Origin of the sequence: Phenylobacterium sp. (assembly GCF_019636135.1) — a bacterium.
In the GTDB taxonomy this organism is placed as follows: Bacteria; Pseudomonadota; Alphaproteobacteria; order Caulobacterales; family Caulobacteraceae; genus Phenylobacterium.
In genome coordinates this window covers 1-56,755 of the sequence record NZ_JAHBYD010000011.1, presented here as the reverse complement: position 1 = coordinate 56,755, position 56,755 = coordinate 1, and the positions used below count along the sequence as shown (strand labels likewise).

General features: G+C 69.7%; 50 protein-coding genes (1 of these 50 cut by a window edge). 28 read left to right on the top strand and 22 right to left on the bottom strand.

The annotated features are described in order from the left end of the window. The 3 genes from KF737_RS09660 to KF737_RS09650 all read left to right on the top strand — a co-directional run. On the top strand, positions 1-1,273 hold the 3' portion of the coding sequence (locus KF737_RS09660) for a hypothetical protein (protein WP_296453725.1). Its footprint begins 293 nt before the window's first position; only the last 1,273 of its 1,566 coding nucleotides appear in the window; its start codon lies beyond the left edge, outside the window; its stop codon occupies positions 1,271-1,273. 180 nt (positions 1,274-1,453) lie between these two features. Further along, positions 1,454-2,473 carry an NAD(P)-dependent alcohol dehydrogenase gene (locus KF737_RS09655; RefSeq protein ID WP_296453722.1) on the top strand — a complete coding sequence of 340 codons (1,020 nt, stop codon included), beginning with the start codon at positions 1,454-1,456 and terminating at the stop codon, positions 2,471-2,473. A 20-nt stretch (positions 2,474-2,493) separates the two neighbouring features. After that, positions 2,494-3,129, top strand: a complete 636-nt coding sequence (locus KF737_RS09650; RefSeq protein WP_296453719.1) for a carboxymuconolactone decarboxylase family protein — start codon at positions 2,494-2,496, stop codon at positions 3,127-3,129. A gap of 18 nt (positions 3,130-3,147) precedes the next feature. Here KF737_RS09650 and KF737_RS09645 read toward each other — a convergent pair whose 3' ends face one another. The 9 genes from KF737_RS09645 to KF737_RS09605 all read right to left on the bottom strand — a co-directional run bounded on the left by KF737_RS09645 (position 3,148) and on the right by KF737_RS09605 (position 15,132). After that, positions 3,148-4,350, bottom strand: coding sequence for a TetR family transcriptional regulator (locus tag KF737_RS09645; protein ID WP_296453716.1), 1,203 nt, complete (start codon positions 4,348-4,350; stop codon positions 3,148-3,150). A 409-nt stretch (positions 4,351-4,759) separates the two neighbouring features. Next, complete coding sequence (locus tag KF737_RS09640) at positions 4,760-5,782, bottom strand: hypothetical protein (RefSeq protein ID WP_296453710.1); 1,023 nt, start codon at positions 5,780-5,782, stop codon at positions 4,760-4,762. A gap of 17 nt (positions 5,783-5,799) precedes the next feature. Then, a complete protein-coding gene (locus KF737_RS09635) occupies positions 5,800-8,130 on the bottom strand; it encodes a TonB-dependent receptor (RefSeq protein WP_296453707.1) in 2,331 nt (776 codons plus the stop codon). A 220-nt stretch (positions 8,131-8,350) separates the two neighbouring features. Next, complete coding sequence (locus KF737_RS09630; RefSeq protein WP_296453704.1) at positions 8,351-9,292, bottom strand: hypothetical protein; 942 nt, start codon at positions 9,290-9,292, stop codon at positions 8,351-8,353. Positions 9,293-9,388: 96 nt separating this feature from the next. Next, positions 9,389-10,168, bottom strand: a complete 780-nt coding sequence (locus KF737_RS09625; protein ID WP_296453701.1) for a sulfite exporter TauE/SafE family protein — start codon at positions 10,166-10,168, stop codon at positions 9,389-9,391. 24 nt (positions 10,169-10,192) lie between these two features. Next, entirely contained in the window at positions 10,193-12,085 is a 1,893-nt protein-coding gene (cysN, locus tag KF737_RS09620; protein ID WP_296453698.1) for a sulfate adenylyltransferase subunit CysN, read from the bottom strand. Next, entirely contained in the window at positions 12,085-13,032 is a 948-nt protein-coding gene (cysD, locus tag KF737_RS09615) for a sulfate adenylyltransferase subunit CysD (protein WP_296453695.1), read from the bottom strand. The genes cysN and cysD overlap by 1 nt, the downstream gene beginning before the upstream one ends. Before the next feature lie 131 nt (positions 13,033-13,163). Beyond that, on the bottom strand, positions 13,164-14,204 hold the full coding sequence (gene galE / locus KF737_RS09610; protein ID WP_296453692.1) for a UDP-glucose 4-epimerase GalE: 1,041 nt from the start codon (positions 14,202-14,204) through the stop codon (positions 13,164-13,166). 43 nt (positions 14,205-14,247) lie between these two features. Further along, a complete protein-coding gene (locus tag KF737_RS09605) occupies positions 14,248-15,132 on the bottom strand; it encodes a glycosyltransferase (RefSeq protein ID WP_296453687.1) in 885 nt (294 codons plus the stop codon). A gap of 155 nt (positions 15,133-15,287) precedes the next feature. Here KF737_RS09605 and KF737_RS09600 point away from each other — a divergent pair, with 155 nt between their 5' ends. From KF737_RS09600 to KF737_RS09565, 8 genes are all read left to right on the top strand, one after another. Beyond that, entirely contained in the window at positions 15,288-16,817 is a 1,530-nt protein-coding gene (locus KF737_RS09600) for an AlkA N-terminal domain-containing protein (protein ID WP_296453684.1), read from the top strand. Continuing rightward, positions 16,798-17,331, top strand: coding sequence for a methylated-DNA--[protein]-cysteine S-methyltransferase (locus KF737_RS09595; RefSeq protein WP_296453682.1), 534 nt, complete (start codon positions 16,798-16,800; stop codon positions 17,329-17,331). The genes KF737_RS09600 and KF737_RS09595 overlap by 20 nt, the downstream gene beginning before the upstream one ends. Before the next feature lie 225 nt (positions 17,332-17,556). After that, positions 17,557-19,596 carry a right-handed parallel beta-helix repeat-containing protein gene (locus tag KF737_RS09590; protein ID WP_296453679.1) on the top strand — a complete coding sequence of 680 codons (2,040 nt, stop codon included), beginning with the start codon at positions 17,557-17,559 and terminating at the stop codon, positions 19,594-19,596. A 46-nt stretch (positions 19,597-19,642) separates the two neighbouring features. Then, positions 19,643-20,617 carry an endonuclease/exonuclease/phosphatase family protein gene (locus KF737_RS09585; RefSeq protein ID WP_296453675.1) on the top strand — a complete coding sequence of 325 codons (975 nt, stop codon included), beginning with the start codon at positions 19,643-19,645 and terminating at the stop codon, positions 20,615-20,617. 159 nt (positions 20,618-20,776) lie between these two features. Beyond that, complete coding sequence (locus KF737_RS09580; RefSeq protein ID WP_296453671.1) at positions 20,777-21,013, top strand: hypothetical protein; 237 nt, start codon at positions 20,777-20,779, stop codon at positions 21,011-21,013. A gap of 164 nt (positions 21,014-21,177) precedes the next feature. Next, complete coding sequence (locus KF737_RS09575) at positions 21,178-23,706, top strand: polar localization protein TipN (RefSeq protein WP_296453670.1); 2,529 nt, start codon at positions 21,178-21,180, stop codon at positions 23,704-23,706. 243 nt (positions 23,707-23,949) lie between these two features. Next, positions 23,950-24,159, top strand: coding sequence for a hypothetical protein (locus KF737_RS09570; RefSeq protein WP_296453667.1), 210 nt, complete (start codon positions 23,950-23,952; stop codon positions 24,157-24,159). Then, positions 24,131-25,102, top strand: a complete 972-nt coding sequence (locus KF737_RS09565; RefSeq protein ID WP_296453663.1) for a diacylglycerol kinase family protein — start codon at positions 24,131-24,133, stop codon at positions 25,100-25,102. The genes KF737_RS09570 and KF737_RS09565 overlap by 29 nt, the downstream gene beginning before the upstream one ends. A 159-nt stretch (positions 25,103-25,261) precedes the next feature. Here the strand turns inward: KF737_RS09565 and KF737_RS09560 are convergent, their stop codons facing one another. After that, complete coding sequence (locus KF737_RS09560; protein WP_296453660.1) at positions 25,262-25,411, bottom strand: hypothetical protein; 150 nt, start codon at positions 25,409-25,411, stop codon at positions 25,262-25,264. 159 nt (positions 25,412-25,570) lie between these two features. Between KF737_RS09560 and KF737_RS09555 the strand changes: the two genes are divergently transcribed. The 3 genes from KF737_RS09555 to rfbA are packed head-to-tail and all read left to right on the top strand — an operon-like array spanning position 25,571 to position 27,976. Then, on the top strand, positions 25,571-26,008 hold the full coding sequence (locus KF737_RS09555; protein WP_296453657.1) for a DUF4112 domain-containing protein: 438 nt from the start codon (positions 25,571-25,573) through the stop codon (positions 26,006-26,008). 32 nt (positions 26,009-26,040) lie between these two features. Beyond that, on the top strand, positions 26,041-27,090 hold the full coding sequence (rfbB, locus tag KF737_RS09550; RefSeq protein ID WP_296453654.1) for a dTDP-glucose 4,6-dehydratase: 1,050 nt from the start codon (positions 26,041-26,043) through the stop codon (positions 27,088-27,090). A 10-nt stretch (positions 27,091-27,100) separates the two neighbouring features. Then, positions 27,101-27,976 (top strand): glucose-1-phosphate thymidylyltransferase RfbA, encoded by an 876-nt coding sequence (gene rfbA / locus KF737_RS09545; protein WP_296453651.1) that lies wholly within the window; start codon positions 27,101-27,103, stop codon positions 27,974-27,976. On the opposite strand, the gene KF737_RS09540 is transcribed toward rfbA, so the two are convergent. Further along, positions 27,977-28,441, bottom strand: coding sequence for a DapH/DapD/GlmU-related protein (locus tag KF737_RS09540; RefSeq protein WP_296453648.1), 465 nt, complete (start codon positions 28,439-28,441; stop codon positions 27,977-27,979). It abuts the gene before it with no gap. Between the two features lie 72 nt (positions 28,442-28,513). On the opposite strand from KF737_RS09540, the gene KF737_RS09535 reads away from it, so the two are divergent. Beyond that, positions 28,514-28,885: a DapH/DapD/GlmU-related protein gene (locus KF737_RS09535; protein WP_296453645.1), complete on the top strand. Its 372-nt coding sequence runs from the start codon at positions 28,514-28,516 to the stop codon at positions 28,883-28,885. 145 nt (positions 28,886-29,030) lie between these two features. Then, positions 29,031-29,978, top strand: a complete 948-nt coding sequence (locus tag KF737_RS09530; protein ID WP_296453642.1) for a SurA N-terminal domain-containing protein — start codon at positions 29,031-29,033, stop codon at positions 29,976-29,978. Positions 29,979-30,062: 84 nt separating this feature from the next. Here the strand turns inward: KF737_RS09530 and KF737_RS09525 are convergent, their stop codons facing one another. Then, positions 30,063-31,436, bottom strand: coding sequence for an AAA family ATPase (locus KF737_RS09525; protein WP_296453640.1), 1,374 nt, complete (start codon positions 31,434-31,436; stop codon positions 30,063-30,065). A gap of 398 nt (positions 31,437-31,834) precedes the next feature. On the opposite strand from KF737_RS09525, the gene KF737_RS09520 reads away from it, so the two are divergent. From KF737_RS09520 to KF737_RS09510, 3 genes are all read left to right on the top strand, one after another. Next, the gene (locus KF737_RS09520; RefSeq protein ID WP_296453637.1) at positions 31,835-32,530 is read left to right on the top strand and encodes a PEPxxWA-CTERM sorting domain-containing protein; all 696 of its coding nucleotides are present in this window, start codon (positions 31,835-31,837) and stop codon (positions 32,528-32,530) included. Positions 32,531-32,694: 164 nt separating this feature from the next. Continuing rightward, positions 32,695-34,041, top strand: a complete 1,347-nt coding sequence (locus KF737_RS09515) for a Wzz/FepE/Etk N-terminal domain-containing protein (RefSeq protein ID WP_296453635.1) — start codon at positions 32,695-32,697, stop codon at positions 34,039-34,041. After that, entirely contained in the window at positions 34,038-34,799 is a 762-nt protein-coding gene (locus tag KF737_RS09510) for a CpsD/CapB family tyrosine-protein kinase (protein WP_296453632.1), read from the top strand. Before KF737_RS09515 ends, KF737_RS09510 begins: the two co-directional genes overlap by 4 nt. Before the next feature lie 14 nt (positions 34,800-34,813). Here the strand turns inward: KF737_RS09510 and KF737_RS09505 are convergent, their stop codons facing one another. Together KF737_RS09505 and welK are read right to left on the bottom strand one after the other, a co-directional pair. Beyond that, a complete protein-coding gene (locus KF737_RS09505; protein ID WP_296453628.1) occupies positions 34,814-36,427 on the bottom strand; it encodes an O-antigen ligase in 1,614 nt (537 codons plus the stop codon). A 59-nt stretch (positions 36,428-36,486) separates the two neighbouring features. Beyond that, complete coding sequence (welK, locus tag KF737_RS09500; RefSeq protein WP_296453625.1) at positions 36,487-37,521, bottom strand: beta-1,4-glucuronosyltransferase WelK; 1,035 nt, start codon at positions 37,519-37,521, stop codon at positions 36,487-36,489. 159 nt (positions 37,522-37,680) lie between these two features. Here welK and KF737_RS09495 point away from each other — a divergent pair, with 159 nt between their 5' ends. From KF737_RS09495 to KF737_RS09465, 7 genes are read left to right on the top strand one after another with little or no spacing between them, the layout of a single operon-like run. Continuing rightward, positions 37,681-38,892, top strand: a complete 1,212-nt coding sequence (locus KF737_RS09495; protein ID WP_296453622.1) for a hypothetical protein — start codon at positions 37,681-37,683, stop codon at positions 38,890-38,892. A 16-nt stretch (positions 38,893-38,908) separates the two neighbouring features. Then, positions 38,909-39,736, top strand: a complete 828-nt coding sequence (locus KF737_RS09490) for an SLBB domain-containing protein (protein WP_296453619.1) — start codon at positions 38,909-38,911, stop codon at positions 39,734-39,736. Positions 39,737-39,757: 21 nt separating this feature from the next. Further along, the gene (locus KF737_RS09485) at positions 39,758-41,104 is read left to right on the top strand and encodes a hypothetical protein (protein ID WP_296453617.1); all 1,347 of its coding nucleotides are present in this window, start codon (positions 39,758-39,760) and stop codon (positions 41,102-41,104) included. Then, on the top strand, positions 41,101-41,814 hold the full coding sequence (locus tag KF737_RS09480) for a CpsD/CapB family tyrosine-protein kinase (protein ID WP_296453615.1): 714 nt from the start codon (positions 41,101-41,103) through the stop codon (positions 41,812-41,814). Before KF737_RS09485 ends, KF737_RS09480 begins: the two co-directional genes overlap by 4 nt. Beyond that, a complete protein-coding gene (gene xrtV, locus KF737_RS09475) occupies positions 41,814-42,701 on the top strand; it encodes an exosortase V (protein WP_296453613.1) in 888 nt (295 codons plus the stop codon). Before KF737_RS09480 ends, xrtV begins: the two co-directional genes overlap by 1 nt. Continuing rightward, positions 42,698-43,387: an exosortase-associated protein EpsI, V-type gene (gene epsI / locus KF737_RS09470; RefSeq protein ID WP_296453611.1), complete on the top strand. Its 690-nt coding sequence runs from the start codon at positions 42,698-42,700 to the stop codon at positions 43,385-43,387. The genes xrtV and epsI overlap by 4 nt, the downstream gene beginning before the upstream one ends. A gap of 10 nt (positions 43,388-43,397) precedes the next feature. Then, entirely contained in the window at positions 43,398-44,333 is a 936-nt protein-coding gene (locus KF737_RS09465) for a glycosyltransferase (RefSeq protein ID WP_296453609.1), read from the top strand. A 137-nt stretch (positions 44,334-44,470) separates the two neighbouring features. Here the strand turns inward: KF737_RS09465 and KF737_RS09460 are convergent, their stop codons facing one another. From KF737_RS09460 to KF737_RS09450, 3 genes are all read right to left on the bottom strand, one after another. Next, a complete protein-coding gene (locus tag KF737_RS09460; RefSeq protein WP_296453607.1) occupies positions 44,471-45,904 on the bottom strand; it encodes an oligosaccharide flippase family protein in 1,434 nt (477 codons plus the stop codon). Positions 45,905-45,917: 13 nt separating this feature from the next. After that, a complete protein-coding gene (locus tag KF737_RS09455) occupies positions 45,918-46,943 on the bottom strand; it encodes a nitrous oxide reductase family maturation protein NosD (protein WP_296453605.1) in 1,026 nt (341 codons plus the stop codon). 83 nt (positions 46,944-47,026) lie between these two features. Beyond that, positions 47,027-48,046 carry a calcium-binding protein gene (locus KF737_RS09450; protein WP_296453603.1) on the bottom strand — a complete coding sequence of 340 codons (1,020 nt, stop codon included), beginning with the start codon at positions 48,044-48,046 and terminating at the stop codon, positions 47,027-47,029. Positions 48,047-48,232: 186 nt separating this feature from the next. On the opposite strand from KF737_RS09450, the gene KF737_RS09445 reads away from it, so the two are divergent. Both KF737_RS09445 and KF737_RS09440 read left to right on the top strand, forming a co-directional pair. Continuing rightward, complete coding sequence (locus KF737_RS09445) at positions 48,233-49,909, top strand: DUF1800 domain-containing protein (protein ID WP_296453601.1); 1,677 nt, start codon at positions 48,233-48,235, stop codon at positions 49,907-49,909. Between the two features lie 8 nt (positions 49,910-49,917). Continuing rightward, a complete protein-coding gene (locus KF737_RS09440; protein ID WP_296453599.1) occupies positions 49,918-51,453 on the top strand; it encodes a DUF1501 domain-containing protein in 1,536 nt (511 codons plus the stop codon). A gap of 52 nt (positions 51,454-51,505) precedes the next feature. Here the strand turns inward: KF737_RS09440 and KF737_RS09435 are convergent, their stop codons facing one another. The 5 genes from KF737_RS09435 to KF737_RS09415 all read right to left on the bottom strand — a co-directional run bounded on the left by KF737_RS09435 (position 51,506) and on the right by KF737_RS09415 (position 56,582). Further along, entirely contained in the window at positions 51,506-52,948 is a 1,443-nt protein-coding gene (locus KF737_RS09435; RefSeq protein WP_296453597.1) for a sulfatase-like hydrolase/transferase, read from the bottom strand. A 366-nt stretch (positions 52,949-53,314) separates the two neighbouring features. After that, positions 53,315-53,674, bottom strand: a complete 360-nt coding sequence (locus KF737_RS09430; RefSeq protein WP_296453595.1) for a PilZ domain-containing protein — start codon at positions 53,672-53,674, stop codon at positions 53,315-53,317. Between the two features lie 64 nt (positions 53,675-53,738). Further along, positions 53,739-54,719: a P-type DNA transfer ATPase VirB11 gene (virB11, locus tag KF737_RS09425; RefSeq protein WP_296453592.1), complete on the bottom strand. Its 981-nt coding sequence runs from the start codon at positions 54,717-54,719 to the stop codon at positions 53,739-53,741. A 13-nt stretch (positions 54,720-54,732) separates the two neighbouring features. Continuing rightward, the gene (virB10, locus tag KF737_RS09420; protein ID WP_296453563.1) at positions 54,733-55,827 is read right to left on the bottom strand and encodes a type IV secretion system protein VirB10; all 1,095 of its coding nucleotides are present in this window, start codon (positions 55,825-55,827) and stop codon (positions 54,733-54,735) included. Beyond that, positions 55,824-56,582: a TrbG/VirB9 family P-type conjugative transfer protein gene (locus KF737_RS09415; RefSeq protein ID WP_296453560.1), complete on the bottom strand. Its 759-nt coding sequence runs from the start codon at positions 56,580-56,582 to the stop codon at positions 55,824-55,826. Before KF737_RS09415 ends, virB10 begins: the two co-directional genes overlap by 4 nt. Positions 56,583-56,755 lie beyond the last annotated feature (173 nt).

The following is a 56,755-nucleotide window of genomic DNA, read 5'->3' as shown; positions in this document are numbered from 1 at the left end:
CGTCGTCGGCGTCTCCACGGCGTCGGCCCCTGCGCGGGGCCCGGCGCCAGCCTACGCCCTGGGCGGCACGATCCAGTACGACGGCCCCACCATCCGCGTCATCACCCGCCTCACGAACGAGCGGTCCGGCGCCACCCTCTGGAGCGAGACGTTCGACTACGACGGCGCCGAGGCCGCGAAGGTGCCGCGCCACATCGCCGTGGACGCCGGCAACGTGGTCCGCTGCGGGCTGTTCGGCGCTTCCACCTACCAGAAGCCCCTGCCTGACGCGGTCCTGAGGGACTACATGCAGTTCTGCCGCGGGCACTGGCATCCCGACATGAGGGAGGGGCGCAAGGCCCTCGTCCCCGCTCAGCGCGTGGTCGCCGCCGCCCCGGATTTCTCCTGGGGCTGGGCCGCCGTCGCCGGCGCGTACTGGAAGGTCGACTCCAGCGCGGGCGACGGCCCGGCCGGCGACGCCGCCCGCGCCGCCGGACGCGAGGCCGCCGACAAGGCGCTGGCGCTGGACAGCCGCAACAGCGAGGCCCTCTACATCAAGTCCATGCTGGTGGACCGGAACGACTGGATCGCCCGGGAAGACCTGCTGAAGCGCGCCGTCGGGGCCCGCCGCCTCGATTGCGGGTGCGAGTATCATCAGTACGGCACGATGCTGGCGAACGTCGGGCGCGTGACCGAGGCGGTCGAGCAACTGCGCCAGGCCAACGACATGCTGGCCCTGTACGTCTACACCCCGCTGACGCTGGCCGACGTGCTGGTGGAGGCGGGCAAGGCCGACGAGGCGCGGCCGTTCTACGATGCGGCCATCCAACTGGCGCCGGACGCCGGCTTCGCGGCGAGGATCATGCGGTACAAGGCGACGGCGATGGGCGACGCCGACGCCCTGCTCGACCCCGCGCTCGCCATGCCGGACCAGCAACGCAGCGCCCTGGTGGCGGGCTATCGCGCGCGGGCGTTGGGAAGCGCCGCGGCCAGGGAGGCCGTGCAGGCCCTCCGCGCGTTGCCGGAGGACCAGCAGAACGACGACGTCGCCCTGCTGCTCGGCGACCTCGGCGCGACCCACGACGCCTTCCGCATCGCCAGCCGCCTCGCGGCCCAGAGATACCCGGGCCCCTCGATCTTCTGGTACCCCGGCATGCGCGCCACCCTGAGCGATCCGGGCTTTCCGGCGGCGGCCGGGCAACTCGGCCTAATGAAGTACTGGAAGGCGACCAGGACCAAGCCCGACGCCTGCAAGGGGCAGGGGCCGCACGCCCCGTTCTGCAGCATGATCTGACCCGGTTCCCGGGCTCCGTCCCTTCTGACGTATGGGGTGGTCGATTGCCGCTCATGTCCGAGGCCGAGCCCGACACCTGTGCGGGCGACAAACCCGTTTTGCCGCGGGTTCGGGCCTGACGTAGCGGCATGCTTGCGAGGCGCCGGATGGCGGCGCCAACTAGCGCCCCGGAGGGTCCGCATGCGCGCACTGAACGTCTCCGCCCCGTGGGGGCTGGACGCCATCCAGGTGGTGGAGAAGCCGGCCCCGACGCCCGGCCCCGGCCAGGTGCTGGTGCGGATGAAAGCGGTGTCGCTGAACTACCGCGACCTCTTGATGGTCAACGGCATGTATGGCCGTGCGCCCAGCCAGACCACCGACGTGATCACCCCCTTCTCCGACGGCTGCGGCCATGTCGAGGCGGTGGGCGAGGGCGTCACCCGCTTCAAGGCCGGCGATCGCGTGGCCACGCTGTTCTTCCAGGGCTGGATCTCGGGTCCGCCCAGCCTGGAGAAGGTGGTCACGGCCCTGGGCTTCCCGATCCCCGGCGCGGGCTCGGAATTGCAGACCTTCTCCGAGCACGGCCTGTCGAAGGTCCCCGAGTACCTCAGCGACAACGAGGTCGCCACGCTGCCCTGCGCCGCGCTGACCGCCTGGCGCGGCCTCTTCGCCGACGCGCGGCTGGAGCCCGGCGACACGGTGGTGCTGCAGGGGACCGGCGGCGTCTCGATCTTCGGCCTCCAGTTCGCGCATGCGGCGGGCCTGCGCACGCTGATCACCTCGTCGTCCGACGCCAAGCTGGAACGGGCCAGGGAGCTCGGAGCCGACCACGTCGTGAACTACCGGGCCACCCCGGCCTGGTCGAAGCCGGTGCGCGAGGCCACGAACGGCCGCGGCGCCGACTTCATCATGGAGGTGGGCGGCGGCGGCACGATCCAGGAGAGCATGCGCGCCGTCCGGATCGGCGGCCACATCGCCGTCATCGGCGTCGTGGCGGGCGCGGGCGACCCGTTCAACCCGGCGGCGCTGATCGGCAACTCGGCGAAGCTGCAAGGCCTCTCCGTCGGCTCGCGCGACATGTTCGAGTCCATGTGCCGCATGATGGACCTGAAGAAGATCTTCCCGGTCGTCGACAAGGTCTTCCCGTTCACCGAGGCGAAGGCCGCGTTCGGCGCCATGGCTGCCGGCGAGCACTTCGGGAAGATCGTCCTGGAATTCTGAGGCTCCGAGGGAGAACGCCCATGCCCCGTCTGCGCCAGGTCTCGCGCGCCGAGACCACGTCCGAGCACGTCCGGAAGACCTACGACCTCCTGTTCGGCGACCGCGACCCGGTGGCCGAGCCCGGCACCGCCACCGGCACACGCGGCGACTGGTGGACCGTCTTCGCCCTGGTCCCAGACATCCTCGAGCACGCCAACCGCGGCTTCGCGCTCTACCGCAATCCCGAGCGCCGGCTGGACCCGCAACTGCGCGAGCTGGGCCAGACCCGCGTCGGCTGGGTGAAGGGCAGCCAGTTCGTCTTCTCGCAGCACTGCAAGTCGATGCGGGGCCTGAAGATGCCCGAGGAGAAGATCGCCGCGATCCCGGACTGGCAGGTCGCCGACTGCTTCGACGACAGGGAGCGCGCGGTGCTGGCCTACGCCGACTGCCTGGCCGCCGGCGGCCGCACGCCGCAGGGCGTCTTCGACAAGCTCAGGACCTTCCTCTCCGACGAGGAGATCATGGAGTTCACCTACATCACCTGCCTGTACGACATGCACGCGGTGATGAGCAGGGCGCTCCGCCTCGAGTTCGACGACCGCGACGACCCGATCGTCGAGGTGCCCGCGCCCGAATCCTTCTCGGCCCGCGACTTCCTGGATACAGGGCGGCGCTAGAGCGGGCAGATCGCCGCCCTAGCCCTTGCGTGGGACGAGACCGTTGATGAACAGGTGGACCAGGTTTGCGGTGACGGCGTCGGCATCGACGCGCGCCCCCGGAGCGTACCACTTGGGCAAGGAGTTGATCGCGCCGAGGAGCGCCAGGCGGGCGAGATGCGTGTCGATGCGTCGCACGCTGCCGTCGGCGACGCCCAGGTCGAAGAAGCCCGAGAGGATCGCCTCCAGCCGCTCGCTCCGTGCATGCACCTCTCGGCCGTGTTCCGGCGTCAGCGACTTCAGGCGCGTGTAGTTGGCGATGGGTCCGGCCGGCCCGACGTGCAGATCCACGGCCGAGGCGATGGTGCGCATGATCTTGGCGAGCCCATCACCGGGATCGTCGTCGATGGTGGTCATGACGAGCTCGGTCTTCTCCAGCGATCGATCGTAGGCCGCGTGCAGGAGCGCCTCCTTGCTGGAGACGTAGTGATAGAGGGCGCTCTTCGAGATGCCGAGGCCATTGACCACGTCCTCGAGCGTGCAGTTGTCGAAGCCGTTGCGATTGAAGAACTCCGAGCCGCTGCGCACCAACGCCTCGCGCCGCCGCGCCGCCTGTTCGATGCGATCGAAGGCGGCGACCGGCGGCGGCTCCATGAGCCGCACCGGCGGGGGCAGGTCGGCCGCGCTTCTCCGGCCGCTGCGCGCCAGGCCGTTCAGGAAGAGGTCGAGAAAGGCCTCCCCGATGATGTCCGGAGTCATTTCCCCCTTGCCCGGTCGGAGCCAGACAAGGATCCAGTTCAGCGCCCCGATGACCGAGTGATTGACGACCCCCACGTCGGGCATCGTCAGGCTGCCGTCAGCGACGCCTTCGCTCAGCAGGCCCCGCAACGCATGATCGTGCCGGCGCTCCAGCGCGAAAATCTCGTTCCGATGGGACGGCGCCAGGAAGTCGATCTCGCCCACGAAGGCCACCGGCGGATTGTCGACCGAGAGCCGTGAGCGGACGTAGGCCTCGAAGCGCTCGCGCCCGGCGCCGCCGCGACCGGCCGCGCCCTCGACGGCCCGGATCCAAACCTGGCAGGTGCGCAGGTAGCTCTTGTAGACGAGGTCTTCCTTGCTGCGGAAATAGTAGTAGAGCGCGCTCTTGGTGATGCCCAGGGCCGTGGCGACGCCTTCGAGCGACGCGTAGGTGAGGCCATCGGCGTTGAGTACGTAGGCGGCCGCGTCCAGGGCCCGTTCCACCCGACCATCGCGCTGAGAAGGGCGGCCTCGCGATCCCGCCGCCGATCTGGAAGCCGCCAATCGTTTTCCCCTCCTGGTCCGCCGAATCTCGCGAGCCGGCGACGCTGCTCGCGCCGATCATAGCGCAACTCGACATTGTGCCGGTGCGCCGCAGCGGAGACTGCCGTCTCGCCCTCACTGAAGTCCAGCGCCAACCTCCCGGGGGACACCCAACCTGGGTTCGGGGGCTCGCGACGCCGGTGCCGTGCTTGCTCCTCATGGGTGTGAAGGAGGTCGGTTTGGCCTTCCGTCGGGAAGTCAGGGGATCGCGGCGCGCAGAAACCCCCACTGGTTCGCCGACCTCGAACGACGCGGTCCACGGGGGGTTCGCCGCCCCCGCCAGCACGTCCGCCGGCGGCGCCGCCGGGCGTCAGCGGCGGCGCAGCCAGACGGGGTCGGTGGGCTTGGAGGCGTCGGCCTGCCGGTCCAGCGCGGCCCGCGCCGCCGCATCGCCGCGAAGCGCCCCGGCCCAGAACCGGAGCTGCATCACGCGCAGCGCCGCACCGCGCGGGTTGCCGGGCGCGGGATCGAACTCACGATGCGCGAAACCGTCCACCACGACCGCGTACTTGTCGCCCGGCGGGCTGAGGTCGAAGGGCTTGAGGCGCCAGGGCGGCGTCTCGCCGGCGGCGCCGAAATCGCGCGTGCCCGTGGTCACCATCATGGGCTTCGTGATGCCGGCGAAACTGTCGTCGTGCAGCGCCATGCGGCCGGGGCCCTGGCCGCTCATCGACAGGAAGCCCGCGAAGCCCGGGGTAACCGGGGCGCTCACCGGCGGCGACAGGAGCGCGCCGGCCATGACGAGCGTCGTGTACGCCCCGAAGGAATGGCCGCTCATCCCCATCCGCGTCGGGTCGGCGCGCTCGACGATGGCCCGGTCGAGTCCCTTCCCCTGCTTCACCGCCGAGACGAGGACGCCGACGTCACGCAGGCGGCTGTCGATGAAGAACGGGTTGTCGAGCACCTTCACGAACGCCTGGCGCAACTGCGGCGACGGCGCGCCGGCCGCCTCGTGGTACTGGCGCATGACCGCCGCCTCGGCCGGCGGCGCGCCGGGATCCATCCTGGCGAGCGAATCCGAGTGCGTGGGATGCAGCACGACATAGCCGTGGCTGGCCCAGATCCGCCCGGTGTTGGTGAAGGTCAGAAGCGAGCCGCCGAAGCCGTGGCTGAAGACGATGACGGGGTAGCGGCCGGGCTTGGCCGGATAGTAGGCCCGCGTCGCGATGCTGCGGCCCCGCGCCTCGTCGCGCAGGTCCGCGTCGACGAACGACACCTCGAGCGGGCCGACCTCGGAGAGCGCGTCCTCGGCCAGGGCGCGGCCCGCGAAACCTGCCGCGAGCGGCAGGGCGGCGCCCGCGCGCAGCAGGCCGCGACGTGAGAAAGCGCGCATCAGACTCCTCCCCCTGTTCACCACGAATACCTGATCTGGACACCGTAGGTGCGCGGGCTGGACAGCCGGTACATCGCATCGCTGTCGTCGCGCAGGTGATAGACCGTGTTGAAGATGTTGTTGGCGTAGAGGGCGAGTTCGACGTGGCCGGCCCGGGCGGCGACGCGCACGTCGACCTGGCTGAAGTCCTCCAGCGCCTTCTGCGGCAGCTCCACGTCCTGCACCCCGCCCCATTGCTCGTGGTAGTTCACATTGAGCAGGCCCATCACGTCTTCGGTTATCGGGTGCGTGTAGTTGAGGTTGGCGTTGGCCACCCACGTGGGAGTCTGCGGGATCGTCCGCCCGGCGTAGGCGCTCTTGCGGTATTCGCCCCTCTGCCGCGACCCCGAGGCCGACAGCAGGGTCCGTCCGCCGAACAGCGCGAACCGCGTGGTCACTTCGCCTTCGAAGCCCCACGTGTCCGTTTCGCCGGCATTCACCGCAAACACCGCGGCCCCCACGCCGCACAGCGCCACGGTGCATCCGTTGCTGGTCTGCACCAGCGTGTCCTTGCCCTTGTTGTGATAGGCGGTGAAGGTCGTGTAGACGCTCGGCGCCAGGTTGCCCTTCACGCCGGCTTCGACCGTCTCCATGGTCTCCGGCCCATAGGTCGGCAGCACCGGGTTCGGGGCCGTGAAGCCCACCGGATTGCGGCCCGAATTGAAGCCGCCGGCGCGATAGGCGGTCCCGTATTTCAGGTAGCCCATCCAGTTCGGCGCGAACTTGTAGTTCGTCGTCAGGTTGTACGAGAAGTTCGTGTTGTCGAACGTCTTGATCGTGAACGGGTTCTGCACCTGGGTCGCCACGCCGAGGCCGAAGATGCCGCCGCCCGGCGTCCCGTTGAGACGGGGCGGGCCGATGAAGTCGATGGAGGACGCGCGCTTGTAGTCGTCGGTGTAGCGTCCCTCGAAGCTGGCGTTCCACTTGTCGGTGAGCCTGTAGCCGGCGGTGAAGTAGACGGCCTTGGACTGCACGTAGAGCTTCTGGTCGCCGCGGAACGGCACGGTGTTGGTGCGCCGGAAGGCCTGGTTCAGCGGCGCGCCGGTGATAGGGTTGGTGGCGCCCGTCGCCTGGTCCTGGACGACCCGGTACTTCGTGTCCTGCCGCAGGAAATCGGCCCCGATCAGCCAGGTGAAGTCGCCGATCGGATTACCGGCCAGGTGGATGTCCTGGTAGTAGCTCCACGTCCTGTCTCCGAGGTAGCGGGCCGTCGACCCGTTGAGGACCGTGAAGGCGGTCGGGACCTGTGCGCGCAGCGCCGCAAGCGTCGCCTCGTCGATGTAGTCGGTGTCGAAGATCCCGGCGCGGAAACGATAGCGATAGGAAGTCAGCGAACTCAGCTCGCCCAGGCTGGTCTGGACCTTGGCGTCGATCGTGCCCTGGCTGACCTTCTCGTACGAGCGAGCCGCCGTGTTCCACGGCAGGAAGAAGTCCGGCGTGGTGTAGCCGGTGGTGGTGAAGCCGTAGGTCGCCGCGGCGGGGGTTCCCGGCACGATGTTGTAGTGCATGTTCTGGAAGGGCAGGCGCATGTCTTCGGCCTGGTAGGTCAGCGTCACGTCCACCGGACCCTTGGCGTAGCGCCCCTGCACCCGCCCCAGCCAGCCGTGGCGCTCGTCCGCGTAGCCGCCGACCGCCTGGCGGAAGAAGCCCTGGTCCTGGTCGATGACTTCCCCGCCGATCCGAAACGCTAGCGTCTCGCCGAGGTTGAAGTTCACGATCGCAGTCGCGTCCTTCTTGTCGATCTCGGCGCCGTAGTCGAGCATCAGCAGGCCCGAGTTGTCGAACTTCGGCTTCTGGGGCACCAGGTTCACCGCCCCGTAGACGGAGTTGCGCCCGAAGAGCGCGCCCTGGGTGCCGCGCAGCACCTCGGCGCGGCCCAGGTCGAACTGGTCGATCCGCGTGAAATTGCGCGCGAACTGCAGGCCGCCCTGCACATAGACGCCGTTCGCGTAGAGCCCGATCGGCGAGTCCGCGTTCGAGGCGCGGAACGTGCCCGAGCCGCGCATCGAGATCTCCGACGTGGCGGTCGTGCCCAGGTCGTTGAAGCGCGCGCCCGGAGACGAGTTGACGATGCTGCCCATCTCGAGCGGCGCGGCGCGATTGTTCAGCGTCTCCGCATCCAGGACGGTGGCGGCGACCGGTACGTCGCGCAGGCGCTCCTCGACCTTGCGCGCGGTGACCACGACGTCGCCGAGCGTCACGGCGTCATCCCCCGCGGTCACGTCCTTGACCGTCTTGTCCTGAGCGAAGGCCGGCGTGACCGGCGACACGAGCAGCAACGCTGCCGACGCCATGAGCGCACGTTTCATGAGTCCCCTCCTTCCCGCCCTCTGCGAGGCGTGCGGGGAGAAACCCATAAATAGTAGAATGAGTCTACAAATATCTGACTCATTGTTCAAATAAATAGCTCGAGGACGGATCCTGCCGGGCGCTTTGCGGCCGCCCCGAACTCGCGCGTGGGATCGGAGTGACGTCGACATCTTCATGTTCGGCGGGGGTCTGGCCCGCCAGGCCCACCTCAGGCGACCTTCAGAGCGGCCTGAATATCTGGGCGTCGGGACGCCAGTCGTTGAGCATGCCCACCAAGCGCCGCCCGTCCAGGTCCACGCGCACGATGTTCCCGTTCCACACGCGGTCGAAGACCGGCACGTCATAGCTCGCGACGCGCATCGCGAGCCCCTTCACCACCTGTCCATTGTCGAGGGTCGCAGCGAAGCGCCGGGCCACGTCCGGCGGGTCCGGCCGGAAATCCGTCACGGCGTGCGAGAGGCCATCCGCCTCGAATTCACCATAGCGCTTCTTGGGCGATGAATTGGCGATGAACGAGGCTGCGGGGCTCCACATCATCCCATAGGTGAACGGAACGTCGAACCGCGGCGCGGTCTGCGTCTGCTCGTGCGCCTTGGCGACGCCCGTCAGACGTCGAGCCTGACCGGCGACCCTGAGGTCAACCTCGACTTGGCCCGTCCACTCCGAGCGGCCGGGCGGCAAGTTCTTCTTCAGGCTCTGCGGCCGAAAGACCGCATCGATCGCCACGGGTATGTCGCCCGAGCCATCCCGGCCCCCTGAGCTCTGCCGGCTCCTGACCTTCACGCTCAGACGAAGGCCTTCCAACTGGGCCACAGGTCCCAGTCGCCCGAAAGCGACCCCAGCCTCTCGGCTGTCGTAGTCGGCGTGCGACGCCGTTCCCAGGTTGCGCGCCGGGCTGCAGCACAGGCGCCGCTCGGTGAAGGCATACATGCGCCCGTCGAACAGCACGTGGCACCAGACCCAGGTGGCGTTCATGTCGGGATAGCGCGAGACCCGAACGCTGATCCCGTGACGCACCTCGGGATCGAAGTGAAGGAGCATCAGCGACTCGCTCCACGTCTCGACGCCGGGCTCGACGAGGCCGTAGTCCGGCACGGCGCGCGCGACACGTGGGAAAAGCATCCCCGCGCCCGCGCCTCCGAGCCATGTCCGGCGATGCATAGCGCGACCTCCCGAGCACCTCTCTTTATATGGAGGAAAATTTAGCGACTGGTCATTAAAATAATTCGCGGCCGCGACTTGTCTGGGAGGATAGATCTACGCCTTCGGCAGGAACAGCATCGCGCCCTGCCAGATCGCCAGGGCCACCACCAGGAAGCCGACGATCCAGGTCAGCGCGCGCAGCGGCATCACCTTGGTCATCCAGCCTGCGATCGGCGCGGCGACCACGCCGCCGGCGATCAGGCCGGCGACGGACCAGACGAGCTCGCCCAGGCCCTCGGTGTCCCAGTGGCCGGTCAGCAGCGCCGCGAGGAACGCCGCAGAGGTCGCGATGGCCACGAACATCTCGGCGGTGTTGGTCGTGCCGATCGCCTTGCGCGGATCGGCCCCGGCGCCCATCAGCGACGAGGTCACCACCGGCCCCCAGCCGCCGCCGCCGATGGCGTCGAAGAAGCCGCCGATCAGCCCGAGCGGGAAGGGCGAGCGCCACGAGAACACCTTCGGCCGCGTCTGCCGCCACGCGCGATAGAGGATGACCAGGCCCATCAGGCCCAGCCAGCCGACCACGTAGGGCTTCACGGCCTCGCCCGGCACGGAGGTCAGGACGTAGGTCCCGACCACGCCGCCCAGGACCCCGCCGCCGGAGAGCAGCGCCAGCAGCTTCCAGTCGATGTTGCGGTAGAAGATGTGCGACAGCCCGGAGGCGAGGCCCGTGAACACCTTGGCGGCATGCACGCTGGCCGAGGCGTTGGCGGGCGTGACGCCGGCGCTCAGCAGCACCGACGTCGAGATCACGCCATAGGCCATGCCCAGCGCGCCATCCACGAGCTGGGCGGCGAAGCCCACGGCGGCGAACAGCCAGAAATCCGGACCCATCCTTACCCCCGTCTGGCGGTCGCGTCAGGCGCGGTCGAGCCAGGCCACGATGGCCTCGGCGGCGTCTTCGGCGGTGATGGTGGTGGTGTCGATGGTGATCTCGGGGGTTTGGGGGGCCTCGTAGGGGCTGTCGATGCCGGTGAAGTTGGTGAGTTCGCCTTTGCGGGCCTTCTTGTAGAGGCCCTTGACGTCGCGCTTCTCGGCTTCGGCGAGGGGGGTGTCGATGAAGACCTCGACGAACTCCCCTTCCGGCAGCATCTCGCGCACCATGCGCCGCTCGGCGCGGAAGGGGGAGATGAAGGCGGTGAGCACGATGAGCCCGGCGTCGGCCATCAGCCGGGCCACCTCGCCGACGCGGCGGATGTTCTCGACGCGGTCCTCCTCGGTGAAGCCTAAGTCGCGGTTCAGGCCATGGCGGACGTTGTCGCCGTCGAGCAGGTAGGTGTGGCGGCCGTCGGCGTGCAGGCGCTTCTCGACCAGGTTGGCGATGGTGGACTTGCCCGCGCCCGAGAGCCCGGTGAACCACAGCACCTTCGGCGTCTGGCCCTTCTGGGCGGCCCTGGAGGCCTTGCCGACGTCGGTGGCCTGCCAGTGGATGTTGTGGCTGCGGCGCAGCGCGAAGTGCAGCATGCCCGCGCCGACGGTGCGGTTGGTGATCCGGTCGATGAGGATGAAGCCGCCGAGGTCCTTGTTCTCGGCATAGGGGTCGAAGGCGATCGGGGCGGCGAGGCTGAGGTTGCAGACCCCGATCTCGTTCAGCTCGAGCCGGGTGGCCGCGAGCTTCTCGAGCGTGTTGACGTTGACCTTGTGCTTGGGCTCGGCGACCTGGGCCTGCACCGTGCGGGTCCCCAGCTTCAGGAGGTAGGGCCGGCCCGGCAGCAGCGCCTCGTCGTCGAACCAGACGATGGTGGCCTCGAACTGGTCGGCCACTTCGGGCGGACTTCCCGCGGCGGCCAGCACGTCGCCCCGGGAGACGTCGATCTCGTCCTCGAGCGTGATCGTCACCGACTGGCCGGCCACGGCCTGCGGCAGGTCGCCGGTGAAGGTGACGATCCTGGCCACCGTGCTCTCGCGGCCCGAGGGCAGGGCCTTGACCTTGTCGCCTGGCCGCACGACGCCCGAGGCGACCTGGCCGGAGAAGCCGCGGAAGTCGAGGTCGGGGCGGTTCACCCACTGCACCGGCATGCGGAAGGGCTTGCCCTGCAGGTCGTCCTCGACCGGCGCCTCCTCCAGCCAGCGCATCAGGGGCGGGCCGTCGTACCAGGGCGACCTCTCCGAGCGGTCGGTGATGTTGTCGCCCTTCAGCGCCGACATCGGGATGGCGGTGAAGTCGGTGATGCCGATCTGGCCGGCGAAGTCGCGGTACTCGCCGACGATGGCCTCGAACACCTCCTGGCTCCAGTCCGCCAGGTCCATCTTGTTCACCGCCAGCACCACGTGGCGGATGCCCAGCAACGAGACCAGGTAGCTGTGCCGCCGGGTCTGGGTCAGCACGCCCTTCCTCGCGTCGATCAGGATGATGGCCGCGTCGGCGGTCGAAGCCCCCGTCACCATGTTGCGGGTGTACTGCTCGTGCCCCGGCGTGTCGGCGACGATGAACTTCCTCCTGTCGGTGGAGAAGAACCGGTAGGCGACGTCGATGGTGATGCCCTGCTCGCGCTCGGCCGCCAGGCCGTCCACCAGCAGCGCGAAGTCGATGTCGCCGCCTTGCGTGCCCACCTTCCGCGAGTCCGCCTCCAGCGCCGCGAGCTGGTCCTCGAAGATCATCTTGGAGTCGTACAGAAGCCGCCCGATCAGCGTCGACTTGCCGTCGTCCACCGAGCCACAGGTCAGGAACCGCAGCAGGCTCTTGTGCTGGTGCTGGTGGAGGTAGGCCTCGATGTCCTGGGCGATCAGCTCGCTCTTGTGGGCGGCCATCAGAAGTAGCCCTCCTGCTTCTTCTTCTCCATCGAGGCGGTCTGGTCGTGGTCGATGACCCGGCCCTGGCGCTCGCTGGTCGTCGTGAGCAGCATCTCCTGGATGATCTCGGGCAGGGTCGCGGCCGTGCTCTCGACCGCGCCCGTCAGCGGATAGCAGCCCTGGGTGCGGAAGCGGATCGACCTCATCTGCGGGACCTCGCCCGGCAAGAGCCGCATCCGGTCGTCATCGACCATGATGAGGTTGCCGTTGCGCTCCACCACCGGCCGCAGGTCCGCGAAGTAGAGCGGCACGATGGGGATGTCCTCCAGGTAGATGTATTGCCAGATGTCGAGCTCGGTCCAGTTCGAGATCGGGAAGGCGCGGAAGTTCTCCCCCTGGGCCTTCCGCGTGTTGTAGAGCCGCCAGAGCTCAGGCCGCTGGTTCTTCGGGTCCCAGCGGTGCTCGGCCGTCCGGAAGCTCAGGATCCGCTCCTTGGCCCGCGACTTCTCCTCGTCGCGCCGCCCGCCCCCGAACGCCGCGTCGAAGCCGTACCTGTCCAGCGCCTGCTTCAGCCCCTCCGTCTTCCACATGTCGGTGTGCAGGCTGCCGTGGTCGAACGGGTTGATGCCGCGCGCCTCCGCCTCCGGGTTGCGGTGGACCAGGAGCTCCATCCCCGTCTCGCGCGCCATCCGCTCGCGCATCTCGTACATCGCCCGGAACTTCCACGTCGTGTCCACGTGCAGCAGCGGGAACGGCGGCTTGCCCGGCCAGAACGCCTTCAGCGCCAGACGCAGCATCACCGCCGAGTCCTTCCCGATCGAGTACAGCATCACCGGACGCTCACACTCCGCCACCACCTCCCGGAAGATCTGGATGCTCTCCGCCTCCAACCGCTCCAGGTGCGTCAGGGTCTCCGGCGGCAAGGCGCCTTGCGCTGTCATCGTTTCGGGCACCCTGGCGTCCATGTGCTGATCGTCCGGAATTGAGAAGCCGCAGCGCGAGCCTGCAAGCCCCGGGCCGCCGCCGGTTGAGTTAGCGGTCGCCTGTGACGGGTGCAAGGCGACGGAGCCACAGGAAATCTCTACGGCCGAACAGGTCATTTGGCTTCGCCGCGCCGGCTGGCCCGTCCGCCCGCGGCGTAGGCCGGCTGCGCCTCCCAGCGCAGGGCGTCGCGGACGATGGTGTCGAGATCGGACCGTGCGGGCTCCCAGCCCAGCCGCGATCTTGCCCGGCTCGGGTCCGCGACGAGGCTCGGCGGATCTCCCGCGCGGCGCGGGCCGATCGCGTGCGGCACCGGACGTCCCAGCGCCCGGGCCGCCGCCGCCACCACCTCGCGCACGGAGTGGCCGCGGCCCGCGCCCAGGTTCATCGCCTCGAAGGTTCCGCCCGCGAGTTCCGCCCCGACCGCCGCGACATGGGCTGCGGCCAGGTCGTTCACGTGGACGTAGTCGCGCAGGCAGGTGCCGTCGGCCGTGTCGAAGTCGTCGCCGAAGAGGGTGAGCGGCCGCCCGTCGCCCAGGCCGGCCGCCAGGGCCAGAGGGATCAGGTGCGTTTCGGGTTCGTGCGCCTCGCCGATGACACCGGAGGGATCCGCGCCCGAGGCGTTGAAGTAGCGCAGCGCCACCGCCGTCAGGCCGTGGGCCCGGCAATGGGCCGCGATCATCCGCTCGGCGGCGAGCTTGGTGTCGCCGTAGGGGCTGGACGGCGCCTTCTCGTCGTCCTCGGAGATCAGGTCGCCCGCGGCCCGCCCGGCCTGGCCATAGACCGCCGCGGTGGACGAGAACACCAGCCGCGGCACGCCGGCGGCCTGCATCGCCGCCAGCAGCGCGCGCGTGCCCGAAACGTTGACGTCCCAGAACGGGCCGGGGTCGGACACCGAGCGGGCCACCTCGATCAGGCCGGCGAAGTGGACCACGGCGGCGACGCCATGCTCGGACATCGCCGCCCGCAGGGCCGCCTCGTCGCGGATATCGCCGCGCACGAGCGGCCCCCAGCGCACGGCCTCGCGGAAGCCGGCCGAGAGGTCGTCGTACACCACCGGCCGATAGCCGCGTTCGGCCAGCGCCTTGGCCGTATGCGCGCCGATGTAGCCCGCCCCGCCCGTCACGAGCACGGCGGCCTGCGAGCCGGGGGTCATGGCCGCGGGGTGTACGTCGCGGCGGGGAGGCTGACCACCCCGGCTAACCCGGCGACCGGGTCGTCGCGAGAAGCCGGACGGCGTCGATGAGGCGCCAGAACCGAAGCCGGTACAGCACGCCCAGCGCCGCCGCGCGCTGGCCGACCGTGTCGAGTTCCGGGCTCCGAAGGACCTTCGGCGTGTGCGCCACGGCCGACAGCGGCATCAGGGCGTTGCGCGCCAGCCAGCGGAGCCGGTGATGGGGCGCGCCGGCCATCAGGCCGAACGTCTCCGCGTTGAGCCGCCGCCACTTGGTGCTCAACTGCTCCCACGTCACGCGCGCCGGGTGCCCGATGGCGGCGTCCGGCACGTAACCCAGGCGGGCGCCGCCGGCCACCGCGCGGCGCGACCAGTCCACGTCCTCCGAGAGCCCGACGCCGAACGGGCCCACCCGCTCGAACAGCGTGCGGCGGCAGAACATGTTGCCGGCGCCGGTGAAGCCCTTCTTCTCGATGTAGGTCTTGAAGTCGAAGGCGAAGACGCGCTCGAAGGCCTCGGCCGGCGTCATGGCCGCAGGATCGCCGACCAGCACCCGCACCCGGCCGCCGACGAGGTCGAACCGTTCCAGCCCCTTCACGCCCTCGTCGAGCCATTGCGGCTCGGCGACGCAGTCGGAGTCGATGAAGGCCAGGATTTCGCCTCTGGAGGCGGCCACGGCGCCGTTCCGCGCGGGGCCGGCCCCCTTCTCCGTGACAAGGACCACCTTGCCCAGATCGCCGACGACGGCCTTCACCGCCTCCAGGCCGACCGGGGAATTGTTGTCGGCGACGACGATCTCGAACCGGTCGCGCGGGAAGGTCTGCGCGGCGAGCGACGCCATGCAGATCTTCAGCCCGGCCAGGTCCTGGTAGTGCGGCACGACGACACTGACGAACGGTCCGGCTGACATCGAAACCCCCAACTCAGGCCTGCAACCTAGGACCAGACCATGACGCGAGAGTAAATCGCGGCCGGCCGCAATTGCCGTCCGAAAGCCGCCGGCCGGCCTGCATCCGTGTCCGAAAACCGCGAGACTCGCGGCGCGCGCACGCTCATCTTCGGGTCATGGACATGGATTTCGAAGCCTGTCGGCGCGCCTTCCAGACCCGCGACGCCCGGTTCGACGGGCGCATCTTCTGCGGGGTGAAGACGACGGGCGTCTACTGCCGCCCGATCTGCCCGGCGCGCACGCCCAATGCGGGGAACGTCGAGTTCTTCCCGAGCGCCGCGGCGGCGCAGGAGGCCGGCTACCGCCCCTGCCTGCGCTGCCGGCCGGAGGCCTCGCCCGACCTCGGCGCCTGGCGCGGCACGTCCAACACCGTCTCGCGCGCGCTGGCGCTGATCGAGGGCGGCGCGCTGGACGCCGGCGACGTCGACGGCCTGGCCCTGCGCCTCGGCGTGGGCGAGCGGCAACTGCGCCGCCTATTCCGCCAGCACCTGGGCGCGTCGCCGGTCTCCGTCGCGCAGACGCGGCGTGTGCTGCTCGCCAAGCAGCTCATCCAGGAAACGCGCCTGCCCATGGGCGAGGTGGCGCTGGCGTCCGGGTTCGGCAGCGTCCGGCGCTTCAACGAGACGTTCCAGCAGTTGTTCGGCCGTCCGCCGGGCGAACTGCGCCGCTCGCGCCGGGCCGAGACGCCGGCGGCCGACGGCATCGTCGTGCGCCTGCCCTACAAGCCGCCCTACGACTGGGACGCGATCATCCGCTTCCTCGCCGACCGCGCCATCCCGGGCGTCGAGCGGGTGGAGGCGAGACGCTACGCCCGGACGCTCTCCATGGACGGCGAGCGGGGCGTGGTGATCGTCACGCCGCGCAGCGACGGCGCGCTGCAGGCCGACATCCGCTTCCCGAAGCTGAAGAGCCTGCCCGCCGTGATCGCCCGCGTGCGGCGCGTCTTCGACCTCTCGGCCGACCCGGTGCTGATCGGCGCGCACCTGAGCCAGGATCCGGCGCTCGCGCCCCTGGTCGCGGCCCGGCCCGGCCTGCGCGCGCCGGGCGCCTGGGACGGCTTCGAACTGGCGGTGCGCGCCATCCTCGGCCAGCAGGTCAGCGTCGGCGCCGCCCGCAACCTGGCCGCCAGGCTGGTCGAGGCCTATGGCGATCCCATCGACGAGCCCGCCGCGGCGGAGTTGGGCCTCACCCGCGTCTTCCCGACGCCCGGGCGCCTGATCGGCGAGCCGATCTCGCTGGTCCTGAACATGCCGCGTGCGCGGGGCGCGGCGATAGAAGCGCTGGCGCGCACCGTGGTCGAGGATCCGGCGATCTTCACGCCGCGCGCCGACCTCGACAGCGCCATCGCCGCGCTGAAGGCCTTGCCGGGCGTGGGCGAATGGACCGCGCACTACGTAGCCCTGCGGGAGTTCCGCGAACCCGACGCGTTCCCGGGAGCCGACGTCGGCCTGCTGCGCGCCATGGCCGACGACGCGGGCGTCCGCCCGACCGCGGACGGCCTGCTCGCCCGCAGCGAGGCCTGGAGGCCCTGGCGCGCCTATGCCGCGCAGCACCTGTGGGCCGCGGACCCGGCATTGGCCCAGGCCGGGGCGCCTGCCCGGAAATCCAAGACCAAGGACAAGACCGATGCCCGTCATGCAGCCTGAAGCCTTCACCCTCGACCGGATCGAGACCCCGATCGGCACGGCGCTCACCGTCACCGACGCGGCGGGCGTGCTCCGCGCCTTCAACTGGACCGACTACGAGCCCGCGATGCGGAAGTGGATCGCCCGACGCTATCCCGGGGCGGCGATCGTGGAAGGGCAGGGGCCGCTGCGGCCCGTCTTCGCCCGCTACTTCGCCGGCGAGGCCGGTGCGTTCGCGGCGGTCGCCTGGGAAGGCGCCGGCACGGCGTTCCAGAAGACGGTGTGGGAGACGCTCTGCACCATACCGGCGGGCGAGACCCTGAGCTACGCCCAGCTCGCCGAGCGGATCGGCCGGCCCACCGCCGTGCGCGCCGTGGGCCTGGCCAACGGGTCCAATCCGGTGGCCCTGATCGTGCCCTGCCACAGGGTGATCGGCTCGGACGGTTCGCTCACCGGCTACGGCGGCGGCCTGCACCGCAAGCGCTGGCTGCTGGAACACGAGGGTGCGGCGTTCAAGGGCCGCCTCGCAGCCTGAGCCGTGACAGTGTGACCGATAAAGTACAAGGAAAACAAAGATCTCCGAAGTGGGGCGGTTAATGAAGTATTGCGTTTTTCTTTAATTAACGATCTCGATTAGCCACTCCGAAATGGGCCTCCACTAACGTCGCGAATGTTGGTGGGGTGTCGGAATTGACGGCGTAGATCGTCAGTTGGCGCTCCAGACGGGAACTCTGGAGATGCGCAAGTGACCACGATTACGGTGAACGATTCTGCTGGCCTCGTGTCGGCCCTCAAGGCCGCGAAGGCGGGCGACGTGGTGCAACTGGCGTCGGGGGACTATGCCAGCTTCACGCTGTCGGGGCTGAAGTTCGCGGGCAACGTGACGATCACGTCGCAGGATCCCAGCCACATGGCGGTCATGAACGGCATGACCATCAGGGACTGCCAGGGGCTGACCTTCCAGGCGATCGACATGAACGCGCCGTCGACCGCGGCGACGGGCTACGCCTACCATGTCACGAGCTCCAGCAACGTGACCTTCGACGGCGTGAAGGTCCACGGCTCGCTGGACGGCGACGCCAAGAACGACACCGGCGGCCTGCAGATCCGCAGCAGCTCGAACGTCACCGTGACCAATTCCGAATTCGTGCAATTGAACAACGGCATCGGCCACCTGGACAGCAAGGGCCTGAAGCTCACCAACAACTACATCCACGAGCTGTCCGAGGACGGCATCCGCGGCGGCGGCTCGTCGGACGTCCTGGTGTCGGGCAACTACTTCACGGATTTCGAACGCAGGTCCGAGGGGGACCACCCCGACGCGATCCAGTTCTGGACCACCAACACCACCGCCTCGGCGTCGAACATAACCGTGACGGGCAACGTCATCACGCGCGGCTCGGGCGACGCGGTCCAGGGCATCTTCTTCCGTGACCAGTCGGGCGGCGATCTGCCGTACCTGAACGTCTCGATCAGCAACAACCTGGTGGTGGGCGGCCTCACGATCGGCATTCGCGTCAACGGCGCGAAGGGGGTGACGATCTCGGACAACGTAGTCGCGGGCCTGCCGGACCAGCTCTCGAAGATCTCGACCCTGCAGGTGGAGGAGGCCACGCTTTCGAACAATGTGGCCACGTCCTACACGGTCGAGTCCGGGAGCGAGATCAACGACCGCACGATCGCCTCGCCGATGGACGGAGGCCTCGCCCTGCAGCGCGCCTGGCTGGCGAGCAACTCGGGCGGCGGCCTGGCCAAGACCCAGGGCGAGCTGCAGGTCATGGCCGTCGGCGGGACGGCGCTGAAGGTGGCCGTCGGCGAGACGCCGCTGAAGATCGTGAACGCGGGCAGCCTCACGTCGAGCGTGCTCGACGCCGCGGCGAACCGCGCGCTGGCCGAGATCAACGCGGAACTCGCGAAGGTCGTCCGCATGACCGGCACCGATGGCGCCGACAAGCTGACCGCCGACGGCATCCACAACTCGATCCTCTACGGCGGCGCCGGCGACGACGTGCTCTCCGGCAAGGCCGGCATGAGCCACAACACGCTGGTCGGCGGGCTCGGCGACGACAAGTACAACGTCTATTCCGAAAACGACGTGATCGTGGAGGATGAGGACGGCGGCTACGATCTCGTCAACGCCTACGCCGACTACACGCTTGCCGACAACGTCGAGCAACTGCGACTGCAGGGCGCGGCCCGCTACGGCGGCGGCAATTCGCTCGACAACAAGATCGCGGGCGGCGCCGGCGACGACGAGATCCGCGGCTTCGGCGGCGACGACCAACTGAGCGGCGGCTCCGGCGGCAATGACAGGCTCTACGGCGGCGACGGCAACGATACCCTGTCGGGCAACGACGGCGACGACACGCTGAGCGGCGACGCCGGCAACGACAAGCTGAACGGCGACACCGGCTCGGACTCGCTGTCGGGCGGGGCCGGCTCGGACACGCTCGAGGGCGGCGCGGGCGACGACACGCTCTCGGGCGGAGCCGGCGCGGACGTCTTCATCTTCCGCAACGGCGACGTCTCGATGACGGGCGACAGGATCCTCGACTTCTCGCACGCCGAGGGCGACCGCATCAATCTTCAGCCGATCGACGCCAACACGAACCTCGCCGGCGACCAGAAGTTCGCCTTCATCGGGACGAGCGCCTTCCACAAGACGGCGGGCGAATTGCGGATGGATATCTCGGGCGGCGTGACGCACGTCTACGGCGACACCAACGGCGACGGCGTGGCGGACTTCCACCTGATCCTGCCGGGCGCCGGCACGCTGGTCGCGGCGGACTTCGTGCTCTGACGACGGCTGTCTCCGAGACGGGCCCGGGCGTGATACGTCGGGGCCCATGGAGAGTCTGCGGTTCCTCGTCGGCGCGGTCGCGGGATTGCTCGCGGCCGGCGCGCTGATCGTCTCGCTCGCGGCCCAGGGGGGCCGGTTCAGCCCGCGGCTGGACGTGCTGACCCACTTCGCGCCGCTCTACCTGGCGCCCGCGATCCTCGCCCTGGCGCTGGCCCTCTTCGCAGCCCGGCCGATGCGGGGGCCGGTGGCGCTGACGGCGCTCGCGGCGGTCGCCGCCGTCGCCGTCCTGGTCGCGCCGGAATTCCTGTCGGTCGGCCGCGATCCTCGCGCCGCCGCCGACGCGCCCGACCAGCTCAAGGTCATCCAGTTCAACGCCTGGGGCCGCAACGAGCAGGCCGAGGCCGCCGTCGCGTGGCTGGTGGCCCAGAAGCCCGACATCATCGTGATGCAGGAGGGCGGCCGGTTGCGGGACCTCCTCATCGCCCGGGGCTTCATCACGAGCTGCAAGGGGTGTTCGGCCGGCGTGATGGCCCGCCGCGCGCCCGTGCGCACGTTCGCCGAGGGGCGCGCCGACGGCCACTCCGCCTACCTCGTCTCGTCCACCTACGCCGACGCGCGGGGCGAGTTCACGGTGGTCGCCATCCACCGGTTCTGGCCGACGCGCTTCGCGCGCGATCGGGCGCAGACGGCCCAGCTCCGGGAGCTCATCGCCGAGGCGCCGAAGGAACGGCTGATCCTGGCCGGGGACTTCAACTCCACGCCCTGGTCCTTCGCGCGCCGCGCCGAGGACCGGGACTTCGGGATGATCCGCCGCACGCGCGCGCTGTTCTCGTGGCCGGCGGCGAGGATCAGCCACAACCGGTTGCCGGCGCCGTTCCCCTACCTGCCGATCGACCATGTCTACGCCGGACCGGGCTGGGCCACGGTCAGTGTCGAGCGCGGGCCCAAGCTCGGCTCGGATCACTATCCCGTCGTGGTCACGCTCGCGCCGGCCGACGCGTCAGCCGTCCATCCTCGCTAGCGGCGCGCCCAGGCGGCGCAGCCCGCCGCGCGTCACGCCGGGGCCTGTCACGTCCGTCGCGAAGTGACCGAACATTGCGAAAATTTAAGCCGTCGCCCCCACTGCCAACGGCCACGCTCCATGGCATACCGAAGATAGGCGGAATCGTCGGGGGCTCCCATGGCGACATTGACGGAAATGGTGGCCGCGGTGGTCGTGCATTCGTCCGCCGCCGCCTTCTCGCATTTCGGCGTGACTGTCGATCATCCCACGCTGGAACAGCGTCCGGCGGCCGAGCAGCGCATCGTCGCGCGCACGCCCCGTCAGGCCGCCGCGGCGCGACGCGAGCCGGCCCGCGTCGAAAAGGCCTCGGTCTGCCCCGACGCCCAGCAGCGCGCCCGCCTGATCAGGGCCTAGCGCCTCCGCGGCATTACGCGTTCCGCGCCCAAAATCGCGACCTCGCCTGTTTGCGTCGGTCCGCGCCCCAGGTACACCTGCGGGTGTGGAGTTTGCGGCTGTCGGGGGACGGCTGGACCTTGCGGAGCGCAGCCGCGAGGTCTCGTGAGCGGAAGGTCTAGGCGTTGTTCTCCAAGCGGCAAAAGCCGGCGGATTTCGGATCCACCCAGGCGCCCGACGCCGCCGACGCGGCCGCGGCGGACGACGACCTGGACATGCCGCCGACCGAGCCCGTCGGCTTCCGCCCGATCGACCGCGACAGCGAACAGGCCGTGACCGCGCCCAGCGCCCGCGCCGCGGCGCTGCGCCGGGAGTCCGAGGTCGCGGCGCAGAGCTACGTCGCCCACCTCGAGGCCGCAGCCCCTGCGCCCGCCGGCTGGCCCATCTGGCTGACCGCCGTCGCGGTGGCCGGACTGTGGGCGCTGGCGCCCATCGCGTTCGCCGTCGGCTATCGCAGCAACGTCGCGCCGCTGCAGAACGACGCCTTCGCCATGGCCGTCTTCGCGCTGCTGGCGATCGGCCCGGCCGCCTTCGTCTTCGGCGCCGCCTACATGATCCGCCAGGGCCAGAAGCTGTCCTGGGAAGCGCGTCGCGCCAAGGCCGCCGCCGAGGACATGCTGGCCCCCGCCTTGGTCGCCGCCGCCCGCGCCGGCGACGTGGCGCAGGCGGTCCGCGACGAGATCGCCCGCGCCGGCCAGGCCGCGGAAGACGCCCGCGAGACCCTGCTGGCGATGCGCGACGCGCTGGCCTTCGAGACCGACAAGCTGACCGGCGTCACCGCACAGTCCGTGCGCACGGCGGAGGAACTGGCCACGACCCTTGGCCGCGAGCGCGCCGAGATGGGCCAGCTCGCCCAGACCCTCGACGCCCAGTCGACCAGGATCGCCGACGCCATCGTCCAGCAGGCGAAGATGGTGGGCGAGGCGGCGGGCGTGGCCGACGCCCAGATCCGCGAGGCCGAGACGGCGCTGGCCGCCCGCGCCGCCGACCTGGCCGCCGCCGCCGGCGAGGCCAGCAACGCCGCGCGCACGGCCGGCGAGGACCTCACCCGCCACATCGCCCGCCTGGAGACCGCCGGGACCGGCGTCGCCGATCAGGTGAAGGCGGTCGAGACGGGCCTGTCCGAACAGCGCGCGGCGCTCGTGGGCCTCAGCCAGGCCCTGAAGGGCGATCACCAGGCCTTCGCCGCCGAGGCCGAGGCGCATGCCGCCAGGCTGGGCGAGTTCATCGAGACCACCCGCGTCTCCGCGGGCGAGATGGCCGAGCGGGCCACCGCCGGCGGCGAGCATCTGCGCCGGCTGATGTCCGACGCCGCCCTGCAGTTCCGCGACCTCGCCGAGACGGCCAAGGCCGAGCGGGAGGAGTTCGGCCAGTCGACGCTGCAGAGCCTGGAGGCCGTCTCGTCCGCCGCCGCCGAGCAGCGCACCCACCTGGAGGCGATGACGCGGACGGCCATCGACGGCCTCGCCGCCGCCGCCGAGGAGACCCGCGAGGCGGCCGCCCGGCATGCCGCCGCGGCCCGCGAGCAGGTCGACCACCTGTCGGAGGCCGCCTTCGCCGCCGGCCAGAAGGCCAACCAGGCCTTCGAGGCCCGCCTCGAAGAGGCGAAGGCGCTGATCGAGCAGTCTTCGAAGATGGTGGAGGACGCCGGGGCGAACACCGCGAAGCGCCTGGCGGACGGCGCCGCCGCGGCCCGCGAGACGCTGGACGAGCTCGCCGCCATGCTGGCCGAACTGGAGGCGCGCGCATCGCAGTTGCCCGTCGCCGCCGCCGGCCAGGCCGAGCAGGTCCGCGCCGCCGTCGCCGACGGCATGGACGAGCTCATGGCGCAGGCCCGGCGCACCGCCGAGGAGGCCCAGGCCATCGATGCGGCCTTCCAGGAGCGCGTGCGCCGCAACTTCGAGATGCTGAGCGAGGCCGTGCGGCTGATGGGCGTCGCCGCCGTGGCGCCCCCGCCGGCCCCGCCCGCGGTTCCGCCGCCCGTCCAGAGCCCCCCGGCGCCGCCTGCGCGCAGGGCGAAGGCCGCCGCCCCGCCGCCGGAGGAGGAGCCTCTGGAGCTGTCGGAGCCCGCCGAGCCGCCCGGGGCGCTCGCCGACCGCCTGGGGCTGAAGACCCGCCTCCGCTTCACGCCGACCGCCACGGACCGAGAGTTCTCGGCCGTCTTCCAGGCCGCCGGCGGCCTGCCCGCCGCCGCGCAGGCCGATCCTGACGCGGACGACGGCGAGGCGGGCCCGGGCGACGACACCTGGACCTGGAAGGATCTGCTGGCCTCGCTGGACGGCGCCGACGGCGAGGGCGAGCGGCTGGAGGAGACCCTGGCGGCCGAGTTGGCCCACATGGGCGTCGATCCCGGGAAGCTGCTGCCGCCGCCCCGGATCGAGGAGATCGCGGCGGCGATCCAGACGGGCGACGTCGAGGGCGCCCGCGAGGTGGTCAGGAAGCTGGCTCCCGCCGCCACCCGGCGCATCGCGCGCCGATTGTTCACCGACGAGGACGTCAAGCGGAAGACCGAGGTCTACGTGCGCCGCTACACGACGCTCGTGGACGATGCGATCGGGCGCGACCCCGAGGGCTTCGTGCTCGCCGACATGCTGGCCGCCGACGCCGGCCGCCTGTTCCTGCTGCTCGACGCGGCGGGTGGAGACATGATCTGAACGGAGCGCGGGCGCGCGCAGAACAGGCGCCTTGGGAAAAGTCGACGTCGCCGGCCCGTCATCCGATTGACGCAAACAGGCTGGGAGGCGCATGGATGACGCGCCTCCTAGGGGCAGTCTTTCGGCGGAATTCGCGAACTGCCTGAACGCGTTGTGCCGGCCAACGGGTTCGCGGTGGGATGAATTTTGCAGCGCAGGGTGCGGCCGACAGGCTGTTTGTATCGTACCGGCTCAGAGGGGCCCATGATTGCCGAGACCAAAGAGTCCGTTTCCAGCGAAAGCCGGACGCTTCGCCGACACGCCGCTCAGGTCTGCACCGGCGACGGCGCCAAGCCCGACGTGATCCATGTCTACGGCGACCTCGCGCCGCCGTACCGGAATGAACGCCTCCGAGACTGTTTCAACCGCCGAGAGGCGCCGGTCTATGCGCTTCGGCGTCGGGCGCCGGCCTGAGGGGTTCGTCATGAAAGGGCTTTCCGAGGGCGTGACAGCCGCCACCCAGATCGTTCGTGAGGCGCCGCGCCGACCGCTGCGGGTCCGCTTCATCCGTAATCCGCGCGCGGGGCGCGGGCTGCGTGGTTTCACCAGGCTGTTGAAGCGCCATCTGTCGCCGGATGCGGTGGACTACGAGGTGGCCTGGACCCGCGGTCGGGGCGACGCCGAGACCCTGGCGCGCGAGGCGGCCGCCCAGGGGTACGACGTCGTGGTCGCGATCGGCGGCGACGGCACGGTCAACGAAGTGGGGCGCGGGCTGCTGGGGGCCGAGGCGACGTCGCTGGCGATCATTCCGACCGGATCGGGCAACGGGTTCGCCCGCCACCTGCGCATCCCGCTCAGCGTGCCCGGCGCGCTGCGCCGGCTGAACCGGCCCACCTACCGCCATATCGACGTGGGGCGGATCAACGGCCACCCGTTCTTCTGCACGGCCGGCCTGGGCTTCGACGCCCATGTGAGCAAGTGCTTCGCCGAGTCGACGCGTCGCGGCCTCGTGACCTATGTGCGGCTGGCGTTGCAGGAATATGGCGCGTACCGGCCGCGGCCCGTCCGCTTGACGATCGACGGCGCGGTCTCGGACGCGCAGTGCTACGTCCTGGCGTTCGCCAACGCGGCCCAGTACGGCAACAACGCCATGATCGCTCCGCTGGCCGATATCTCCGATGGTCTGCTGGACCTGTGCCTGATCGAAGAAATGCCCGTGCGAAGGGCGCTACGCGTCGCGGCCGGACTGGCGTTCGGCGACCTGCCGAAGTCGCGGGCGGCCATCTACCATAAGAGCCAGGAGATCACCGTCACGACCCCGGAGCCCCTGGGGTTCCATGTGGACGGGGACTATATGGGCGAGGCGCAACGGTTCGATGTGACCGTGACGCCGCTGGCGATCAGCGTCTGCGTTTAGCGCGCTCGGCTTGATCCGGGATGGCGCGCAGGGCGCCGGAGAAGGGGTCGTGCCAGGTTGCCGGCTTTATGTTGGCGCGCCAGCGCGCCTGCGTCGCGCAGGACGTCCGCCGGCTCAGTGAAACTCCTTGTCCGCCGTGTGACCGGCGCTTCGGCGGCCCTAGTTATGAGGCTTGGCCGTGACCGGAACACGCTGCTGCGGCGTCAGCAGGAACAGCAGGCCGAGCCACGTCGGAAAGGCGGCCGCCAGACCCAGAAGCACCATCCACTTCGGCACCAGCATGGCGCCCAGCAACACCGTACCGTCCATCGCACAGCCCCTCGCGTTCACATTCCGTCAACCACTGCGGCGCGTCACCCGCAACAGGACTCCCCTGTCACGGGAATGTCACAGAGCCTGATGTATGAGGACGCACCTGACCCAGGCGGCCCCGGCAACGCCCGCGCCGGCGCGGGCGTTGCGCCGGTCATGACCCTCCATCGCGACCGCGCGCACAAGGCCTGGCGGCGGGCCGAACGCATCAAGCGACTCTCGGACCGTGTCGTGGGGCTGGGCCCCTGGGGCCTGGGGATCGACGGTGTGCTGGCCTGGGTCCCGGTGGCCGGCACGGCCTACTCGGTCGGCGCCGCCGCCCTGCTGCTCTCCGAGGCGATCCAGGCGGGCGCCTCCCGGGCCACGCTCGCCCGCATGGCCGCCTACCTCGGCCTCGACAGCGTCGCCTCCGGCGTCCCGATCGTGGGCTGGGCGCTCGACACCCTCTTCACCGGCCACGCCTTCGCCGCGCGGGCGCTCCAGCGGGATGTCGAGAAGCGCTTCGGTCGGCCCGCTGACGACACCCCCGCGCTGGTCGCCGCCGGCGGTGCAAGGCCCCGTAAACCTGCGCCGGCGCAGGGTGCGGAGAGTTGACGGCGGGCGGCGTCCCGCACAGGAAGGCGCATATGAAGATCCTGATCACCGGCGGGGCCGGATTCATCGGCTCGGCCGTCGTTCGGCGCGCCATCGCTGACGGCCACCAGGTGGTGAACCTGGACGCGCTGACCTATTCGGCCAACCTCGAGAACGTCGAGGGCGTCGCGAACGACCCGAACTATGCGTTCGAGCACGTCGACGTCTGCGACCGCGCCAAGCTGGAGGCGGTGTTCGCCAGGCACAAGCCCGACGCGGTGATGCACCTGGCGGCCGAGAGCCACAACGACCGCGCCATCGAAGGCCCGCTCGACTTCGTGAAGTCGAACATCACGGGCACGGCGGTGTTGCTGGAGGTCGCCCGCGCCTGGTGGAACAAGCTGGAAGGCCCGGCCAGGGACGCGTTCCGCTTCCACCACGTCTCGACCGACGAGGTGTTCGGCGCCCTGGGCGAGACCGGCGACTTCACCGAGGAGACGCCCTACGACCCGAAGTCGCCGTATTCGGCGTCGAAGGCCGCCGCCGATCACCTGGTCCGCGCCTGGGGCCATACGTTCAAGCTGCCGGTGGTGATCACCAACTGCTCGAACAACTACGGCCCGCACCAGTTCCCCGAGAAGCTGATCCCGACGGTCATCACCCGGGCGCTGGAGGGCAAGTCGATCCCGGTCTACGGCGACGGCCGCCAGGTGCGCGACTGGCTGCACGTGGACGACCACGCCGAGGCGCTGCTGCTGGTGCTGCAGAAGGGCCTGCTCAACGAGACCTACTGCATCGGCGGCGACGCCACGAAGCGCAACATCGAGATCGTGAAGGCCATCTGCGCCCACCTCGACGCGATGGCGCCGGCCAACACGCCCCACGCCGACAAGATCGCCTTCGTCACCGACCGGCCGGGGCACGATTTCCGCTACTCCATCGACTCCACCAAGCTGGAGCGCGAACTGGGCTGGAAGGCGCGCATGCCCCTGGAACAGGGCCTCGAGGGCACCGTGCAGTGGTACGTCGACAACTACGGCTGGGTGGAGCGCATCCGCGAGCGCGGGTTCCATTCCGACCGTCTCGGGCTGGTGAAGGCGTAGGGGCGGGGCGATGAGGAAGGGTCTCGTTCTCGCCGGCGGCGCCGGCACCCGGCTGCACCCGCTGACCATGGCGACGTCGAAGCAGCTCCTGCCGGTCTACGACAAGCCGATGATCTACTACCCGCTGTCGGTGCTGTTCCTGGCCGGCATCCGCGAGATCCTGATCATCACCACGGCCGAGGACCAGGCGGGCTTCATGCGCCTGCTGGGCGACGGGTCGAGGTTCGGCGTCCGCTTCGAATATGTGATCCAGCCGACCCCGGGCGGCCTCGCCGAGGCCTACCTGCTGGGCGAGGAGTTCGTGGGCGGCCAGCCGTCGACCCTGATCCTCGGCGACAACATCTTCTTCGGGCAGAACTTCGTGCAGATGCTGAAGAGCGCCGACGCGCGCACCGAGGGCGCGACCGTGTTCGGCTATCCCGTGCATGATCCCGAGCGCTACGGCGTGGTGGAGCTGACGGCCGACGGCCGCGCCATCTCCATCGAGGAGAAGCCCGCCAACCCGAAGTCGAACTACGCGGTGACCGGCCTCTACTTCTACGACGGCCGCGCCAGCGAGATCGCCAAGACGCTGGATCGCTCGGCCCGGGGCGAACTCGAGATCACCGCGCTGAACGACGTCTACCTCCAGGAAGGCCGACTGCACGTCGAACTGCTGGGCCGCGGCTTCGCCTGGGAGGACGCCGGCACGCACGACAGCCTCATCGGCGCGGGCGAGCTGATCCGCGTCTTCGAACAGCGCCAGGGCCTGCGCATCGGCTGCCTGGAGGAGATCGCCTTCGAGAACGGCTGGATCGACAGCGGCGAACTGCTGAAATCGGCCGAGGTCCAGGGCAAGAGCGAATACGGCCGCTACCTGCGCGAACTGGCGACGCGCAGCGCCTGATCAGAGCTTGTAGAGCTTGCGGGTGTTCTCGCGCGCCACCGGCAGCCGGCCGAAGGGCAGCAGCTCGACGCCGCTGCGCAGCACCTTGGCGGGGTTGCCGATGACGATCGAGCCGCTGGGCACGTCCTCGAACACGACCGAGCCGCCGCCGACGATGCAATGGTCGCCGATCGTCACGCCCGGCAGGATCACGCTTCCGCCGCCGATGAAGCAGCGTGAGCCGACGCGGATCGGGCGGCGCTCGCCCGTGCGCGCGTCGCGGGTCAGGAACAGCGTCTTGAACGCGATCAGCGTCTGGTGGCCCACCACGATGTCGCCGCGCGCGGAGGAGCGGAACCTGGAGGAGAGCGAGATGCTCGCCTCGCCTTCGAGGACGAGGCCGAACCGCTTCTGGAGCCACCAGTTGCGGGCTCCGATCAGGGCGTTCCGGAACGCCCGGAGCTGGTTCAGGGACTTCAACGCCATCTTCAAATGTCCAAGGCCATGCAAGATGCATAGCATGGCGCGGCTGAATCACTCCTTGCTCGGGGGCGGAGCTTGTTCGACTTCCTGACACGCCGGATCCAGCGGGTGATCCAGGTGCGCTTCTGGGGCACCGACATCCATCCTTCGGCCCGGATCGCGACCACGGCGCTCATCGACCGCACCTGGCCGAAGGGCGTCCACATCGAGGCGGGCTGCGTGATCGACGAGGAGGTCGTCGTGCTGGCCCACGACATGACCCGCGGCCTCTATCTGGACACCCGTATCGGCGCCCGCACCATGCTGGGCGCACGCAGCATCGTCATGCCGGGGATCACGATCGGCGCGGATTGCGTGGTCGCGCCGGGCGCGGTGGTGACGCGCGATGTCCCGGACGGATCGTACGCCGTCGGCAATCCCGCGTCGGTGGAGCCCCGCAACGGGTAGGCGCCTTTCGCCGCATGTCGAATGAAGCGCATTCTCACGGGACGCGAATACCATTAGTTCATAGCCTATCAGTTTAGTAGGGACCCATTCGCGGAGCGCGACCATCAGGGGGGCTTGCGCTTTGTCTGCGACCAGGAGGGGCGCTTTGAAATCTAAGACCACACTAATTGTGGCCGTGGCGGTGTCCGCCGGGCTGATGGTGTCTGGCTGCGACCAGATCAAGAAGCTCGCGGGCGGCGGCAAGGCCAAGGGCCAGGTGGTCGCGACGGTGGACGGCGAGGAGATCACGAACCTCGAGCTCCGCACCGAGCTCGGAAACTTCGGATCGCGTGATCCCGCCGTGATGAAGGCCGCCCAGCAGCAGGCGCTGCAGCGGATCATCATGCGCCGCCTGCTGGCCCAGAAGGCCCGCGACGAGAAGCTCGACAAGAGCACGGACTTCACCTTGCAGATGAAGCGGGGCGAAGAGACGCTGCTGGCGCAACTCTACCAGCGCAAGCTGGCGGCCAAGCTCGCGCAGCCGAACCGCACCGAGGCCGAGGCTTTCGTGACCTCGCACCCGGAGATGTTCGCCAACCGCCGCGTCCTGTTCGTCGATCAGGTCATCGCCGCGCCCAGCAAGATCACGCCCGAAAGGCTGCGTCCGCTGAAGACGCTGGGCGAGGTCAAGGCGCTGCTCGACAGCGAGGGCGTGCAGTACCAGGAGAACGCCGCGGTGCTCGACACGCTGTCGGCCGACCCGCGCCTCGTGGCCGGGATCAACAACCTCCCGCCGGGCGAGATCTTCGTGATCCCGCAGGGCGGCGCGCTGCTCTTCAACCAGGTGTCGTCCAGCCGCTCGGCGCCGCTCAGCGGCGCCGTGGCCAACGCCTACGCCATGAACGCGCTTCGGAGTCAGAAGACGCAGGAGAACGTCGGCAAGCAACTCGCCGCGCTGCGCAAGGCCGCCGAGCCGAAGATCACCTACAACCCGGCCTTCAAGCCGCCGCCGGAGAAGACGGCGGCCCCGGCGGCGAAGGCGCCTGCCGGAGCCGCTCCGGCCGCGCCCGCCGCGGCTCCGGCTGCGGCCCCGGCGACGCCCGAGGCCAAGTAGCCGGTCCCATCCCGGCGACGGACCAAACGAAAAGGCCGGCCCCGCGGGGCCGGCCTTCTTGTCTTGCGCCGGGTGGAGGGCCGGTCAGGAGGCCGTCGCGGCCCGGGTCGACTGCGGCTGCGGTTCGCGGTTCAGGTTCCGCTGCGCCCAGATCATCCAGATGAGCGTCGGAAGGCCCTCTTCGACGAAGGCGTAGCGCTGCGAAGGCCCTTCGCCGGGCGACGGCTTCACGAGCCCTTCCGAGACCAGCACCTCGACCGCCTCCTGCGCCTTGCGGGCCGTGATCTCGTTGCTGCTCTCGAGGTCGGCGGTGTCGAAGACGCCGTCGGCGGCCAGGGCGGCGCGGGCGGTCATGGCCAGGGCGTCCTGGCGGCCTTGCTCGAACAGCCGGCGCACCCGCGCCTGCGCCGGCGTCGGGATGCGGCCCTGGAACTCCAGGATCGCACGGTCGACGGCGTTGGCGACGTCGGCGGGCGCCACCGTCGCGCGGCCCTGGTCCAGGGCGGCGTGGCCGGCATGGTGGCAGATGAGGTTGGCGATGTAGGGCGAGCCGCGGGCGACCTCGACGACGAAGGCCCCGGCCGGGGTGTCGAACTTGAGGTCCGCCTCACGCTCGCCGTTGGCGACGATCTGCATGACCTCGCCCTCCGACATCTTGGGCACGCGCAGCGCGAAGATGTTGCGACGGATCGAGGGGATATGCTCGACCAGCTCGGTCAGGTCGGCCGCCACGCCGGCCAGCACGAGCTGCACCCGGCCCAGGCGGTCGGACAGGTTCTTGATCAGCTCGGCGACGTCGCGGCGGAACGAGCCGGACTCGGCGCGGTCGAACTCGTCGAGGATGATCAGCACGCGCGTGCCGGTCAGCTTGGCGCACAGGTCGCCGAACTTGCGCGGCGACAGCGGCTCGCTCGGCAGCAGGTCGGCCAGGGTGGAGCCCCTCTCCGTCACTTCCGCGGTGGGCGAGAAGCCCGAGTGGAAGAGGAGCGGGATCTCGGCGGCCGCCGCGCGGAAGGTCTCGTCGAAGTTCGAGTTCGCGCCGCACGACGTATAGACGACGATATAGCGCGCCTCGCTGGCGGCCTGGCTGAGGACGTGGAGCAGCGACGTCTTGCCGATCCCGCGCTCGCCATAGAGCACGACGTGCAGGCGCTGATCCTCGATCGCGCGGATGATCGTCTTCAGCGTGTCGTCGCGCCCCGCGAACAGCCGGCGGTCAGCCACAGGTTGCGACGGCGTGAACGCATGGCGCAGCTTGGCGCGGACCAGGGCGAAGCGATCGCCGCCCCGGCCGCTCATCTGGTCGCTGGCGGTCGTGTTGAAGCGGGGCAGGCCACCGGCCTCGTTCCCGCGGCGGTGCGCCTCGCGGATCAGCGGCTTCACCACCGCCGTCTGCAGCGCCTCGATGCGCGCCGCTTTCGCGGGGGTTTTCCGCTTGAAGGGATTCCAGCCGGCCAAGTTGCTCTCCAATGTCCGCGCGGCTCGCGCGCGCCCGTCTATAGAACGCCCTACGCGCGCGATCCGCACATAGACGCCTTTAGTGCCCCGGCGCTGCCTTCTGTTTGCTTAATGCCACGCCCGTGCGGAGGCGCCGAGTGCATCCGCCGCGCCGTCGCATCCGTTTAATAGCCAGTTAAGCTTCTCGCCACGGGAGCCAGGACGTGGTAGTTGCGGAATGAATTTTGCGGTTTTCGTGGCGGATTGGTTCATTTTGGGCCTCTCCGCTTCCTGAGGGGCCTGCAAAATTTGTGGCGTTTTCTGGCGTTAGGGTCCTTCAACTCGCCTGCCAGGGGAAGGTGGATGACAGGGTTTTCCGCCGCCTCTAGGGTGAACGACAAGTTAAATGGGGTGCTAAAATGAAAACTGTTACCAAGCTTCTGGCCGGCGCTGTCGCCGCTTTCTCGATGAGCGCGGCTTCGGCCCAGGCCGCCGTGTTCATCGGCATTTCGCTCGATGGCGGCTCGACGATCTCCAACGTGTTCTCGGCTGCCGACGGTACGTTCGTGTTTAACTACGACTGCACGAACACCGCGGACTGCGGTGGCTTCGAGGCGGTCACCGTGCGTGGCGACGCTCCGCCGCGTCCGGGCGTGCTCCACTCTGACTCGGTCGAAGTGAACGCCAGCAACACGGGCGCCGCCTCGATCGTCATCTTCGTGACCCGCACCGACCTGGCTCCGCTCGGCGACAAGCAGTACCAGTCGTACACCACCAACAACGTGGGCGGCGGCATCGGCAACTCGCTCTCGACGCTGGTGTCGGACAGCAACGAGCTGTTCGCAGGCGTCCAGATCGGCAGCTTCAGCAACGGCAGCCTGGGCGCGGCGAGCGTGAACTCGACCACGTTCTTCGACCTCAGCGGCGCCGGCCTGTACTCGGTGACGCACAAGTACGTGCTGAACGCGCCGAGCTCGGGCGCGCAACGCAGCGCCTCGCCGACCATCGGCCTGAGCGTGCCGGAACCGGCCACCTGGGCCCTGATGATCATGGGCTTCGGCGGCGCCGGCGCCATGCTCCGGACCCAGCGTCGCAAGCTCGCCGCCGCCGCCTAAGCGGCGCAGCGACCAGCGAGAGTTACGGGACCGCCGCCCTTCGGGGCGGCGGTTTCTTTTTGCCCTCCGTCGGCCGATGCGGCGGTTCGGCGACTGTTCAGTAAGACCCTGACTGCGATATTGCAGGCGACGCGCACAAGCTGTCCCCGGGGGATTATCGCGGCATGAAGTTCCTGGCCGTCCTCTTTCGGATCCTCTGGGGTCGACGCGCCATCGTGCTCGTCGCGACCCTGGCGTCCCTCGTCGGGGGCGCCATCGTCGTCAAGACGGCTCCCAAGCGCTATGTCGCCACCGCGCGCGTCGTGCTCGACTACATCAAGCCCGATCCGGTCACCGGCGTGCAGGTCGGCCGCAAGCAGGTCGAGGCCTACGTCACATCGCAGATGCAGTTCATCCGCGACTATCAGGTGGCCGTGCCGGCCGCCGAGGCCCTGGGGCTTCTCGACAGCCCGCAGTTCATCGAAAGCTATGCGGCGATACCCGAGGGCGACAAGCCCGAGTACCCGATGTGGGTGGCGCAACAGATCATGGCCTCGCTCACGGTGAAGCCCTTCGAGGACTCCAACATCCTCGAGATCCGCTACCGGACGCGGGAACGCCAGGCCGCCGAGGGCGTCGTGGACGCCATCCGCACCGCCTACATCAGCGCCACGGTCGCCAGCCGTCGGCAGGCCTACGAGGCGAACGCCGCCGCCCTGGCGGAAAAGCAGGCGAAGCTGCGCGCGAAGCTGGCCGAGGTCCAGGCCGAGCAAGCCCAATTGGAGCGGCAGACCGGGATCATGATGGTCCAGGGCAGGATGGACCTCGAGAGCCGCACGCTGGCGACGCTCTCCAACCCGCCCCTCCGCCGTCGTCCGGATCTCCCGGCGCAACTGGGTCCCCAGGCGACCGCGTCGTTGGTCCGTCTCAACTCCGCCTTGGCCGAGGCGGAGACGGTTCTCGGCCCCAACAACCCCAGGCTCGTCGCCTTGCGCAACGAACAGCGCATCGCGCAACAGTCTGTGGCCCAGTCGACGTCGGTCGCGAGCCAGGCCGCCCAGCAGAAGATCGTCTCCGAGCGCGTGACCTCGGCGCGCGTCGAACAGCAGAAGTCCAAGGTTCTCGCCGAGCGGGTGACCCTGCTGCAACTGCGCCTGCAGCAGGACCTGATCGACGCCTACACCGAGCAGATCAAGACGCTGACGGACAGCATCGCCCACATGCGCCAGGTCGCGGCGGCGGACACCACGACCATCATGTCGATCGGGCAGGTGACGTCCAGCCCGAAGCCTTCGTTCCCCAATCCGACGCTGATCATGGGCGGAACGGGCGCGCTGGGCGTCATCGGAGGCGCGCTGCTGGCGCTGCTCTGCGAGATGTTCGCGCGCCACGTGCGGGATCCCCGGACCCTGGAGCGGGCGGCGGGCGCGCCGCTTCTGGCTGCGATTCCGCGGCAACGGCCGACGCGCCGTGGCGTGGCGGTGCTCAGCCGGCCCACCCTGGCCTGGCCGCGACGGAAGAAGGCCGCATGATCCGTCTGCCCGGGTTCAGGAAGGCCGCGCCGAAGGAGAAGCCGGAAAAGAAGAAGAAGGTGCGTGCGCTCGCCGCGCCGGCCCGCCCGGCCGGACACGCCGCGTCCATCGGCGCCGAACAGTACGAGCTGTCGCCAGGCATCCTGTCGCTGACCTCCCCCGGCTCACGCGCCGCCCTGGCGATGGCGGAGGCCGGCGCCGTCCTGATGGACCGTCACGTGGAACGCGGCCGCCGCGGCCTCGCCGTCTGTGCGCCCTCGGCCGGGGCCGGCGCCACCTTCACGACCGTCAACCTGGCCGCGACGTTGGCCCAGGCCGGCGTGTCGACGATCGTCATCGACTGCAACCTGCGACGCCCGGGCCTGGAACGTTTCATCCGACCCGGCGTCGACTCGCCCGGCGTGCAGCAGTTCCTGCGCGGCGAGGCGGACCGGGTGGAGGAGATCATCCACCCGGAAGTCCTGCCAAACCTCTCGCTGGTCTACGCCGGCGGCGCGGCGCCCGACGCGCAGGAGCTGCTGGCCAGCCCGCGGCTCCGGGTCATGCTGGGCGAGTGCATGCGCAACTTCCACTGCACGCTCGTCGACACGCCGCCGGCGAACCAGTGCTCGGACGCGCTGATGGTGGCCGCGACGCTCGGCTATGCGGTGATCGTCGCCAGGCGCGACGCGGCCTACGTGACCGACGTTGAACTCCTGCGCGAGCAACTGACGGTGAACGGCGCGACGGTCGTCGGATCGGTCCTCAACCAGGCCTAGGCGAGCGCGGCGCGCTACGACGCCCCCGACGTGGCGCCCTGGCTCTTCCTGACGCGGTAGATGAGCGCCATGATCGCGCCCAGCATTATGAACACCACGGAGTGGTTCGCGTCCTGGCTGAGCACGGCTTTCACGATGATGAAGTTGATGAGCGAGACCGTGAGCGGGAAGAGCAACATGTGCTCGCGCTCCAGGTTCGGGTTGGCGATCAGGGTGCGGCCACCCAGGTAGGCCGCGCGGATCATCAACCCGAAGTAGAAGATGAACCCGAGGATGCCGATGTCGAGCAGGACGCTCAGGTAGTACGAATCGATGCTCGTGTTGCCGCCGACCGTCCTCCAGCCCAGCGCGTCGGACGCCTGGGACATGCCGTGGCCGAAGGGGTTGTGTTCCAGTCTCTGGAATCCGAGAAGCCACTGTTCCTTTCGGCCGGTGTCGCTGGCGGTCTGCGACCCGTCGCCGATGACCTTGGCGCGCAGCTTGCCGATCGTGAACGTCGCCCCGACCAGCATGAGGAACAGCGCGGGGTAGGCGAGCACGAGCGCGGGACCGATCAGACTCGCGCGGACGCGTCGCCAGCGCATCAGGGCCCAGATCAGCACATAGAACGCCACCGTCGAAAGGCAGGCGACCAGGCCCAGGCGCGACTGGGTCAGCAGGATCACGTGGATCGCATAGGGCACCCAGAGCGCGCCGAAGACCCTCAACCAGGGCGGATAGCGGTTGAGGGCGAAATGCACGGCGAACGGCATCGCCAGGCCGAAGAGCTCCGCCAGGCCCAGCGGCGTCGTCTGGACGCTCAGGATCCGGTACAGCTCGGGCGTCGCATGGCGGGCGTGCGGCGCCAGGATCCGCGCCACGACGGGATCGTCGTTGCGGAGATAGGGCGGGATGAACCCGACCCACGGCAGTTGCTGGATCCGGGATTCCCAGATGCCCATCGCCCCGATCACGGCGGTCAGCGTCAGGAACATCTTGGACCACGTCGTGATCAGGCCTTCGCGCCGGAACACCCAGCAGGCGACGAAGAACATCCCGGTCCAGTTGACCTGGGCGACGATCCATCTGTTCAGGCTGACGCCGATCTCGCGCGACATGGGGAGCGTGATCGTCCAGAGCACGATCACGCCGAGGAGGAACTGCATGATCCGTCTGTCGATGGACAGCACCTCGCCGATCTCGGCCCGGACCCGCTTCGACGTCGAGACGCAGATCAGCAGCACCGCCACCAGCGGGAAGCCGAAGAAGCGCAGCATCGTCACCCAGGGCAGGCTGGGCAGGGCGATGGCCAGATAGTTGGGCCAGACGATCAGCGCCGCGAAGAAGCCGATGAACAGGGGCTCCAGCAACGGGGTGGGCGCATAGTCGCCTTGCGGCAGGGCCCAGATCACCAGCATCCCGAGAATGGCGAGGGGCGCCGTGAACGGCATCACCCGCGCCGGCGCCATGGTGGCGAACAGGAAGCCCTGCACGGCGCAGATCAGCAGCAGCACCGACAGCAGGCCGAACACCAGGAGCTGGGACGGCGCGCGCCGATAGCCGGGCAGCAACGGCTGCTCTTCCGGCCGCCGCCCCGGCGTCAGCGCCTCGAAGGCGCGGAGGAACGGTGATGTCAGGCGGCGGAGCATGCGCGTCCCAGCGATAGGTCTATGTCGTCCGGCCGGCAAGGCGGCCCGGCGTCGCGGCCTCACGCATGGCGGCCTCGCGGACGAAGGCCGGCGATCCGGCCCTGGAGGAAGTCCCGCAGCTCCGTCGGGTCGGTCGTGGCCAGGACCGGGGTCCGCACGCGCGCCTCGGCCAGCGCCGCGCGCAGGTCCTCGGGGGTCTGGGCTTCGAGGACGAGGCCGCGGCGCCGGAACGCGTCGGTGATCTCGGCCTGATGGTTGTCGTAGTGCTCGCCGAGTTCCTCGAGGCGCGGGACGGCGATCACCTGGCACCCCTCACGCAGCGCCGTGATCAGCGATCCGGTGCCCCCGTGGCAGACGACGATCCTGGCCTCGCGGAGGATCTCCTGGACCTCCTCGAAGGGGATGGTCTCGCGCACGTCGAGGTCCGCCGGGCGTCGGCCGCCTTCGCCGGTCTGGATCAACACCTCCTCGGTGATCGACCCGTCGGCCGCGGCCTGGGCGACCATGTCGACCATCCTGTCGAAGGGCAGGGTGGCGCCCACCGTGGCGAACAGCAGCTCGCGCTTCGGGGGGCAGGCCTTGTCGAGCGGCCGGAAGGGGTCGAACACGCGCGCGCGCGGATAGAACGGCGCCAGCTTCGCGGACTGCACGATCAGGTCGTGCGCCAGCGGCGAGGCCATCCGTCCGAACAACGACGGCTTCTCGAACCGCGCGAACGATTCGACCACGATCACGCGCGCGCCCGAGAGCCGCGCCCAGAGCACCGCGAAGATGACCGCGCCGGCGCCGGTGCTGATGATCAGGTCGGGCCGCTCGGACAGGATGATGCGCGCTGAGCGGAAGAAGCTGGTCCAGGCGAGCGCCAGCATGCGCAGCGGCGCGCCATGCTTGGCCTGCCCCCAGGCGAAGTGCGGCACGAAGTGGGTGCGATGGCGCCCTTCGAGCGTGCGCCCCAGCGCCGTATCCTCGGTGACGAAGAAATGGTCGTACCGGCTCCAGACCGGTTCGAGGTCCAGCAACTGGCGCACGTGGCCGCCGCCGGACGCCGCGAGGCAGATGCGGATGCGCGAGGGTTCCGGAGTGCTCTCTCCCATGCGTCATCCTTGCGGGGCAGTGGTCTAAAGATACAGTGAATCGCGGATTTTCGCCGCCGGCGCCCGCGGGGTAGCAACTGCGGGTTCTTAGCTGCTAGTTAGCACTTGCAGCGGAATATAGTGCAAAGGGCGGAGCGGGGCGCGATGAGACTTGGCGTGATGGCGACCGGGGCGGTCCTCGGCGCCGCAGTTGCCGGGCCCGCAGCGGCGCAGCAACAGCTTCAGATGCCGGTCCTGTCGGGCGAGCGGGTGCTCCGGTTCGGTGCATCGGCCGAAGTCTACTACGACACCAACGTCTCGCGCGGGAGCGATCTTCTCGCGTCGCAGCGCGGCCTGCAGCCTGAAGACACGGTCTTCCAGCCGCGCGTCACCGCCACCGTCTCGCAGCCGCTCGGGACGCAGATGGTCTATCTGAACGGCTTCGCCGGCTACGACTTCCACCGCAACAACAGCAGGCTCGACCGCGCCAACGTACAGGTCGGCGGGGGGTACACCGCGCGCGTCGGGATATGCCAGCCCTCGCTGATGGGGTCCTATTCCGGCCGCCAGAGCGATCTCGAAGACGCCGACAGCAACACCGTCACGAACCTGATTCAGTCCTACGGCACGGCCGCCGGGCTTCGGTGCGGCCGCCCGATCGGCCCCGGCGTCCAGGTGATGGTGGGCCGGGAGATGGTGAAGAACTCGACCAGCGGCCGCACCGCGTCGGACCACGATTCCGAGTTCCTGAACCTCGCGCTGAGCTATTCCAACCCCACGCTGGGCCAGGCGTCCATCGCGTGGGGCTACGGCAGCAACGAGTATCCGAACCGCATCATCCCCGGCCGCCCGGTCGGCGACGGGTTCATCACCTCGAACTACACCCTGTCGTACCAGCGCCAGCTCGGCCAGAAGATCACCCTGGGCGGGTCGATCGGCCGCACCATGGTCAAGCGCGAGTTCGCGATCGCCGGCGCGCCGCTGAAGTTCTCCACGACCAGCTACGCCGCAAGTCTCGACTACCGGATGAGCGAGCGGATCGGCCTGCGGGCCTCGGGCGCGCGCTCGGTGAAGCCCAGCAACCGGCCCGGCAAGATCTATGACGTCTCGACCCACCTGGAGGGCGCGGTGCGCTACGCCCTGGGGACGCGCTACGACATCGAGGTCGGGCATGCCTGGACCGAGACGAACTCCAACGCGGACACCGCGCCCGGCACGCGCCCGGTCATCACGAACAGCCGCAACAACCTGACCTTCGGATCCGTACAATACGCACAGAGCGACCGGATCAGCTGGGAGTTCACCGTTCAGCGCGACAGGCGAAACACCAACTTGCCGCAGTTCAACTATAGCTCAACACGTGTTGGGCTACGCACCACCGTGACATTCTGAGCCAAGCGAGCGATCCATGATCATCCGCACCATTTCGAACCTCCTCGTCGCACTGTTCGCAACGACCCTCGTCGCGACCGCGGCGGTCGCCCAGACGGAAGCGACGCAGCCCGCGCCGGGCGCGAGCGGCGTCGGGGAAACCGGCTCGTCGGCCTATATCCTGGGGCGCGACGACGTCGTGCAGGTGGGCCTGCTCGGCCGCAACGACTTCGGCGGCCGCGCCCGGGTCCAGGCGGACGGCACGATCCAGCTCAACTTCATCGGCAAGATCCCCGCCGCGGAGCGGACGACGAGCGAACTGGCCGACGATATCCGCGCCGCGCTGACGAAGGGCGGCTACTTCGCCGATCCGGTCGTGACGATCGAAGTGGTGGGCTACGCCAGCCGCTACGTCACGGTCCTGGGCGCGGTGGGCCAGCCCGGCCTCGTCCCGATCAACCGTCCGTACCGGATGTCGGAGATCATCGCCCGCGTCGGCGGCGTTCGCGAATCGGCCGCGGACTACCTCGTGATCCGCCACGAGAAGGGTGACGAGACGCGCCTCTTCATCCGGGACCTCTCCACCGGCGACGTCACCAAGGACCCCCTGGTGCAGCCGGGCGACAAGATCTTCGCGCCGATCGCCGACACCTTCTACATCTACGGCCAGGTCAACTCGCCGGGCGTGTTTCCGCTCACGAGCAACATGACGCTGCGCATGGCGATCGGCCGGGCGGGGGGGCTGACGCAATCGGGTTCCGAGAAGAAGGTCACGGTGACCCGTGGCGGCAAGAAGGTGAAGGTCGGCATCGATGAGCCGGTGCAGGCCGGCGACGTCATCGTCTTCGGCGAACGGCTGTTCTGACCGGGCGCAGGGAGCCGCACCATGAGCATATTCCAGTTCCTCCGGATCATCTGGGCCTACAAGAACCTGATCCTGATCGTCACGGCGGTCGCGTTCATCGCGGCGACCACGACGGTCCAGCTCATTCCGCCGCGCTATGTGGCCCAGTCGCGCGTCATGCTCGACGTCATCAAGCCCGACCCGGTGACGGGCCAGGTCATGTCGACGGCGTTCCTGCGCGGCTACATCAAGACCCAGATCGAACTCATCAAGGACATCCAGGTCGCGCGGCGCGTGGTCGACGATCTGAAGTGGAGCCAGAACAAGGCGCTGCAGCGCGAGTACCGTGAGCGCGACAGCGGGCGGGAGCTCGACTTCCAGCACTGGGCCACGAACAAGGTGGTCGCCGGCGCGAACGCGACCCTGATCTCGGGCAGCAACATCCTCGAGGTGACCTACACCTCGAAGTCGCCCGAAGAAGCCAAGACCGTCGCGGACGCCCTGCGCCAGGCCTATGTGGACATGACCCTGCAGACCCGCCGCGACAACGCGCGGCGCAACGCGGCATGGTACGAGGACCAGGCCAACAAGACCCGGGGCATCCTCTTCAAGGCCGAGAACGACAAGGCGGCCCTGGAACGGTCCAGCGGCATCGTCCTGCAACCCGACAAGATCGACATCGACCAGGCGCGCCTCTCGGCGCTGGCCTCGGCCGCCGGCGCTCCGGTCGCGGCCGCCCCGCCCAGCTCGGCGCCCAGCGCGATCCAACTGGCCCAGCTCGATGCGGAAATCGCCGAAGCCCAGAAGAGCCTCGGCCCGAACCACCCCGCGCTGCAGGCCATGCGCGCCAAGCGCACGGTGCTGGTCCAGCAGGTGGCGACGGAACGCAACACCGCGGGTGCGGCGGCCAGCGCCGCGATCTCCGCCGCGCGTGCGACCGCCGGGCTGCTCGAGGAGCAGAAGGCCAAGGTCATGGCCCAGCGGAGCACGGTCGAGCGCCTCAAGCTGATGCAGGACGAGATCGACCTGCGCCGGGATCAGTACAACAAGGCGCTGGCCCGGGCCGCGCAACTCAACCAGGAAGCCGAGGTGCTGGAGGCGGGCGTCGTGCCGCTCGCCGCCGCCGCGACGCCGCAGGCACCCGACTTCCCGAAGAAGGGCCTGACGATGGGCGTCTCGATCCCGCTCGGGCTGGCCTTCGGCGTGATGATCGCGCTGCTGCTCGAGCTCATCACCCGCCGCGTCCGCAGCGCGAGCGATCTGGCCAGCGTGGTCGACGCGCCGGTGCTCGCGGTCCTCCAGAACCCGAGCGCGCGGCGTCGTCGCGGTCCGCTCCTCGCGTTCTCGATCCCGCGCAAGCGGGTGCAGCCTAAGGTGGCCCGGGCATGACGCGCTCATCCGACGCCGTTGCGGCGCCGGCCGTCCAGCAGGTCGAAAGCCTCGGGACCGACGGCGAGTTCCGCTACGAGATCTCGCCTGACGTCGTCGCCATGTCGGAGACCCGGGCCGCCGAGGCCGAGGCGATCCGCACCGTGCGCACCCATCTCGTGGCGCGCCACCTGCAGGAGGGGCGGCGGAGTCTCGCCATCTGCGCGGCGAGCAGCGGGGCGGGCTGTACGTTCACGGCGGTCAACCTCGCGGTCGCGCTGGCGCAGGCCGGCGTCGCCACGCTGCTCATCGACGGCGATCTGCGGACACCGCAGGTCGACAAGTTCATCCGGCCGCTGGCGCAGCGTCCGGGACTCAGGGATTGCCTCGCCGTCAACGGCCCGACGCTGAGCGAGTGCATCCACCCGGAGGTCCTGCCGAACCTCTCGATCCTGTATTCCGGCGGCGCGGCCGCAAACCCGCAGGAGCTCCTGGCCGGCGAGACGTTCAAGCGCGTCATCGACCGCTGCCTGCGCGACTTCGAGTTCACGATCGTGGACACCACCGCCGCGGACGTCGGCGCCGACGAGCGTCTCGAGGCCCGCATGGTCGGCTATGCGCTCATCGTGGCGCGCACGCATGTCTCGCGCATGAGCGAACTCTCGACCCTGACGACCAAGCTGCAGGAGGATGGCGTCAAGGTGGTCGGAACGGTCCTGAACGACACCTGATGAGCGACATGGCGAGCGTTTCACAAGACAATCCCGCCCCGCCGCCGCTGTCGGCGGCGACCTGGCTCAGGAACCTGCCGATCCTGGCGGGCCTGCTGATCATGGCCGTCCCGACGCTCTACCGGCTGGGCGTGCAGGTCTGGAGCAAGGAGATCGGGGCGCACGGCCCCATCGTGCTCGCGACCGGCGCGTGGCTGCTGTGGCGCCGCTTCCCGGACATGACCGCGGAGGCCAAGCCGGGCAATTTCATCCTGACGCTGCTGGGCGTCGCGGCTTCGCTCGGGATCTACGTCTTCGGCCGCGCCTACGACCTGATCAGCCTCGAGGCGGCGGGCCTGTACGGCTTCGGACTGTGCGTCCTGCACGACCGGTTCGGCATCCCGGTGATGCTCCGCAACTGGTTCCCGATCGTCTACCTGGGCCTGCTGCTGCCGGTCCCGGGCTGGGCGCTCGACCAGTTCACGGCCCCGCTGAAGCTGCTGGTCTCCTGGCTGTCGGCCAGCATCGTCGAGCCGTTCGGCATCCCGATCGTGCGTGAAGGCGTCACGATGACCGTCGGGCCCTACCAACTGCTGGTGGAAGACGCCTGCTCCGGCCTGAACTCGCTGATCGGCCTCATCGCGATCACGACCTTCTACATCTACCTGTTGCGCAATGCGGGCTGGCGCTACTCGCTCTTCCTCGTGTGCCTGATCATCCCGATCGCGATCTTCGCGAACGTGCTGCGGATCATCGCGCTGATCCTCCTGACCTACTTCTTCGGCGACGCGGTCGGGCAGGGCTTCCTGCACGTCACCGCCGGCCTGTTCCTCTTTGCCGTGTCGCTGCTGCTCATGTTCGCGATCGACAGCGTGGCGTCCCGGCTCCTGAAGGTGAGAAACGCGTGATCAAGAGGCGTGACTTGCTCCTGGCGGGGCTGGCGGTCGGCGGGCTCGGGACGGCCGAGGCGTTGCGGCCGCGCAAGCGACTGACGCTGCTCGGCAAGGGCGCGACGATCTCCGGCGCCTTGCCGCAGACGTTCTCGGGCTGGGAGTCGGAGGACACGACCCTCGTCAATCCCGCCATGGCGGGCCGACTGGCCAAGACGCTCTACAGCGAGACCGTCAGCCGGCTGTACTACGATCAGACGGGGCACGAGGTGATGATGCTCATCGCCTACGGCGACACGCAGAGCGACCTCCTGCAGTTGCACCGGCCGGAGAGCTGCTATCCGGCGGTCGGCTATACGATCCAACTGAGCAAGGCGACGGACGTCGTCGTTTCGCCGAGCGTCTCGGTGCCGGCCCGGCGCGTCATCGCCTCGACCGAGGATCGCGTCGAGAACATCATCTACTGGACCCGGCTCGGCGAGCGCCTGCCGCAGAGCGCCGGCGACCAGCGCACGGCGCGGCTGCAGAACGCCATGGAAGGCTACGTGCCGGATGGCGTCCTGATCCGCCTCTCGACGTTCGGCGACGTTCCGGACGTGGCGTTCAACACGCTGGATTCGTTCATTCCGCTCATGCTGCGCGCGGTCCAGCCGAAGCAACTTCCCGCCTTCATCGGGACGAGCCTGGCTCGCCGCCTCGCCTAGGCGACGCCCGATGCATGTGGCGATCGCCATCGTCGGGTTTCGCAACGCGGGCGACATCGTCGCCTGCCTGCACGCGCTCGAGAGCTCGGAGCACACCGACTTCGAAGTCGTGATCTGCGAGAACGGCGGGGCGGCCGCGTTCGACGCCCTGCAGGCGGCGCTGCCGGCGCGCCTCGGGGGCGGACAGCCGGTCCGGATCATCATGGCCGAAGGCAACGTCGGCTACGCGGGCGGCGTGAACCGGGCCATGGCCGCCGCGCCGGACGCGGACGCCTGGTGGGTCCTCAACCCCGACACCGAAGCCGAGCCCGGCGCCCTGGGCGCCTGCGTGCGGCGGCTGCAGCAGGGCGATTGCGAGGCGGTCGGCTGCACGATCTATCTCGACGACGGGAGCGTCCAGTCGGACGGCGGCCATTGGCAGTGGATGCTGGGGCGCGCCGAATCCCTCGGCCGCGGGCGGCCCGCCGCCGAGGCGGGATTCCGACCGGCCATCGAGGGGCGGCAGAACTTCATCAGCGGCGCCTGCGCCCTGGTCGGCCGCGAGTTCCTGCGGGTCGTCGGCCCGATGCGCGAGGACTACTTCCTGTATTGCGAGGAGGTCGAGTGGTTCCTGCGCGGGGAGCCGCTCGGGATGCGCCTCGGTTTCGCGCCCGACGCGAGGGTCCGCCATCATGCCGGCTCGACGACCGGATCGGCCGCGGCCTTCCGCGAGATGCCGCGCACGCCGGTCTATCTCAATGAGCGGAACCGCATCCTGCTCACCCGCGACCGGCGGCCGGCGCTGCTATGGATCGTGACGCCCGCGGCGGCGCTCGTCATCCTGGCGCGGTATGGCCGACGCAGGGCCTGGGCGCAGCTCGGCTACGCCTTTTCCGGCTGGTTCGCGGGGATCCGTGGACGGCGCGGGAGGCCGAGTTGGATCCCTCTGACAGCATCGGGAGGCTGACATGCTTTTGGAGCCGTACGCCCTTCTGATCCTCTTCCTCTGCGTCGTCGGAGCCGTCGTCTGGGACCTTCTTGCCCGCGGCGCGTTCGAGCGGCGGCGCAAGAAGCAGGAGCAGGAGCAGGCCGAACGCGCCGGCGTCAGCGTGGCCGCGCCAGCGCCTTACGGACGCGACGCGACGCGTAGTCCACGAGTTCGCTGATCACGTTCCGCTCCGAACGCAGGAGCAGGACGGCATAGGCGGCGGTGAACGCTCCGGCCGCGGCCAGGAACCCGTACCACCGCGCTTCAAGAGTCCAGGCGCACGCCACCGCCGCGGCGCAGCCGGCCAGGAAGATGAGGACCCGCCCGAGCTCGCGGTTTATCGAAACCGCGTTGGCTCGACGCAGCAGGGCCAAGGCCACCAGCAGCGAAGCGACCTCGCCCAGGATGAAGCTGATGACGATGGCGTCCAGGCTGTGGAACAGTTGATTGACCAGGAGCGCCGCGCCCAGGCCCAGCAGGCGGGCGACGTTGTTGAGCAGGATGATGGTGCTCTTGCCGATGCTGTTGGCGATGGTCGTCAGCCACGTCCTGAGGAAGCGCGCGGACTGCAGGGCGCCGATCAGGGCGAACAGCTCCAGCGGCTGGGCGAAGCTCTTGCCGTAGAACAGGACCGTGGAGACCGGGGCGACCAGCGCGAACCCGAACATCATGGACAGCGCCAGCAGCAGGGTGCGCCCGCCGAGCCGGTTGGTCTCTTCCTGGAAGCGTTCCGGATCGTTGCGCGCGCGCGCGACGGGGGGCAGCGAGATCCCCACCAGGAAGCGGGTCAGCATCCCTGACGGGTAGTAGATCAGCAGGAGGATGGCGCTGTAGTGCCCCAGGGCGGTCGAGCCCAGGTTGGCGCCGATCAGGACCCGGTCGCCCTGGGAGCCGAAGAACAGCAGCAGGCCGTTCAGGAAGAGGGGCATGGCGAAGCCCGAGAAGCGGTCCCACATCGGCTTGGACCAGGCCCAGCGGTAGGGCCGCTCGGCCGTGAGGTGCGAGACGACGGTCTGGCCCAGGGCCCGCGCGGTGAGCCCGTAGATGACGGCCGTGTGGTCGTGGGTGATCGCGGCCGCCGCGACGGTGCAGATCAGGCCCAGCGGCTCGGCGACGATCAGGCCCCAGGATTCCGGCCGGAAATCACCCTCGCGCTGCACGCGGCGCAGGTCCAGGTGTGTGAACCCTCCGATCAGCGGCGCCAGGGACAGTCCGATGAAGGACATCGTCAGTTCCGGCTCGTTGAAGAGCCTGGCCACCGGCCCGCCGAACAGGATGAGCGCCAGGCAGATCAGGACGCCCCGCAGGGCCAGGACCCCGTGGATCATGCCCTGCATCACCGGGGAATCGCCGTCTTCGTCCTGGATCAGGAAGCGGTCGCTGCCGGTGTCGCTGACGGACTGGAAGAACTGGGCCGTGAGGATGAGCATCGCCGCGACGCCCAGCTCCTCCGCGCCCAGAAAACGCGCGAGCAAGATGAACCGCAGCAGGCCGACCACCTGCACGAGCAGGTTGGCCGCGAAATAAGCCTTCGTCCCCCGACGCTTCACCCCCGCAGCCGCCTCAGCAGCCGCGTTCGGTTTGCTTGGATCTGCCTTCCCACTCGCCGACGGTGTTGCCGCACGTCCGGACGTCGCCCCTGACCCTGATCTTCGCCCGCCACCTGGCGCCGGGCAGGGTGGCCACCTGATTGTTCCGCACGACGGAATCCCTCCCGTCCACCAGCGTGATCGCGTTCGGCCGCGAGACGTTGATGATGTTGTTCTCGATGGTGATGCGGTCGTAGCCGCCGTCGTCCTTGCCGTCGCGTACGTGGTTGAACGCGCCGATGCCCTGGGTGGGCCCCTCGGCGCGGTTGCCGCGGATGACGATGTCGGCCGTCGGCGCCGCCTCGGGACGCGACCAGAGTTGGATGCAGTCGGGATGTTCCTTTTCGCGCACCCGGGTGCTCTTGCAGTGGTTGTTCTCGACCCGGCCCTTGCGGCTCAGGGCCACGTTGATCCCGTCCGAGCGCATCCACTCGAAGGTGTTGTCGGCGATCACGAAGTCTTCCGACTTGCTGAAGGATACGCCGCGCCGGAACGCCCTGAACACGCTGCCGCGCACCTCGACGTCGGTGCTGGTCGTCACCTTGACGGCGGTCCCCTCGCCATAGGCGCCCCCCGGCTCATAGCTCGTGGCGCCGGGGCCGATGAACGTCGCGCGCTCGATCCGCACGCCCCTCGCGCGATCGATCGAGATCGCCCGTCCGCCGTCGCTCAGCGCTTCGGCTCCGGCCGGCAGCTTGAAGACGCCGCCGCGCACGGTCACGCCCTCGCTGTCCAGGACCCGGAAGCCGGTGAACGTCGCGGCGCTGGCGTCGATCACGAGCGGCCTGGCGAACTTGCGCCCCTTGAGCACCACGTTGTCGTAGTCGCCGCGACCCAGCACGAGGACATCGCCGTCGCGGGCGGCGGCGAGCGCCTCGTTGATGTTGGCGGGCTTGATCTCGCGCGCGCCGCTCGAGCCGCAGGCGCCGACCGTGGGCAACGCCATGGCGAACGCCAGGATCGCGCCGACCCGTCGCCCCGTTCCGAACCGCCGCTTCATGCGAATACGCCTGCCATGGACCCGATATGCGCCAGCGCCAGTGTCATAATCGGGGCGGTCGTGTCCAATGTTTCCCACGGCGATTACCCCACGAAGATGCTGCTTCCGAGCAGGCTCGTCATCGAGACGCCGACGAGCACGACCTGGCCCTCCGACATCTGGATTACGGTGTCCGCGCCGTCCTGGATCACCGTATAGGTCGTTCCGGGGTCCAGTTGCACCCGGTCGCCCTGGGCCACGCTGAAGTCGAGCACACGGTCGATGCCGGCGTCGGACGAGGAATGGAAGATGTCGGCGCCGCCGCCGCCCGTCATGGTGTCGTCGCCGCGGTCGCCCGAGATGAAGTCGTCGCCCGCGCCGCCCGCCAGGATGTCGTTCCCCTGGCCGCCGCGCACGGTGTCGTTGCCGGCGCCGCCGTCGCAGGTGTCGTCGCCGAGGTTGCCGTAGACGAGGTCGTTGCCGGCGCCGCCGGACAGGCGGTCCTCGTCCTTGCCGCCGACCACCCAGTCGTCGCCCGGGCCGCCCTCCAGGGTGTCGTCGCCCATGTTGCCGTTGATGTCGTCGAAGCCGGCGCCGCCCACGATCACGTCGTCGCCCTCGTCGCCGCGCAGATAGTTGGAGCCGCCGGGATCGACGATGGTGTCGTTGCCGAGCCCGCCGAACACCATGTCGTCGCCGTCGCCGCCGTCGAGGAAATCGTCGCCGCCGCCGCCCACCATCGTGTCGGCGCCGGCATAGCCGCGCAGGCGGTCCGCGAGGTTCGAGCCCGTGAACATGTCGTCGCCGAAGAAGAGGCCGGCCTTGGCCGAGGCGCTGTCGCCCGCCAGCACCCACCCGCGGAACTGCGCCGCCGACTGGTTCAGGCCCGCGATGTCGTAGATCGTCCCCACGTCGGCGCCGACGATGATGCGGCCGATGGCGCCCGCGGTGGGAGGGCCGCCGGCCGCGAAGCTGAAACCGGAGCCGAAAAGCTGGGTCGAGACGCCGGCGACCGTGAGCCCGATCGACGTCGGTGTCGCGCCCGAGATCGCGGCGAACGCCAGCGGGCCCAGGTCCAGGATGTCGAAGTCGACGCCGACGACGCCGGCCGTGAACGTGGCCATGCCCACTCCTTGATCGCGCTGATGTTAGGGCGTCAACGCGACGAAACAAATCTTCCGTCCGACCGAGCGGAAATGCACGTATCGTGCAAACCGAGGCTGCGGTGGGGCCGTAGTAGCCTGTAGGTGGACGCCGGGTCCACGAACGGCGAAACTCGGGGCTGAGGGGCGTTGATTTCAGGGGGCGAGATGCCGCGCGGGGGCGTGCGCTGGCTGGGCGTTCTGTTCGCCCTCGTCGTGGCGTCGTGCAGCGGCGCGCGCGGGACCGGCGGCCCCGAGGGGCCGCCGTCGGCGGCCGAGGCGTCGCGATTCCTCGGCCAGGCCGCCTATGGCCCGACGGACGCGGCCATCAGCCAGGTGCGGGCCGCCGGCTATTCCCAGTGGATCGACCAGCAGATCGTCATGTCGCCGCCGCGCTCGCACCTGGGCGATGTCGACGCGAAGCTCGCACAATTGCGGCTCAGCAATCCGGGCGCGACGCTGAACCCGCCCGATTTCTACGCCTCGTACTGGCGCCAGGCCGTGACCGGGCCCGACCAGCTACGCCAGCGGATGAAGCTCGCGCTCTCCGAGATCTTCGTGATCTCGCTGGTGGATTCCAACGTCGATGTGCGCGGCGCGGCCTCGTACTACGACATGCTGGGCCAGAACGCGTTCGGCAACTTCCGCACCCTGCTCGAGCAGGTGGCGCTGCATCCGACGATGGGCGTCTACCTGACCTGGCTGGCGAACCAGAAGGAGGACCCGGCGACGGGCCGAAATCCCGACGAGAACTTCGCCCGCGAGGTGATGCAGTTGATGACCATCGGGGTCAATGAGCTGGCTCCCGACGGCACGGTGAGGACGGATCTGTCGGGTCGGCCGCTGCCGACCTACACGGCCGCCGACATCAGCGGGCTGGCGAAGGTGTTCACCGGCTACAGCTACTACGCCGCCAATCCGACCACGGGGACGTTCCGGGGCGGCAGCCGGGTGGCCAACGATGCGCTCATCCGCGCGATGATCCCCTATCCGCAGTTCCACTCGACCGGCGCCAAGGCGTTCCTGGGGGTCACGATCCCCGCCAGTTCGACACCCGATCCGCAGGGCGACCTGAAGATCGCCCTCGACACCCTGTTCAACCACCCGAACGTCGGGCCGTTCATCGGCAAGCAGCTCATCCAGCGCCTCGTCACCAGCAACCCGAGCCCCGGATACGTCGCGCGCGTGGCGGCCGCGTTCAACGACAACGGCAAGGGGGTGCGCGGCGACATGGCGGCCGTCGTGCGGGCGATCCTGCTCGACCCCGAGGCGCGGGGCGCGGCCGACGGGGCCAACGACGGCAAGCTGCGCGAGCCGGTGGTGCGGCTGGCCAACTGGGCGCGGGCGTTCGACGCCGCCTCGGCCAGCGGCGACTGGGCGATCGTCTCCACGAGCGCCAACACCTCGCTCGGCCAGTCGGCCCTGACCGCGCCGTCGGTGTTCAACTTCTTCCGGCCGGGCTATTCGCCGCCGAACACGCGCGTCGGCGGCGCCGGCCTCGTGGCGCCGGAAGCGCAGATCGTCGATGAGGTGACGGTCGCGGGCTATCTCAACACCATGCAATCGACGATCGACGGCGGGATCGGCACGTCGCGCGACGTGCGCTCCACCTACGCCGCCGAGACCGCGCTGGCGAACGACGTCAACGCCCTGGTCGACCGGATGGACCTCCTGCTGCTGAGCGGCCGCATGTCGCCGGGCCTGCGCAGCCGCATCACCGGCGCGGTGGGCGCGATCAACCTGCCGACGGCCGCCGGCGCGGCCCGGACCACGGCGCTCACCAACCGCGCGAAGCTGGCAGTCTTCATGACCATGGCCTCGGCCGAATACCTGGTGCAGCGATGAGCGGGACGATGGATCGCCGCCACCTCCTGCGCCTGGGCGGCGCCGTGGGCGCGCTGGGCGTCGGCGCGCCGTTCGCGATGCAACTGGCCGCGGCGGGGTCGGCGGCCGGCCAGTCCGCGCCCGACTACAAGGCCCTGGTCTGCGTCTTCCTCTACGGCGGCAACGACGCGCACAACATGGTGCTGGCCACCGACCAGGACAGTTGGACCCGCTACGTCAACGCCCGCGACACCGGGACCGACCCGATCGCGCTGATGCCCGTGGGCGCGGAGCCGACGCCGGTCGGCCAGACGAGCCCGGTGACGGGCCGCGTGGCCGAGCGGGCGTCGCCCGAGGCCTGGGGCGGGGTGCTGCCGATCGCGCCGCGCACGGCCCAGCGCGTGCCCGAGGGCACGAGCGCGGCGTCGCGGACCTTCGCCCTGCACCCCTTCATGGCGCCTCTGCAGGCCCTGTTCGGGCAGGGCCGCCTGGCGGTCCTGGCCAACGTCGGCACGCTGGTCCAGCCCACCACCAAGGCGCAGTACCAGGCCCGCTCTGTGGCGCTGCCGCCCAGCCTGTTCTCGCACAACGACCAGCAGTCGACGTGGCAGGCCCTGTCGCAGGAAGGCGCGCGGACCGGATGGGGCGGCCGCTTCGCCGACCTGATGGCGTCGATGAACGGGGCCAGCACGCTGTTCACCGCCGTCTCGGCGGCGGGCAACGCCGTCTTCCTCTCGGGCCAGTCGGTGGTGCAGTACCAGCTCTCGACCGGCGCGCAGCCCGCCGTGGTGATCTCGAGCCAGCAGGGCTCGACGCTGTTCGGCTCGTCGCAGGGGCCGAGCGCGATGCGCAGCCTGATCACCGACACCAGCGTGGCCAACAACTTCGCCGCCGACTACGCGACCACCGTGGCGCGCTCGGTCGGCGCGGCCTCGACGGTGAATTCGGCCTTCAGCCAGCAGATCGTCACCAGCGTCGCGACCGCGCCGGCCTATACCAACCCGGTGCTGCAGCGGGTCGAGGCCAACAGCCTGGCGGTCCAGTTGCAGACCGTGGCGCGCATGATTGCGGCCAGTTCGGTCCTGGGGGTGCGGCGGCAGGTCTTCTTCGTCAGCCTGGGGGGCTGGGACACCCATGACTTCCAGAACAACGTGCAGCCGAACCTGCTGGCGAAGGTCGCGCATGCGCTGAGCTATTTCGACGCCGCCCTGTCGAACATCGGCGGCGTCGACCGGCGCAGCCAGGTGACCACCTTCACCGCCTCGGACTTCGGCCGCGGCTTCACGACGAACGGCGACGGCACCGACCACGCCTGGGGCGCGCACCACTTCATCATGGGCGGCGCAGTGAACGGCGGCGACATCTACGGCCAGTACCCGACGCTGGGCGCCGACGTGAACGGCTTCAGCAATCCCGACAACGTCGGCGGCGCCCTGATCCCGACCACGTCGGTCGATCAGTACGGGGCGACCCTCGGGCGCTGGTTCGGCGTGTCGGACGCCGACATCGACGTGATCTTCCCGCGCGTGCGCAACTTCAACAGCCGCTATCTGGACTTCGTCTGACGGTCCTCAGGCGCGCACATTGCGGCCCGCTGCCCACGGGGACGGCTGCGGCCTAGACTGGAGGCGCATTGCCATCGGCTTCGGCGCGCCGCTTCAGGATCAGAACGGGAATGTTCTCGCGATCGAAATATTTCCGCTCGGACGCCACCGCATAGGGCGGGGCATGGTCCCCATAGATGAAGATCAGGTCGGGCTTGACCGGAGCCTTCGCGATGACCTCGCCGATCTCGCCCATGACGGCCGTGATCTGGTTCTGATACAGGCACAGCTCCGGCGAAGGCACCGTTACGCCGGGCTTGCAGTTCCGGTCGCCCGCGGTGCGCGACCCCAGTGGGAAGTGCGTGTCCAGCGTCATGATGTGGACGAAGGCCTTCGGATTCCGGGCCATGAAATCCAGGGCCGCGCCGATGGAGTCGTGGTCGCATATCCCCGCAAAGGCGCGGGTGCGGCAGACGCGCCGGCCCTGCGCCTTGAGATCGTCGAAGAAGAGCGTGTGGGTGAAGCCGATGGCCGGATAGAGGCCCGAACGGTTGTAGAAGAAGCGCGAGTTGCCGTGGATGCCGAGGGTGGCCCAGCCTTGCTCGGAGAGCTTCGCGGGAATGCAGTGCGGCCGGAGCAACCGGCCTTCCGCCGTCTTCGGTGTGCCCGAGATGCGCAGGCCGCAGAGCTCGCGGATTTCGCCGGCCAGCGTCGCGCCACGATAGGGATGCAGCGCCCGCGTGACGACGTAGTCGTTCCCGAGCGCCTTCTGCAGCGGCGCGATCTCGACCGCGTTGTAGTTCGCGTCCTGGGCGGAACCGAACGACTCGACGGCGATCGACAGAATCCTGTCGGGCGGCGGCCCGTTCGTCGTCAGGTAGGACTGCATGGTCTCACCGTCGAAGGGCCGCACGTGGAACTGCGCCGGCCGGGTCCACTTGCCGATCAACTGGCCCAGCCGCACCGCGCTGCTGGTGGCCATGTTCAGACGCACCATGTCGTAGCCGATCGCCGTACGGCCGAAGAGGTCGAGCGAAACGAACACGATGAGCAGGACCACCGCGGGCAAGGTCCGCGCGCGGCCGATCCGGATCCGGCTCAGCAACAGGTAGGTGATCAGCATCGCGACCAGGGCGAGGCCTGCCCACAGGCTGATCACCCGCCAGGGCCAGAACGCGGCGAAGGCCAGATATTCCAGGATGAGCGCCGGATCCTCGATGTAGATGAGGCCGATGCCCACGAGGATCTGGATTCCAAGCGTCGCAAACATGCCCAGCGTCGCCAGGACGACGGCCAGGCGCTGGGAAACCCGGCCGGCGAGCACCGCGGCGATATAGACAAGCAGCAGGTCGAGATTGATCCATGGCCCCAGCATCCCGACGATGCTGTTGAGGGCGAAGAGCAGCGCTGTCGGCCCGAGGCACAGGATCGAAAACAGCAGCAGGCTGGTGAGCCAACGCCCCTGCCGCGTCTCCTCGCCGTGGTCCGATCGCCCGACGCTCGGGCTCGCGGTCACCGGCTCACTCGGCATACTCCAACCCCCACAAACTCACGCGATAGCCGACCACGAGGCTCGCGAAACCGTCCGGCAAGGTCCGCATCTGGAGACGCCGGATCGCACTTAGGCGGCGAACCCCGAGCGTCGCGAACTGATACGGCCTTTCCCGCGCCAATCCCCCATTATGACGAGTGAATGACGCCTCCGTCCCGCGTTTGTCAACCAGTCCGTGCCCTCCGTCCTTGGGGGGCCAACGCGACTGCCCAGGACCTCCGCCACACCTGCCGCTGGCCGCCAATGCGGCAGGCGACGAGATGCGTGGCCGCAGGATGCGAGGCCGCGTACGGCCGTCGAGACGGTCGCCGAGCTTCGTCCGGGACGGGTTCAGAGCCCCAGGCTGGGCTTCAGGGCCAGCCACTGTTCCTTGGCGGCCTTCAGGTGGGCGGGAACCTCGCCCTGGAGGTCGTGGCGATGCTCGAAGGCCATGCCGGCCAGATCGGCGCGGCGCCACTTCAGGACCACCTCGAACGCCACGCCCGCCTCGAAGTGCAGCAGCACGAAGCGGGGCGGGATCTTGTGGAAGTGGGAGAGCTCGATCTTGGCGCCGGACGCGCTGAGATCCTTGATCACGCAGTCGGCCCACATGGCCAGGCCCTGGCCGTGCAGCACGCGCGCACGGATGCTGACCGAGGCGCGGGGCTCGGCGCGGCGTTCGTTCCAGTCCACGGCGGGGCGGGTCGTCATGGCGGCCACAATGGCCGAACATGCTTAAGAGATTTCCCTCATGCCGCAGAAAAAGTGCGGCGGATCAACGCGGTCGGTAGTGGATCTCGGTGACGCGCCGCGCGCCGTCCACGCGCTCGATCTGGACGACGACGTCGATCACCCGGCTGACGTAGGTCTGCACCTTGTCCCAGCCCAGGTCGACGCCCGAGGTCAGGGCGAGGAGCGCGATCTGGTCGAGCGCGCCGCCGGGGCTGTCGGCGTGGACGGTGGTGAGCGAGCCGGGGTGGCCGCTGTTCACGGCGCGCAGGAAGGCGAAGGCCTCCTTGCCGCGCAATTCGCCCAGCAAGATGCGGTCGGGGCGCAGGCGCAGCGCCGCGGCCAGAAGCTGGTCGGCGTCGACGCGGGCCTCGCCCAGCTCGCCGCGCACGGCGACCAGGCCCACGCTGTTCGGGTGGTCCAGACGCACCTCGGGGGCGTCCTCGATGACGACGAGGCGCTCGGCGCGGTCGATCTCCTTCACGAGCGCATTCAGCAGCGTGGTCTTGCCGGTGCCGGTGCCGCCCGAGACGACGATGGTCTTGCGCCGGCGAACGGCGAGCTTGAGGAACGCGGCGTGGTCGCCGGCGGCCAGCAGGGCTTCGAGTTCGGCGTCGCCCGCGGCTTCCTTCGCGGGGTCCGAGCGGGTGGTGGCCGCGAAGAGGCCGTCGCGCGCCAGGTCGGCGACCGACAGGTCGGAGATCAGGTGCTTGCGCACCGCCAGGATCAGGCCGCCGCGGGTGGCGGGCGGCGAGACCACCTGCACGCGGGCGCCATCGGGCAGGGTGGCCGAGAGCAGGGGCTGCTCGCGGTTGACGCCCTGGTGGCTGGCGGCGGCGATCTGGCGGGCGAGGCGCTGCAGGGCGGTCTCGTCGAGCTGGTCGGCGGGCTCGCGGGTCATGCCGCCGCCCGCGGTCTCCACCCACACCTCGCCGGCGCGGTTGACCAGGACGTCGGTGACGTCCGGGCGTGAGAGCCATGGCGCCAGCGGCGCGAGATACGCCGAGAGGTAGACGTTCGCACTCATCGGGGCGCGCTCATCAGCGGACGACGGCCGAGAAGTCCAGGTCGCGGGCCACGAACACCTGCACGGGCACGCCCTGGGCCACCTTGATGGTGTCGGGGATGTCCATCTGCTTCTGCAGCGCGATCGAGGCCACCTGGTTCGCCTGGGCCGGCGAGGCGATGACGAAGGTAGTGTTGTTCCCGTTCGTCGCGCTGTTGGCCAGGGCCTGGGAGCCGGCCGAGACCACCGAGAGGAGGATCGAGGCGCCGAAGCGGCGGAAGAAATGCGTGTCGACCTCGCCGTCCAGGCCGCCGCGGCCCAGGCGGTCGGTGCCGGGCGAGCCGACGTCGATGGTGACGCCGGTCGGGCTGATGATCCGGCTCCAGACCACGAAGGCGCGGGTCTGGCCGATGGCGGCGGCCGACTTGTACTGGCCGACCAGGCGCGAGCCGCGCGGGATCAGCACCCGGCTGCCGTCGAAGCTGCGCACGTCGCGGCTGACGACGCCGCGCACAGAGCCGGGCAGGTCGGAATTGATCGCGGTCTCGAGCACGGCGGCGATCACCGTGCCCTGCGGCACCGTGCGGCCGAGGTCCCGCATCTGGCCGGCGTGGGCCACGTCGCCCGAGGCGCCGATGACCCGGGCGGCGAAGCGTTCGTCGGAGGTCTCGCGCGCCTCGTTCGACGGCGGGACGGCGGCGACCGCGGCGGGGCCGGCCGCCTGGGCCAACTGGATCGGCGCGGCGTCGGGCGAGGCGCTGAAGTCCACCACCATGGCCGGGGCGCGCCAGTGGGCGTCGTTCGGGTTGGGCGCGGGCGGCAGCGGCTGAGGCACGAGCGACGTCGGCGCGGGTTGCGGCTGCACGACGGGCGGCGGAGGGGCGGGCGTCGGCGCGGCGGCCGGCGCCACGACCGGACGCTCGGTGGCCGTGGGCTGCGCCTGGGCGTGCGCCGTGCGGCCGGAGCTCAGGCCGTTGAACACCATGAAGCCGAGGATCGCCGCGCCGCCCAGGCCGGCCCACAGGGTCACCGGCGAGTTGGGCGCACGCACCCGCGGGGTGCGGGCTTCGCCGCGCGCGAAGACGGGGCTGACGCCCTGGGGCGTCTTTTGGGGGGTCCTGCCGCTCATCGCCGCCACCACGGGTCCTTCTTGCGCTGCCGCAGCAGGCTGGCTTCCTCGACGCGGAAGCCGTCGTTGTAGATGCGGGTCACCTCGGCGCCCCGGCGCAGCACGAAGCCGCGGGCGATGCGGTCGACCACGATGTAGCCGTCGCGCTGCCGGGTGTTGACCACCGCCTCGCCCCCGTCGGGATCCACGGCGAAGATCGCCGGCAGGTCCTCCTGGCCGCGGAAGGTGAAGTAGGTGTCGCGCCCGTCGTCGAAGACCTTCACCGGAAGCGTCCTGGACGAGCCGTCGTAGGAATAGGCGCTGTTGGCCTCGACCGGCGGCGGGGGCGGGGGCGGCGCCTCGATCAGGGCGACCACCGGCGGCGCGTAGAGGAAGCGCACCGTGAAGGGCAGGTTGCGCGACGGCTGCTTCTGGACGCTGAGCTGGAAGTTGTAGCGCCGCGCGTTGGTGATCACCGTCATGTTCGTCGGCGGCCGGGCCGACATGGGCTTCAGGAACAGGAGGTTCGCGCGCCGGTTCGGCGTCACCTGCCAGCCGAGGGAATCGCCGATGGCGACGTTCTCGATCTTCTCCAGCGGGTCGAACTCGAGCGCCAACTGGAAGCCGAGCGCTGTGCGCAGCTCGACCACCTCGGCGGGGTCGTAGTCCACGACGTGGATCCGCGGGTCACCGGGGCCGGGGCGCGGCGTGACGGCCAGCGCGGGCGTGGCGGCGAGGGCGAGGGTGAAGGCTATGGCGGTGGTCGTACGCATCATCGGGCGGCTCCCGCGGGCCGGGAGGAGATGGAGGGGCGGCGGTAGCTGTCGCCGAGGCGTTGGCCGGCGTCGCCCACGTTGACCGAAACGCTGCTGCCGCGGCCGGGCGAGGCGGCCGCCGCCGCGGCGGTGGAGATGGTGCGCGCGCGGGCGGTGGCCTGGGCCTGGTCGCG

What these genes read in the sequence shown, in the direction of transcription:
- KF737_RS09655 (WP_296453722.1), top strand. Translation starts at nt 1,454, where the DNA reads ATGCGCGCACTGAACGTCTCCGCCCCGTGGGGGCTGGACGCCATCCAG.
- KF737_RS09650 (WP_296453719.1), top strand. Translation starts at nt 2,494, where the DNA reads ATGCCCCGTCTGCGCCAGGTCTCGCGCGCCGAGACCACGTCCGAGCAC.
- KF737_RS09640 (WP_296453710.1), bottom strand. Translation starts at nt 5,782, where the DNA reads ATGCGCGCTTTCTCACGTCGCGGCCTGCTGCGCGCGGGCGCCGCCCTG.
- KF737_RS09635 (WP_296453707.1), bottom strand. Translation starts at nt 8,130, where the DNA reads ATGAAACGTGCGCTCATGGCGTCGGCAGCGTTGCTGCTCGTGTCGCCG.
- KF737_RS09630 (WP_296453704.1), bottom strand. Translation starts at nt 9,292, where the DNA reads ATGCATCGCCGGACATGGCTCGGAGGCGCGGGCGCGGGGATGCTTTTC.
- KF737_RS09625 (WP_296453701.1), bottom strand. Translation starts at nt 10,168, where the DNA reads ATGGGTCCGGATTTCTGGCTGTTCGCCGCCGTGGGCTTCGCCGCCCAG.
- cysN (WP_296453698.1), bottom strand. Translation starts at nt 12,085, where the DNA reads ATGGCCGCCCACAAGAGCGAGCTGATCGCCCAGGACATCGAGGCCTAC.
- cysD (WP_296453695.1), bottom strand. Translation starts at nt 13,032, where the DNA reads ATGGACGCCAGGGTGCCCGAAACGATGACAGCGCAAGGCGCCTTGCCG.
- galE (WP_296453692.1), bottom strand. Translation starts at nt 14,204, where the DNA reads ATGACCCCCGGCTCGCAGGCCGCCGTGCTCGTGACGGGCGGGGCGGGC.
- KF737_RS09605 (WP_296453687.1), bottom strand. Translation starts at nt 15,132, where the DNA reads ATGTCAGCCGGACCGTTCGTCAGTGTCGTCGTGCCGCACTACCAGGAC.
- KF737_RS09600 (WP_296453684.1), top strand. Translation starts at nt 15,288, where the DNA reads ATGGACATGGATTTCGAAGCCTGTCGGCGCGCCTTCCAGACCCGCGAC.
- KF737_RS09595 (WP_296453682.1), top strand. Translation starts at nt 16,798, where the DNA reads ATGCCCGTCATGCAGCCTGAAGCCTTCACCCTCGACCGGATCGAGACC.
- KF737_RS09585 (WP_296453675.1), top strand. Translation starts at nt 19,643, where the DNA reads ATGGAGAGTCTGCGGTTCCTCGTCGGCGCGGTCGCGGGATTGCTCGCG.
- KF737_RS09580 (WP_296453671.1), top strand. Translation starts at nt 20,777, where the DNA reads ATGGCGACATTGACGGAAATGGTGGCCGCGGTGGTCGTGCATTCGTCC.
- KF737_RS09570 (WP_296453667.1), top strand. Translation starts at nt 23,950, where the DNA reads ATGATTGCCGAGACCAAAGAGTCCGTTTCCAGCGAAAGCCGGACGCTT.
- KF737_RS09565 (WP_296453663.1), top strand. Translation starts at nt 24,131, where the DNA reads ATGCGCTTCGGCGTCGGGCGCCGGCCTGAGGGGTTCGTCATGAAAGGG.
- KF737_RS09560 (WP_296453660.1), bottom strand. Translation starts at nt 25,411, where the DNA reads ATGGACGGTACGGTGTTGCTGGGCGCCATGCTGGTGCCGAAGTGGATG.
- KF737_RS09555 (WP_296453657.1), top strand. Translation starts at nt 25,571, where the DNA reads ATGACCCTCCATCGCGACCGCGCGCACAAGGCCTGGCGGCGGGCCGAA.
- rfbB (WP_296453654.1), top strand. Translation starts at nt 26,041, where the DNA reads ATGAAGATCCTGATCACCGGCGGGGCCGGATTCATCGGCTCGGCCGTC.
- rfbA (WP_296453651.1), top strand. Translation starts at nt 27,101, where the DNA reads ATGAGGAAGGGTCTCGTTCTCGCCGGCGGCGCCGGCACCCGGCTGCAC.
- KF737_RS09540 (WP_296453648.1), bottom strand. Translation starts at nt 28,441, where the DNA reads ATGGCGTTGAAGTCCCTGAACCAGCTCCGGGCGTTCCGGAACGCCCTG.
- KF737_RS09520 (WP_296453637.1), top strand. Translation starts at nt 31,835, where the DNA reads ATGAAAACTGTTACCAAGCTTCTGGCCGGCGCTGTCGCCGCTTTCTCG.
- KF737_RS09515 (WP_296453635.1), top strand. Translation starts at nt 32,695, where the DNA reads ATGAAGTTCCTGGCCGTCCTCTTTCGGATCCTCTGGGGTCGACGCGCC.
- KF737_RS09510 (WP_296453632.1), top strand. Translation starts at nt 34,038, where the DNA reads ATGATCCGTCTGCCCGGGTTCAGGAAGGCCGCGCCGAAGGAGAAGCCG.
- KF737_RS09505 (WP_296453628.1), bottom strand. Translation starts at nt 36,427, where the DNA reads ATGCTCCGCCGCCTGACATCACCGTTCCTCCGCGCCTTCGAGGCGCTG.
- welK (WP_296453625.1), bottom strand. Translation starts at nt 37,521, where the DNA reads ATGGGAGAGAGCACTCCGGAACCCTCGCGCATCCGCATCTGCCTCGCG.
- KF737_RS09495 (WP_296453622.1), top strand. Translation starts at nt 37,681, where the DNA reads ATGGCGACCGGGGCGGTCCTCGGCGCCGCAGTTGCCGGGCCCGCAGCG.
- KF737_RS09490 (WP_296453619.1), top strand. Translation starts at nt 38,909, where the DNA reads ATGATCATCCGCACCATTTCGAACCTCCTCGTCGCACTGTTCGCAACG.
- KF737_RS09485 (WP_296453617.1), top strand. Translation starts at nt 39,758, where the DNA reads ATGAGCATATTCCAGTTCCTCCGGATCATCTGGGCCTACAAGAACCTG.
- KF737_RS09480 (WP_296453615.1), top strand. Translation starts at nt 41,101, where the DNA reads ATGACGCGCTCATCCGACGCCGTTGCGGCGCCGGCCGTCCAGCAGGTC.
- xrtV (WP_296453613.1), top strand. Translation starts at nt 41,814, where the DNA reads ATGAGCGACATGGCGAGCGTTTCACAAGACAATCCCGCCCCGCCGCCG.
- KF737_RS09465 (WP_296453609.1), top strand. Translation starts at nt 43,398, where the DNA reads ATGCATGTGGCGATCGCCATCGTCGGGTTTCGCAACGCGGGCGACATC.
- KF737_RS09455 (WP_296453605.1), bottom strand. Translation starts at nt 46,943, where the DNA reads ATGAAGCGGCGGTTCGGAACGGGGCGACGGGTCGGCGCGATCCTGGCG.
- KF737_RS09450 (WP_296453603.1), bottom strand. Translation starts at nt 48,046, where the DNA reads ATGGCCACGTTCACGGCCGGCGTCGTCGGCGTCGACTTCGACATCCTG.
- KF737_RS09445 (WP_296453601.1), top strand. Translation starts at nt 48,233, where the DNA reads ATGCCGCGCGGGGGCGTGCGCTGGCTGGGCGTTCTGTTCGCCCTCGTC.
- KF737_RS09440 (WP_296453599.1), top strand. Translation starts at nt 49,918, where the DNA reads ATGGATCGCCGCCACCTCCTGCGCCTGGGCGGCGCCGTGGGCGCGCTG.
- KF737_RS09430 (WP_296453595.1), bottom strand. Translation starts at nt 53,674, where the DNA reads ATGACGACCCGCCCCGCCGTGGACTGGAACGAACGCCGCGCCGAGCCC.
- virB11 (WP_296453592.1), bottom strand. Translation starts at nt 54,719, where the DNA reads ATGAGTGCGAACGTCTACCTCTCGGCGTATCTCGCGCCGCTGGCGCCA.
- virB10 (WP_296453563.1), bottom strand. Translation starts at nt 55,827, where the DNA reads ATGAGCGGCAGGACCCCCCAAAAGACGCCCCAGGGCGTCAGCCCCGTC.
- KF737_RS09415 (WP_296453560.1), bottom strand. Translation starts at nt 56,582, where the DNA reads ATGATGCGTACGACCACCGCCATAGCCTTCACCCTCGCCCTCGCCGCC.